General features: G+C 44.5%; 36 protein-coding genes (2 of these 36 cut by a window edge). 28 read left to right on the forward strand and 8 right to left on the reverse strand.

Features of this window, described 5'->3' with window-relative positions:
• The 9 genes from ACFPFU_RS12205 to argJ form a co-directional block, all read left to right on the forward strand.
• A protein-coding gene (locus tag ACFPFU_RS12205; protein WP_377064861.1) for a Ca2+-dependent phosphoinositide-specific phospholipase C crosses the window boundary here: on the forward strand, positions 1–1215 show its 3' portion. 243 nt of this gene lie to the left of the window's left edge; only the last 1215 of its 1458 coding nucleotides appear in the window; the start codon falls outside the window, past its left edge; its stop codon occupies positions 1213–1215.
• Positions 1216–1381: 166 nt separating this feature from the next.
• Positions 1382–3394: an alpha-amylase family glycosyl hydrolase gene (locus ACFPFU_RS12210; protein WP_377064863.1), complete on the forward strand. Its 2013-nt coding sequence runs from the start codon at positions 1382–1384 to the stop codon at positions 3392–3394.
• A gap of 144 nt (positions 3395–3538) precedes the next feature.
• Positions 3539–4885: a Trk system potassium transporter TrkA gene (gene trkA / locus ACFPFU_RS12215; RefSeq protein ID WP_377064865.1), complete on the forward strand. Its 1347-nt coding sequence runs from the start codon at positions 3539–3541 to the stop codon at positions 4883–4885.
• A gap of 3 nt (positions 4886–4888) precedes the next feature.
• Positions 4889–6340 (forward strand): TrkH family potassium uptake protein, encoded by a 1452-nt coding sequence (locus ACFPFU_RS12220; protein ID WP_377064867.1) that lies wholly within the window; start codon positions 4889–4891, stop codon positions 6338–6340.
• 28 nt (positions 6341–6368) lie between these two features.
• The gene (locus ACFPFU_RS12225; protein WP_377064869.1) at positions 6369–7181 is read left to right on the forward strand and encodes a PhzF family phenazine biosynthesis protein; all 813 of its coding nucleotides are present in this window, start codon (positions 6369–6371) and stop codon (positions 7179–7181) included.
• Positions 7182–7414: 233 nt separating this feature from the next.
• The gene (gene argB / locus ACFPFU_RS12230) at positions 7415–8239 is read left to right on the forward strand and encodes an acetylglutamate kinase (protein WP_377064871.1); all 825 of its coding nucleotides are present in this window, start codon (positions 7415–7417) and stop codon (positions 8237–8239) included.
• Positions 8240–8241: 2 nt separating this feature from the next.
• On the forward strand, positions 8242–9447 hold the full coding sequence (locus ACFPFU_RS12235) for an aspartate aminotransferase family protein (RefSeq protein WP_377064873.1): 1206 nt from the start codon (positions 8242–8244) through the stop codon (positions 9445–9447).
• Entirely contained in the window at positions 9440–10486 is a 1047-nt protein-coding gene (gene argC / locus ACFPFU_RS12240; protein ID WP_377064875.1) for an N-acetyl-gamma-glutamyl-phosphate reductase, read from the forward strand. The genes ACFPFU_RS12235 and argC overlap by 8 nt, the downstream gene beginning before the upstream one ends.
• A 19-nt stretch (positions 10487–10505) precedes the next feature.
• Positions 10506–11717, forward strand: coding sequence for a bifunctional glutamate N-acetyltransferase/amino-acid acetyltransferase ArgJ (gene argJ / locus ACFPFU_RS12245; protein ID WP_377064877.1), 1212 nt, complete (start codon positions 10506–10508; stop codon positions 11715–11717).
• Positions 11718–12070: 353 nt separating this feature from the next.
• Here the strand turns inward: argJ and ACFPFU_RS12250 are convergent, their stop codons facing one another.
• Together ACFPFU_RS12250 and ACFPFU_RS12255 are read right to left on the reverse strand one after the other, a co-directional pair.
• A complete protein-coding gene (locus tag ACFPFU_RS12250) occupies positions 12071–15082 on the reverse strand; it encodes a ligand-binding sensor domain-containing protein (RefSeq protein WP_377064879.1) in 3012 nt (1003 codons plus the stop codon).
• A 158-nt stretch (positions 15083–15240) separates the two neighbouring features.
• A complete protein-coding gene (locus ACFPFU_RS12255; RefSeq protein WP_377064881.1) occupies positions 15241–16800 on the reverse strand; it encodes a neutral/alkaline non-lysosomal ceramidase N-terminal domain-containing protein in 1560 nt (519 codons plus the stop codon).
• 148 nt (positions 16801–16948) lie between these two features.
• Between ACFPFU_RS12255 and ACFPFU_RS12260 the strand changes: the two genes are divergently transcribed.
• The 3 genes from ACFPFU_RS12260 (at position 16949) to cfa (ending at position 20917) form a co-directional block, all read left to right on the forward strand.
• Positions 16949–18208 carry a WD40 repeat domain-containing protein gene (locus ACFPFU_RS12260; RefSeq protein ID WP_377064883.1) on the forward strand — a complete coding sequence of 420 codons (1260 nt, stop codon included), beginning with the start codon at positions 16949–16951 and terminating at the stop codon, positions 18206–18208.
• A gap of 173 nt (positions 18209–18381) precedes the next feature.
• Entirely contained in the window at positions 18382–19593 is a 1212-nt protein-coding gene (locus ACFPFU_RS12265) for a hypothetical protein (RefSeq protein ID WP_377064885.1), read from the forward strand.
• Between the two features lie 202 nt (positions 19594–19795).
• Complete coding sequence (cfa, locus tag ACFPFU_RS12270) at positions 19796–20917, forward strand: cyclopropane fatty acyl phospholipid synthase (RefSeq protein WP_377064887.1); 1122 nt, start codon at positions 19796–19798, stop codon at positions 20915–20917.
• Between the two features lie 203 nt (positions 20918–21120).
• On the opposite strand, the gene ACFPFU_RS12275 is transcribed toward cfa, so the two are convergent.
• The 3 genes from ACFPFU_RS12275 to ACFPFU_RS12285 form a co-directional block, all read right to left on the reverse strand.
• A complete protein-coding gene (locus ACFPFU_RS12275) occupies positions 21121–21528 on the reverse strand; it encodes a hypothetical protein (RefSeq protein ID WP_377064889.1) in 408 nt (135 codons plus the stop codon).
• A gap of 4 nt (positions 21529–21532) precedes the next feature.
• Complete coding sequence (locus tag ACFPFU_RS12280; RefSeq protein WP_377064891.1) at positions 21533–22378, reverse strand: hypothetical protein; 846 nt, start codon at positions 22376–22378, stop codon at positions 21533–21535.
• 99 nt (positions 22379–22477) lie between these two features.
• Positions 22478–23416, reverse strand: a complete 939-nt coding sequence (locus ACFPFU_RS12285; protein WP_377064892.1) for a hypothetical protein — start codon at positions 23414–23416, stop codon at positions 22478–22480.
• Positions 23417–23702: 286 nt separating this feature from the next.
• Between ACFPFU_RS12285 and ACFPFU_RS12290 the strand changes: the two genes are divergently transcribed.
• A complete protein-coding gene (locus ACFPFU_RS12290; protein ID WP_377064894.1) occupies positions 23703–24806 on the forward strand; it encodes a glycoside hydrolase family 5 protein in 1104 nt (367 codons plus the stop codon).
• Positions 24807–24875: 69 nt separating this feature from the next.
• Positions 24876–27635 carry a M16 family metallopeptidase gene (locus ACFPFU_RS12295; RefSeq protein WP_377064896.1) on the forward strand — a complete coding sequence of 920 codons (2760 nt, stop codon included), beginning with the start codon at positions 24876–24878 and terminating at the stop codon, positions 27633–27635.
• Positions 27636–27790: 155 nt separating this feature from the next.
• On the opposite strand, the gene ACFPFU_RS12300 is transcribed toward ACFPFU_RS12295, so the two are convergent.
• Complete coding sequence (locus ACFPFU_RS12300; protein ID WP_377064898.1) at positions 27791–28987, reverse strand: hypothetical protein; 1197 nt, start codon at positions 28985–28987, stop codon at positions 27791–27793.
• A 778-nt stretch (positions 28988–29765) separates the two neighbouring features.
• Here ACFPFU_RS12300 and ACFPFU_RS12305 point away from each other — a divergent pair.
• The 6 genes from ACFPFU_RS12305 (at position 29766) to ACFPFU_RS25695 (ending at position 35848) form a co-directional block, all read left to right on the forward strand.
• Complete coding sequence (locus tag ACFPFU_RS12305) at positions 29766–30467, forward strand: hypothetical protein (RefSeq protein WP_377064900.1); 702 nt, start codon at positions 29766–29768, stop codon at positions 30465–30467.
• A gap of 19 nt (positions 30468–30486) precedes the next feature.
• Positions 30487–30945 carry a hypothetical protein gene (locus tag ACFPFU_RS12310; RefSeq protein ID WP_377064902.1) on the forward strand — a complete coding sequence of 153 codons (459 nt, stop codon included), beginning with the start codon at positions 30487–30489 and terminating at the stop codon, positions 30943–30945.
• Between the two features lie 92 nt (positions 30946–31037).
• Positions 31038–32555, forward strand: a complete 1518-nt coding sequence (locus tag ACFPFU_RS12315) for a TlpA family protein disulfide reductase (protein ID WP_377064904.1) — start codon at positions 31038–31040, stop codon at positions 32553–32555.
• A gap of 288 nt (positions 32556–32843) precedes the next feature.
• Positions 32844–33977, forward strand: a complete 1134-nt coding sequence (locus ACFPFU_RS12320; protein WP_377064906.1) for a DUF4221 family protein — start codon at positions 32844–32846, stop codon at positions 33975–33977.
• Between the two features lie 270 nt (positions 33978–34247).
• Positions 34248–35366 carry an FAD-dependent monooxygenase gene (locus ACFPFU_RS12325; RefSeq protein WP_377064908.1) on the forward strand — a complete coding sequence of 373 codons (1119 nt, stop codon included), beginning with the start codon at positions 34248–34250 and terminating at the stop codon, positions 35364–35366.
• Between the two features lie 266 nt (positions 35367–35632).
• Positions 35633–35848, forward strand: a complete 216-nt coding sequence (locus ACFPFU_RS25695) for a hypothetical protein (RefSeq protein WP_465263032.1) — start codon at positions 35633–35635, stop codon at positions 35846–35848.
• Between the two features lie 419 nt (positions 35849–36267).
• Here ACFPFU_RS25695 and ACFPFU_RS12330 read toward each other — a convergent pair whose 3' ends face one another.
• Positions 36268–36630, reverse strand: coding sequence for a hypothetical protein (locus ACFPFU_RS12330; RefSeq protein ID WP_377064910.1), 363 nt, complete (start codon positions 36628–36630; stop codon positions 36268–36270).
• Positions 36631–37423: 793 nt separating this feature from the next.
• On the opposite strand from ACFPFU_RS12330, the gene ACFPFU_RS12335 reads away from it, so the two are divergent.
• Entirely contained in the window at positions 37424–38035 is a 612-nt protein-coding gene (locus ACFPFU_RS12335) for a Uma2 family endonuclease (RefSeq protein WP_377064912.1), read from the forward strand.
• Between the two features lie 147 nt (positions 38036–38182).
• On the opposite strand, the gene ACFPFU_RS12340 is transcribed toward ACFPFU_RS12335, so the two are convergent.
• Entirely contained in the window at positions 38183–40705 is a 2523-nt protein-coding gene (locus ACFPFU_RS12340) for a hypothetical protein (protein ID WP_377064913.1), read from the reverse strand.
• A 497-nt stretch (positions 40706–41202) separates the two neighbouring features.
• On the opposite strand from ACFPFU_RS12340, the gene ACFPFU_RS12345 reads away from it, so the two are divergent.
• The 7 genes from ACFPFU_RS12345 to ACFPFU_RS12375 all read left to right on the forward strand — a co-directional run.
• Positions 41203–44199: a SusC/RagA family TonB-linked outer membrane protein gene (locus ACFPFU_RS12345; protein WP_377064915.1), complete on the forward strand. Its 2997-nt coding sequence runs from the start codon at positions 41203–41205 to the stop codon at positions 44197–44199.
• 15 nt (positions 44200–44214) lie between these two features.
• A complete protein-coding gene (locus ACFPFU_RS12350) occupies positions 44215–45834 on the forward strand; it encodes a RagB/SusD family nutrient uptake outer membrane protein (protein WP_377065201.1) in 1620 nt (539 codons plus the stop codon).
• A 260-nt stretch (positions 45835–46094) separates the two neighbouring features.
• Complete coding sequence (locus tag ACFPFU_RS12355) at positions 46095–47942, forward strand: 3-keto-disaccharide hydrolase (RefSeq protein WP_377064916.1); 1848 nt, start codon at positions 46095–46097, stop codon at positions 47940–47942.
• Positions 47943–48058: 116 nt separating this feature from the next.
• Entirely contained in the window at positions 48059–50014 is a 1956-nt protein-coding gene (locus ACFPFU_RS12360; RefSeq protein ID WP_377064917.1) for a c-type cytochrome, read from the forward strand.
• Between the two features lie 116 nt (positions 50015–50130).
• The gene (locus ACFPFU_RS12365) at positions 50131–52389 is read left to right on the forward strand and encodes a GH92 family glycosyl hydrolase (protein ID WP_377065203.1); all 2259 of its coding nucleotides are present in this window, start codon (positions 50131–50133) and stop codon (positions 52387–52389) included.
• A 622-nt stretch (positions 52390–53011) separates the two neighbouring features.
• The gene (locus ACFPFU_RS12370; RefSeq protein WP_377064919.1) at positions 53012–56185 is read left to right on the forward strand and encodes a SusC/RagA family TonB-linked outer membrane protein; all 3174 of its coding nucleotides are present in this window, start codon (positions 53012–53014) and stop codon (positions 56183–56185) included.
• A gap of 12 nt (positions 56186–56197) precedes the next feature.
• Positions 56198–57671, forward strand: partial view of a RagB/SusD family nutrient uptake outer membrane protein gene (locus tag ACFPFU_RS12375; RefSeq protein WP_377064921.1) — the 5' portion only. Its footprint extends 311 nt past the window's final position; 1474 of the gene's 1785 nt are visible here — the first part of the coding sequence; its start codon is at positions 56198–56200; its stop codon lies beyond the right edge, outside the window.

A 57671-nucleotide genomic window follows, 5' to 3' on the forward strand; every position in this document is an offset into this window, starting at 1 on the left:
CTTGAGTTGGATATATATCATGATCCTGATGGTGGGCGGTTTTCTTCTCCGAAAGGCTGGGAATGGCTAAAGGAAAAAGGTATTGAGCCGCTTCCGTTTGATCAGGCATCAAAATGGAAAGTGCCTGGCTTTAAGGTTTTTCATGTACAGGACATTGATTTTAGAAGCCATTCGGTTTTGTTGAATGATTATTTGGAGGAGCTTAGAACCTGGTCGATCCTCAATCCAGGACACCTTCCCATCTTCATCACAGTAAATGCAAAAGACAAAAATTTCCCCCAATTGGGTTTTACGGAAGTATTGCCTTTTGACACGGAGGTATTTGAAAGTCTGGATGCGACCATCGCTGGTAGCCTCGCAAAAGGGCAGCTTTTTCGACCCAGTGACTTGAGGAATGGATACGAAACGGTGGAAGAGGCCGTCTTGGCTCATGATTGGCCTGCGCTGGATGAGGTTCGGGGTAAAATCATTTTCATCCTGGACGAAGATGGGGATAAACTTGAACAATATTTGGGTATGGATCCTCATCAGGGCAAGAGCGTGATGTTTGTCAATGTGCCTGAAGGCAACCCTGCCGCTGCCATCATGATAGTTAACGACCCGGTGCAGAATGGTCAGCAAATCAAAAAACTGGTGAAAAAAGGATATATCGTGCGTACCCGGGCAGACGCGGATACCAAAGAAGCAAGAGCTAACGATACGAAGAGGAGAGACAGTGCTTTTGTGAGTGGGGCACAATTGATCAGCAGCGACTATTATTTGCCTGATACCAGATGGAACGGAAGCTATCAGGTCTCCTTTGAAAACAATGACTATGTCAGGATCAATCCCCTTTTTCATGGAGAAGAGATGGACGGGGCTGCTGATCGGGCCTTGTCCGAAGAGGTTGAAGGGGTTGTAGGCTTGGATCCCCGCTCATTTCTGGCTGCCGAGCAAAGACTGGACCGGATTTTACTGGATGTAAGAACAGATGAGGAAGTCCGGAGCGGGGTGATAAAAGATCCTCTCCATATTGATTTTATGAAGGATGACTTTGACGGCAAAGTGGGGGAATTGAATAGAAATACGCCGGTTTTGGTTTATTGCAAGGTAGGCGGACGCAGTGCGAAGGCGGTGGAAAAGATGAAGGCATCCGGTTTTAGGAAAGTTTATCACCTGGAGGGAGGTATAGATGCATGGACCGGGATGGGGTATCCCGTGGAAATTCCCAGATGACTGATTATTTGTCAGTAGCGAATGAATATATAATAGGATGTTTTTCATATTCGTTAATTTTGGCTAATTAGTAAGAAGAAAAGTAGGGGAATCCCGATAAAATGCTCCGCTAGATTAGGTGTTTTGATTGTTTTATCAGCAGCTTGTAGCTATAACAGAATATTCCGTGGAAAAAGACAAAACATTGGCCATCGTCCAGGAAGATCCGTGGTTGGAAAATTATAAAGAAGAAATTTATCAGCGATGGACCAGATACCAAAGTGCGTTGCATGAGATACTGAAGGTAAATGGCAGTTTATCAGCCTTCGCCCAAGGTCATGAATATTTTGGGATCAACTTTGATACTGAGAAAAACGGGTGGGTGTACAGGGAATGGGCTCCGGAAGCAGAAGCTTTGTTTTTTATTGGGGATTTTAACGGTTGGGACAGGGCTTCACATCCGATGAAAAAGGATGAGTGGGGAGTATGGGAGCTGTTTTTACCCTATTCGTTATACAAGGACGTCTTTCTTCACCAAAGCTTGGTCAAAGTACATGTTGTACATGCAAAGGGGAATTTGGACCGGATCCCCGCTTACATCCGCCGGGTAGTTCAGGATGGAGAAAGCAGGGATTTTGCCGGTCAACTGTGGTTCCCCGAAGAGCCTTTTGAATGGACCGACCAGTCATTTGTTCCCCGGCTGGAAAAAACGGGCCCGATCATTTACGAATGCCATGTGGGGATGGGACAGGAAGAGGAAGAGGTCGGGACCTACCGGGCGTTTGCAGATGACATCCTTCCAAAAATCAAGAAGACAGGATATAATGCCGTACAGTTGATGGCCGTGATGGAACATCCTTACTACGGTTCGTTTGGTTATCACGTTTCCAATTTTTTTTCGCCTTCCAGCAGATTTGGAACACCAGAGGACTTAAAATACCTGGTAAATAGGGCGCATGATCTGGGTTTGGCGGTGATTATGGACATTGTGCACTCCCATTCTGTACAGAACACCTCAGAAGGGCTCAATGAGTTTGACGGATCGGATCATCAATATTTTCATGCAGGTCCCAGGGGGTACCATGAAGTGTGGGACTCCAAGCTTTTTGATTATGGAAAATGGGAAGTGAAGCGGTTTTTGCTTTCCAATATCCGTTATTGGCTTGATGAATTTCATTTTGATGGATATCGTTTTGACGGCGTCACCAGCATGCTTTATTTCCATCATGGCCTTATTACCTTTGATCATTTTGATAAATATTTTGTGAAGGACGTAGACTGGGAGGCTATCATTTATCTTCAATTGGCCAATGCACTCATCAAGGAGCTCAAACCTTCCGCCATTTCGATCGCTGAAGAGGTCAGCGGCATGCCAGGACTGTGCCGTAAACCCGAAGAAGGGGGGATTGGCTTCGATTACCGTATGGCCATGGGTATTCCGGATTTTTACATTAAAATCCTCAAAGAAAAACGTGATGAGGAATGGGATATTTTGGAGTTTTGGAAGGAGTTGAGCGACCGGAGATACAGGGAAAAAACGATTGCATATGCTGAGTCCCATGACCAGGCGCTGGTGGGGGACAAATCCATCGCATTTTGGCTCATGGACAAGGAAATGTATTTTCATATGCAGATCACCGATCCAAACCACATCATTGATAGGGGCGTTGCCTTGCACAAATTGTTCAGGCTTTTTACCATTAGTTTGGGAGGGGAAGGATACCTTAACTTTATGGGTAACGAATTTGGGCATCCGGAATGGATTGATTTTCCCAGAGAAGGCAATAACTGGAGTTACCGCTATGCGAGAAGGCAGTGGAGCCTGGCTGAAAATCCCCGGCTCAAGTATAAATACCTGCTTAGATGGGACAGGGCCATGTTACAACTTGTTAAGAAATACAAAGTACTTACAGCACCGTTTGCAGATCAGGTACATGCTGATCCTGCAAATAAAGTGCTGATTTACAAGAGAGGCGGGCTGCTTTTTGCCTTTTCCTTTCACCCGGAAAAGTCGATTTTTGATTATCAGTTCAGAGCTCCGGAAATGGGCAAATACCAGCTGATCGTCAATTCGGATAATCCGGAATTCGGCGGGTTTGGCAGGGTTGACGAAAGCCAATATTACTATACCAACCCACATCAGATCTTGAGTATATATATGACAAACAGGACCGCGTTGGTCTTCAGAAGGGTAAACTGATTTCGGAGGATTTCATTTGGATGCCAGCCGGGAGAAGTTTTTTTTATTTCCGGGAAACAATTATTGGACTTTGTGCATTTATCCTTAATATTACGGCATGTTCTTCTAACACTGTACAGGATTGGAACCGTGCAAATTTAGTTTATGGCAATGAATATCGTGATAGCAGGAGCTGGCGATATGGGATATCACCTCGCAGAGCATTTGAGTTACGAAAACAGGGACATCACCTTGATAGACGTAGACAAAGATGTTTTGGATAATATCAGTGCGAGGCTGGATGTTTTGACCATAGAGGGGGATTCTGCTTCTATAGATGTTCTCAAAAAAGCCAATATCCATACGGCCCATCTGATGTTGTCAGTGACTACTTCGGAAAAAACGAACATATGTGCCGCCGTACTCGCCAAACAGCTGGGAGCCAAGAAGGTGATTGCCAGGGTCAGAAACCACGATTACCTCTATCCGGAAAACAGGATCTATTTTGAAAACCTGGGCATCGATTCCATCATTTCTCCTTCCATGCTCTGTAGCAAGGAAATCTCCCGAATGATGAAACGCTCTACTTTTTCCGACGTGATCGAGTTTGAAGGGGGGAAGCTCAATGTGGTAGGCATCACGCTGGAACGGACCTCGCCGCTCGTCAACAGAAAACTTTCCGATACCAGAAGCAATCCTATCTTCAAAGATGTAAGAATTATCGCCATAGTACGTGACCAAAGAACCATCATTCCCAGGGGAAACACCGTCATTCATAATAACGACCATGTTTTTTTTATCTCCATTAAGAAAGCAGTGGATTCTATCAAGGAGTTGATCCATCACAAAGAAAAGGATATTCAGAGCGTGATGATAATTGGGGGGGATGACTTGGCCTTTTCCACTGCTTTGGAAATGGAAAAAACCTATGGGGTGACGTTGATCCATAACAACAAGGAAAGGTGTAAGTGGCTGGCAGAAAGGTTGAACGAAACGCTGGTGATCCATGGGGATTACAAAAACGTCAATTTGCTTATGGAGGAAGGACTGGAAACCATGGACAGTTTCCTGGCCCTGACAGAAAGTTCTGAAACCAACATCATCACCAGCCTTAGTGCTAAAAACCACGGGGTCTACAAAACCATTGCCCACGTAGATACCCGGGAGTATATACATATTTCGCATAGTATTGGGGTAGATTCTCTAATCAATAAAAAACTGGTAGCCGCGAATCATGTAAGCCGCTATTTGAGAAAGGGCATGGTAGAGGTGGTTTCCGGCATTCATGGCGTGGAGGCGGAATTCATTCAGTACGTGGTGACCAAAAACAACCGCTTGACCAAGAAATCCCTGAAGGATTTGCATTTTCCGGACACGACCATTGTAGCAGGAGTCATTAGGGGCGATGAGGTTTTTATTCCCGACGGCGATTTTCATCTTCAACTCAATGACAAGGCTATAGTACTTACCTTGCCAGAAGCCAAACCGGTGCTGGAGAAAATTTTTAACTAAAGCATGATCCATTACAAAGCCATTTTAAAAATGATGGGGGGATTGATGATGCTGTTGGGCCTTTTGATGGCTCCCAGTATTGCGTTCTCTTATTATTATGGCAGCGGGGACCAGTTTACACTCATCACATCTGCTTTTATCTGTATAAGCAACGGTGCCATTCTGTTTTTTTCTTTTGGCAGCCAGGATCAAAATATCCGGAAAAGGGAAGGCTATATGATCGTGGCATTGAGCTGGCTGGTGATGGCCATATTTGGCATGATGCCTTATCTGTTGAGTGGCAGCATCAGCTATTTGCCTGACGCTATTTTCGAGACCGTTTCCGGTTTTACCACGACCGGAGCCACTATATTAAATGATATAGAGGTACTGCCGGCAGGTATCCTTCTTTGGCGCAGCATGACGCAATGGATAGGTGGTTTAGGAATCATTGTTCTTACGGTCGCCATATTTCCATTGTTGGGTATTGGAGGCATAGAGCTTTTTGTTGCGGAGTCGCCCGGACCTACCTCAGACAAGCTTCATCCGCGCATCAGGGAAACGGCCAAGAGACTGTGGTTTGTGTATGTGGGCCTGACCATTTTAGCAATGCTGATGTACTATTTAGGAGGGATGACTTTTTTTGATGCGGTCAATCATGGCTTGACTACCATGGCAACCGGAGGGTTTTCCACGAAAAATGAAAGTATGGCTTATTTTACCAATCCATGGATACATTATACCGCCATTGTTTTTATGTTTTTGGCGGGTACAAATTTTACCCTCTTATATTTCGGGTTCAAAGGCAGATTCAAAAGGGTGTGGGCGAGTGATGAGTTCCGGGCTTATTCCATCACGGTAGTCATCATTTCCGGGATTATTTTTGGAGCCATTTATTTTTTAAAGGAAGGCCCTATCGAAAAGGCCTTTCGCGAAGGGCTTTTTCAAGTCATCTCGTTGATTACTACCACGGGCTATGTGACTGCTGATTATACGGCATACAGCAATGGTCTCACCCTTATCTTCTTTATGTTCCTTTTTTTCGGTGCGAGTGCGGGTTCCACCAGCGGGGGTATCAAGTTTATACGTCACCTTACTTTTGTGAAAAATTCCACTTTGGAATTCAAGCGGATTGTGCACCCGAGGGCAGTGGTTCCTTTAAAAATAAACGGGGAAAGAGTTACAGGAAAAATCATCACCCACATCATGAACTTTCTTCTGATATACCTGATGATCTTTGTGCTGGGCAGCATTGTGATGTCCGTTGCCGGGTATGACATGATTACCTCTTTCGGGGCAGTGGCCACTTCCTTGGGTAATGTGGGCCCGGCCATTGGGCATGTGGGTCCGATGGACAATTTTGCTTTCTTTTCCCCTTTCGGCAAATTGTTTTTAAGCTTTCTGATGCTTTTGGGAAGGTTGGAACTATTTACCATTCTGGTCTTGTTCTCTCCTTATTTCTGGCGGACCAATTAATCCACTTGTTTTATTTATTTCAATTACGATGTCAAAAGATCTTGATTATACAGTCATTTCAGTTTTTGCCGCTCCCGAACTGGGCTTTAAGGGAAATCCTGCAGCCGTCATCCGGACAGAACATCCGCTATCCGACAATGAAATGCAGCTGCTCGCCAACAAAATCCAAATGCCGGCGACTTCCTTTATATATGTGGATGAAGGGGGGCGCTATCAGGTCAGATGGTTTGCACCGGATGAGGAAATCGGCTTGTGCGGACATGGAGCCGCCGCGGCCGGGATCTACCTGGGTATGGAGGCACAACGTCAGAAAACCTTTCTTTTGAATTATAAAGAAGGCCAGGTCCAGGTGCAGTGGATGGGGAAAAACGGGTTTAGGCTCAGGCTTGAACCGATTCCGGTGATCAGGAAAATTCAGGTGCCTGAAGCCATCGAGGAGGGATTGGGCATACCGGTAATAGCGATGTGGGAGACCTCCAATAAACATCTTATTCTGACAGATGGCGAAAAATCGGTAAGGGAAATGAAACCGGATTTCGAAACGCTGAGAAAATCAGCTGTTTTTGGTTATGCCGTGACGGCCGAAGGGGAAGAAGCAGATTTTGTCAGCCGCACCCTGGTGCCCCATGTACAGCAACTGGAAGACCATGCGACCGGTTCTTCACATGCTTTTTTGGTGCCTTTCTGGGCCGAAGAACTTGGAAAAAAGGAAATGACCTCCTATCAACTGAGTCCAAGAGGAGGGCTTTTCAAAAGTGTCTTTAACGAAACCCACTTGGATCTTATCGGAAAATATACCGTAGGGAAAATCGATGCTGTCGCGGGACACCACGGAGGGTGACAGATTGACTGCCTTTCTGGCACGGAGTTTTCATTATTTAAACATTACTTTTAAATATTCTTATTTATAGCCCCGATTTAAAAATAACGGTATTTTTTTTCTTGTTTGGTATCATTATTGTGTAATTATTCGGTGAAATATTAAAAAGTAAGGGGGAAGCCAAATTTAATTTATCCATAGCGGGTTTTTAATCTACAAGCTAAACCCTTGGATTCCAAACAAAACCTATCAACATGAAGGATCAAAAAGTTCTCATCAAATACGGTGGGAACGCGATGGTAAACGAACAATTAAAAAAAGACATTGCAGCAAGGATAAAACTTTTACAGGAAAACGGGCGCCAAGTTATCCTGGTTCATGGAGGCGGCCCATTCATCAACAAAGCGCTGGAAACTGCCGGTATCAAATCCGAATTTTTTGACGGTCACAGACATACCAGTATCCAGGCACTCCAATGTATTGAAACCACCCTGAAAGGAGAAGTAAACAGTTCTTTGGTTAATCTGCTTAATAGGGAGGGCCTCAATGCAGTAGGTCTTTCCGGAAAAGATGGAAGGATGGCCGTGGCCAAAAAACGTTGGCACCTGACCAAAGACGCCCAAGGTGTGGAAAAACAAATCGATTTGGGACAAGTGGGGGAGCTGGTACAGGTAGACACTTTGCTTCTGGATACCTTGCTTTCAAAGGGCTTTATTCCTGTAGTCACCTGCATCGCTTCAGACGAGGAAGGCAATGACTACAACATCAACGCAGACGTTTTTGCCGGAAAAATAGCCTCAGCACTGAAAGTGGACGAATACATTGTGCTCACAGACGTGGACGGACTATATCTGGACTTTCCTGACCCTGCCTCTATTATTGACCGGATCAGCTTGGATGAATTGTCCGGTTATTATGGGTCTGTGATCAGAGGTGGCATGATACCCAAAATAGAATCATGCGAAGAGGCGCTCAAAGCAGGTGTGAAAAAAGCCATCATATTGAATGGTACCCGGCCTGATGAGATTACCGATTATATTCTGAACCAGAAAAAAACAGGAACCACCTTAACCCAATAATTATGCAGGTTTCAAATGATTATCTATATAACGAAGACAAGAAAAACTATTTGCCGACCTTCAAACGTTTTCCTTTGGCTTTTATAAAAGGGAAAGGTAGCAGGGTTTGGGATGCTGATGGCAAAGAATACATCGATATGCTTGCCGGAATAGCAGTCAACAATTTGGGCCATTGCCATCCTAAAGTGGTTAAAGCTATTCAGGATCAGGCTGCCGTGCTGATTCATGTATCCAATTTTTTCGTCAGTCCGCCCCAAGTGGCTTTGAGCAAGCTTTTGGTGGATCTGAGTAAATTAGACCGTGTATTTCTCACCAATAGCGGGGCCGAATCTGTAGAGGGAGCCATGAAAATCGCCAGAAAATATGCCCATACACATGGAAGAGGAGGCCGGATCATTTCCATGGAAAACTCCTTTCATGGCAGGACGTTGGCGACCATAGCCACTGGCCAAGCCAAATACCAGCAGGGCTTTGAGCCCATACCGGCAGGTTTCGTGCAAGTACCTTTCAATGATCTTGATGCGGTAAAGGTGCAGATGGACAATGAGGTGGCCGCCGTCATCATTGAACCGATACAAGGTGAGGGAGGGATTATTCCCGCCGACTTGGCTTACCTCAAGGGATTAAGGAAACTGTGTGATGAAAACAATGTCCTTCTGATATTCGACGAAGTTCAGTGTGGGATCGGACGGTCTGGAAAATTCTTTGCAAAAGAACACTATGACGTCCAGCCGGATATCATGACTTTGGCCAAAGGGCTGGGAGGCGGCGTCCCCATCGGTGCATTCCTTTGCAAAAAGAAAGTGGCAGATGTGATCAATTTTGGAGACCATGGCACCACTTTCGGCGGAAATCCACTGGCATCAGCGGCCGCTCTGGCCACCATAAAAACCATTTTGGAAGAAGATTTGTGCACTGCGGCGGACGAAAAAGGGGCCTGGATAACGCAGCGCGTCAAAGAGATGGCGGATAAATACGGCATGATCAATGAAATACGCGGTTTAGGGCTGATGATCGGCGTTCAACTCGACCGGCCGGCAGCACCTTTGGTAAAGGCTTTGTTGGACGAGGGGGTTATAGCGAATGCAACCGCAGAGACTGTGTTGAGATTGGTGCCGCCTTTGAACATCCCACAAAGTGACCTGGAGGAGGTAATGGACAAATTGGAGAGGAACATTGAGAAGCTAGTATCTGAAAAAAATGGATAAGAAAAAATATAAAATCAGTATTGTCGGGGCGAGTGGATATACCGGATCGGAGCTTGCCAGGATACTGGTACACCATCCCAACGCGGAGATTGTGGATATCACGTCTGAAAGCCATAAGGGGAAAAAGTTTTCCGATCTTCATCCCCAGTTTTCCGGAATATTGGACCTGACCTTGGTAGGGGCAGAAGACATACAGTTAAGTGATTTGGATATGATTTTTTTGGCTTTGCCACATGGGGTCTCTATGGGCTTTGCAAAAAAATGGGCCGGTTCCGGTATAAGGATCGTTGATCTCTCGGGAGATTTCCGCCTTTCCACAGCGGAGGTTTATGAAGCGTGGTATAAAAAAGAGCATGTTTTTACGGAAGGAATAAAGGATGCCGTATACGGTATGCCTGAGCTTCATGCGGATAAAATCAAAAACGCCGCTTTGGTCGCGAACCCGGGATGTTATCCCACAGCGTCTATTTTAGGATTGGCGCCACTCTTTGCGGCGGGTTGGATTGATCCTCATTCGGTGGTCATTGATGCCAAGTCAGGTCTTACGGGGGCGGGGATAAAATCCAGTTCCGTGACCCATTTCTCCAATGTAAATGAGAATTTTAAAGCTTATGGCATCTCAAACCACCGCCATACCATAGAGATTGAGGAACAGTTATCTTTATTATTAAAAAAAGCTGTTAACTTGCAATTTACCCCACACCTTTTACCTGTGGATAGGGGGATTCTGGCAACATCTTATGCCAGACCCGATCAATCAGAAGTGAGCCAGGAAAAGCTGGAGGACCTTTATAGGAATTATTACAACGGTAAACCGTTTATAAGAATCAGGAAAGAGGTGCCGTCTCTGAAAGATGTGAGGGGAAGCAACTATGCGGATATTTATCCCGTATGGGACCCCCGGACCAAAAGGTTTATCGTGGTTTCGGTTATAGATAATCTGGTGAAAGGTGCCGCGGGTCAGGCGGTGCACAACATGAATATCATGTTGGACCTAAAGGAAATTACGGGACTTGAACACGTTCCCGTGCAACCATAAAACAGAAAGCAGCAATATTATGATCAAGAATATTACCAGCGTGAAAGGAATCAAATGCTGGGGCGCCCATTCGGGAGTAAAGTCCATGCGCAGAGACCTTGCCATTATTTTTTCTGAAGTGCCGGCGGCAGCCGCTGCTACCCTTACCCAGAACAGGGTGCAGGCCGAGCCCATCAAAATCACTAAGAAAAACCTCAAAAATAACCGTGCTCAGGTAATTGTCTGCAATGCAGGTAATGCCAATGCTTGTACAGGTGAACAGGGGAGGTTGGGTGCTGAAGCCATGGCACAGACTGTTGCAGAAGCTTTATCCATATCACCCGAGGACGTCATTGTGGCTTCCACGGGGTTGATTGGAGAAAAATTCCCTACTGAAGAAGTGGTGGAAGGCATCAAAACCATAGTTCCCAAGCTCTCCGGTGAGCCCAAAGCGGGCTCTTTTTTGGCCAATGCCATATTGACGACAGACACGTTTGCCAAAGAGGGGTTTGTGGAATTCGAATGGGAGGGGAAAAGTATTTGCATAGGAGGTGTGGCTAAGGGGTCAGGAATGATCCATCCCAACATGGCCACCATGTTGAGCTTTGTGGCCTCTGATATCAATATTGACGAAAGGCTTCTGGATAAAGCCCTTAAATATTGCGTGGAACGTTCCTTCAATATGATTACCGTGGATGGGGACACTTCAACCAACGACATGGTGGCCATCCTTGCCAACGGCATGGCCGGTAATGACAAGGTATTGGATGAAGAGGACCCCCTGTATCATAAATTCAGGACAAAGCTGTTGGAATTGCTGATCCATCTGGCCAAACTGATTGTTTCGGATGGAGAAGGGGCTTCTAAATTTGTGGAGTATAAAGTTTCCAAAGCCAAATCTGAGGTGATCGCCAGAAAGCTGGTCAGGGCTATTTCCGATTCTGTGTTGGTCAAAACCGCCATGTTTGGGAGGGACCCTAACTGGGGGCGGATCATAGCAGCATGTGGCAATGCAGGTATCGCCTTCAGCTATAAAAAAGCCAATCTTTATTTAGGAGACAGTGAAAATTTAGTATTGGTTTTGCAGAAGGGAACACCCACGGAGTTTGATAAAAACTACATGAAAAAACTGCTCCGGGAATCCCATATCCGGGTATACCTGGAACTCAACACGGGTAAGGAAGAGGCAGTCGGGTGGGGCAGCGACCTTACTACAGATTATGTGATGTTCAATTCGGTATATACCACATGATTTAATACAGTTAACACATATGACTCCAGGAAAGCTGCTATATATGAGGCAGCTTTTTTGATTCATGATGCCCCCAGGTTGTTTTTGGGGGCTGCATATTTCTGGAGTGTCAAGTCAAGGAACGGTTTCGGTAAACCAACGGATTTATTGTCCACGCCTGCCTAAAAGACGGCAGGCAGGAATTCCACTGACCCGCCTGCCTGCCCTCCGTACGACTTCGGGAGGCGGACCGGCGAGGCACGGTTGACACGAACTTCATGAAATGCTCCAGATCGTTGAATCGTTTTTATAGAGTCGGGGACAACCATATGCTCCCAGAAATTAGCTGTTATACTTGACTTGACATGAGTGGTCTATAGTGGCACATGCAATTGGATTTCTGATCCGTTACCAACTTTGGAATGGATGATGAGATAGGCACGCATGTTTTGCGCTCTTTTTTTCATGTTGCTCAAGCCGTTCCCAGAGTCAGCAGATAAAGGATCAAAACCCCTTCCGTAATCCTTTACCCGCATATTCAGTTTATTGTTCTTCAGGGAAAAATGAACCATTGCCTCTTTTGATCCGCTATATTTTGCCAGGTTGTTGACAGCTTCTTTGAAGATCAGAAAGAGATCCCTTCGGGCGTCCATGGGAAGCTTGACTTCCAGCACATTTTCCTCCACCTCAAATGTGTAATTGATGTCCTTTGCTTCGAACAACTGAGCCGCAAACCCTCTCATTCTGGAAATGATCTTATCCATGGAATCATTTTGGGGCTTGATGCTCCATACAATGTCATCCATGGCTTCCATCATCCTTTGACTGTTGTCGGAAATTTTGGAAATATATTCACTGGTTTTAACAGGATCAGTATGCAGCTTGGTTTTGGCCATACTACTGAGGATATTGATGGTGCTAAGCGTGGAACCCATATCATCATGCAGGTCCCTGGCCACGCGGTTTCTTAGGGCCACTACCGCCAGCATCCGGTTGAGATGGAGCCGGTAAGCCCCGGCTATGATCCCACCGGCAAGAAGTATAAGTAATGTTCTGAACCACCAGGTCTCAAAAAAAGGGGGAGTTATGGAGAAACTAAAATCTACCGTTTCCGAAGATTCACCTTCTTCGTTTTCCGTTTTAACTTGAAATATGTAGTTGCCCGGAGGAAGGTATGAATAAACCGCTTTATTGTCTTCATCTGCACTTACCCAATCCGTTTCCAGATTGATGAGCCGATGGTAGTATTTTAGTTTCCTTTGTTGCAGAAAACCGGTGGTGTTATAATAAAAGGTAAAAGAATTTTGTTGATGACCGAAAGTACGTTTGCTTTCAGAAAGGAGGGAATCCACATACAGTTCTTTGTTAAATAGTTGTAGGTAGGTAATAAACGGTTTTTGAGGGGTCAATTCAGGCTCGAACATTTCTGGACGAAACGCAAATAAAGAGCTGAAACCGAGAAACAGCAATCTCCCATCACGGGTATTGATTCCCCAAAACCCATCCGGTTCAAGGCCCAAAAAGCCATCCCGGCTTTCATACCGTAGGATTGATTTGTTTTTGGGATTATACCGGCAGATGCCATTAGGCGTATATATCCACAGATGGCCGGAAGGGTCTGTAAGCAAAGCTTGGATTTTATTGCTGGATAAACCTTCAGCATAGGATAGCACCTGGTTTTTCCGGGTATACACATTGTAGAGGTTGAGTAAGTCTCCTCCAAAAACCATGACACTATCAGTAAGCCGAATAATTTTCTCCATATTATTACCGGAAAGTACACGGTCATTCAATAAGAGGTTAATTTCACCGGTATTCAAATCCATCCGGTGTATACCTTTTCCGGAGGTGGCTATCCATAAATTGTCTTTGTCGTCAGGATAAAGAAAGGTAATGGTCACATTAAAATTATGGACCAGTTCAAATGAAGTTGCGGAAACCGGAGAATTCACCGGGAATTTCACCACTTTTCCATTTTGGGTTCCCAACCAGACATTGCCCTTTTTGTCTTGTGCTATGGCCCTGATGGTGCTGTTCTTAACAGCCGGTGGGTTTATAAAAAACGATTGATCCGTGGCAGGGTCGAAAAGATGCAGCCAGCCTGACTGACACCCTATCCATACCTTTCCATGGGTACTGTCCTGCAGCACTTGCCAGGTTTGCTTTATCTCAGACAGGTTGGGTGCCGATGTATATAGAAAATCATTTGGTTGCTGGTTAAAATCATGGTCGTAAACCAAAACTCCTTTCCCCCAATTGGCAAGCCAAAATTCCGGTTTTCCCTTAGGCTTCCTATCGATTTCCGCAACCGCAACCGTTCCGTTTTCTGTTACCTCGTCGGGCAATAGGGTATGTTGTATATCCCCCGTCTTTCCAGGGATTTGAAAAAGGCCCTCGTCAGTCGCAAACCATACAGATCCTTCCTCGTCTTCTACCATTTGGTAGGCGTTACCAAAGATCAGTTTGTCTGTCCGCTGACTGACAAAGCCGTCTGAAATCGAATCATATAAAAAGAGACTGTGAAACCCGAACTTCCATAATATTGAGCCGCTGGTCTGAAAAGAGGCATCGATTTGATTGTATTCACTTTGATGCATGACCAGGGAACTGGAAAAATCCGCATACTCACCTGTTTTTTCATTGAACCTGAGAATAACTTGATCGTCCGGCCAATAGGTTATCCAGTGATTCCTCTCCTCATCAATAAAGTACCCGGTCATTTGATAAAAATCCTCCTTCTCAAGCAGGGGGTGGGCTATAGGATTGTTATGACGGCTATAAACTTCTCCCGAATTTTTATCAAATATAACCAATCCTTCCACACAGGTGAAATAAAACAAGCCACTTTGCTGATCCTCGTAGATGTTGTTTATCCTGTAATCCTCCGGTAATTGTACAAAAGCCGAACCGGTATTGAAATGCTGGTTTTCCGGATCGTAGGAAAATACGCCTTTTCTTTTAATGACCACATGTAAATCCCCCTCGCTGTCTTTCCACAAAAAATCCCCATATTCCCGATTGGTTGGATCCGAAAAAGGTATTCTCTGAAACGATTTGTTTCCAGGATCAAAAATCCCATAAGATTCTCCGGATTTTATCCATATTCTGCCTTCCCGGTCGTCCATAATCTGGAAAACAGGTGCGGGCGGAAGCCCATAGGGAGAACTAATGCTATAATAGCGAAAAAACCTTCCATCATATCTCTGCAGCCCATTCATAGTACCCAGCCAAAGCGTCCCTTGCGGATCTTTCCAAATGCAGAAGACATGATTGGAAGCGAGGCCGTCTTTGGTAGTGAAATGATTAAAAAACTTTCGGCCGCTTTGGGCAAAAACCTGCCCGAAGCATATAAAAAACCATATACAGATATACAGCCGAATCTTCATACAATCCCTTAAAAATAAACAGCAATTTTTAATTATTTTCGATTATCCAAAAGATTATATCTTTTTTTGTTTCGTTGAAAAGATCCTGCCGTTTGCCTGTCTAACGGGGAAGAAATGCAAAAGTAAAGCGTGCCTTTCATGCCTATTATGATAATTGTTTATGGGCTGTTCAGGTCCTCCAGCAGCTCCAATATTGCTTTATGAATGGTAGGAGCAGTCTCTGGCCCCAGAGAGTTTATTTCTCCATAGGGGGCTTTTTTCCCCCCATAGGTAAAGGGATACTTTTCATCCCACTGGCTCTTAGGTATGATATACCCGATCATATCATTGCTCATGCCGCCGAAAAATTTATATTTTCCGGGCATTTTGTCCTTTATGGCAGGAACTTCTACAGGATCGATCTCAAAATCCCTCCCTGCCGGTGCTTCCACACCGCCATTTAAAATCTCGGGGTAGAGTTCACCCGGAACATGCACAAAGGTAGCCGGGCCGATTTTCCAGACATTTACTTCAGATCTCACATGCCCCCACCTTGTAAATCCTCGGTCAAATACTCCCACCAGCGCAGCTAAACGGAAAAGGTTATTGTCCATCGCCAATTCCAGACTCTTGGCTCTGAGTTCCAAAGTTCCCGCTGTCATTTTTTCCATTCCTTTTGTCATCTCTTCAAAAGTGATTTTTGAGAGGGCCAGACCCTGGGCAGCAATTTTATCAATATTTTCTTCCCAAAGAGTATCTCCATGATAAGGGTGGATTACCGGATCACCCGGTCTCGTGGTCATCAGGCCGCCTAAAGCCCCGTTCATAAAGATGGCTGTTCCCCCGAGCCCCTCATGCAGCAAAGTGTCACCTTGAGTGATGCCATTTTCCATATGTTGCCGCCAATAGTGCGGGAAATCGGAACTGATTAAGGTGTTGCCCGACCAGAGGGTTTCGGGATGATTTCCCCAATTCAAAAGAATCCCCACAGTTTGGCCGTCTTCCGCATCCGTGACTTTCATGATGCGGATGGCTTCATCAAACACCTGAGGGTCCCTTGAATCTCCCACCAAAGTTCCCGCATCGTTTTCGTTAACGGCAAAATGGAAGTGGGCGGGCTTCTTGGTGTTAGAAGCACTGATGACCGCTGCCTCTATTCCTTCATAAACCTGCTCTAAATAATCTTTATCCACTCCCCTGGTATAGGGGTTGGGGCCCCACATTCCCATCAGATCGGGTGATGAATGTACGTGGGTACTGGATATGATCAGGTGGTCCAAATCCAGCTTTTTATGCAACCTTTTACGGACGGTCAAAACCTCATCGTTTCCGAATCCAATCATGTCGATTACACACAACGCCATTTTTATCTGCCCGTTGTCCAGGACCATCGCCCTGGCCCAAAGCGGATCATTGATACCACTGGCCGGCCTATTTTGATGGAAGCCCGCCAGCCAGACAGGATCAAATTTTCCGTTTCCGTTAAGGTCATTGTATTTGTCACCGTCTTTTTCATTGAACCGGCCATCCCCGTTCGCATCCTCCCAGGTGTCAAAATCCTTTGGCGTGATGTCGACTTTGGCAAAACCCGCTTGAATGAGGCTGATTTGGTTGGATTTCAGATGGATGTCTAATTCATATCCCCAATGTCTGTCCCTAAATTGGTATAAAACAAACAAACCCATCGCTATCACAATAAGAATAAAAGTTATCAAAACCGTTTTTAACAATGAACTCATATGGTATATGGTTGTATACACCATACAATATAATCAGTATTTAGACTATTGGTATGATGTTGTTTTTATTATCACAATAAATGCAACAATGTTGCATTTATTGTGATTTCTTTTTTAGTTTGTAATCGAATCAAATTATTTAATTTCTATGAAAAATTTATCAAAATTGTTTGTGGTTTTTTTTGTTACATGTCTCATAAGTTGTAATCAAGAAGATGACAATCCTTTGACTCCGGATACAGAGGGGTTTGAAGAGTTGGAAAGTAAATGGATGCGCATCGCGCTCTGGGATGAAGATGGGGCCATAAATTTATTGAATCCCTTGGAAAGCCAGGTTGTAAAACCCGACCTGGACAGGTTTTCAGGGGGAAGCAGCAATTATGTGAGTTCTTCGGGGCGGTATATAATTTCACTGGAGAGGCAGGACGGCAGAGTGCTTATTTTTGACACGGGGATCGAGAATCATGGAGATCACGCGCATGTACATGGTCCTAGCTGGCTCAGTGTGGTGGCAGAGGCACCATTACCCACCCATTTCGATGCCAGCCATGGCAACATCATTATTTTTAATGATGGAGACGGATCTGTGACCTGGATCAGAGATCAGTTATTGGAAACGCCTTCTTTCCGGCCCGCTATCATTTTGCCTGCAAATACGAATGCACACCACGGGGCTGCTGCCTGGCTTTCAGGCAATAAGCTGGCAGTGACTTTCCAAGATCCGGAGGCTTCCGGATCGCTCCCCCAATACGTAAAGATTTTGGATGGCAACGGAGAAATATTGTATGAAAATCAGGATGTAAAAGTAACCGGTATCCACGGGGACGCTTCCAACGGTAAATATGCATTATTCGGAGGAACCGAAGGTGTCATTGTGGCTTCCCAAGACAATACGCTTAAGCTGATACCTAATGTTTCCCCCCTTGATCCATCGTCCGGAAACTGGATGGGTACCCTGAGAGGGCATGACCAATTGGAGGTATTTTATGGTTTGGCCAGGAATCACGGGGTTTTTAAAATTGATCCCGAAGCAGAAACCATTCAAAGTATTTATTCCGGTGATGATGTCCATGCTTACTTGATAAGCGCTGACGGTGGTCATTTGGTAGTACAACGAACCGATGGGAACGTGAAGGTTTTTAATGCAAGAACAGGTGTGGAATTGGGCAGTCACAGTATCCTCGCTTCCTTAAGAGGCAATCCATCTGCCAGAAAACAGCTCACGGACTTAGAAATATACAGATTAATGGATGAGGAAAACCCTATTCTCACGCTTTCTGAAGCTTTTATGTATGTGCTGGAACCTGAGAGAGACAAAATTTCAATAAGAGATATAACAACGATGGAAAAAGTCAAGGAAATAGAGACTCCAGATCATATCACTCAGATTCTGCGCGTGGGTTTTTAATCCCATTCAGTATGGTGATTTTAAAAAATAAAAAACAGAGGATACATGTTCTCTGTTTTTTTTAATTGATTTAAGCCTACATATGTATTGATATTCAGTGATTTAAATCATATGTGAGCATTTATTTTTCTATTAAATTTGTTAAAATATTTTTTTCATTAAAAGATACGTCCATGAATATCGTTACATCCTTTGTTTTAGCAATCATCGTATTTTCGTTTGTATCCGTTTCTGACCAGATGAAGTCAGGCGACAGGGTGGTTATCGGGGAGAAAGTTCATCATGACTTATACATCGCCGGAGGCACCGTGACGATCAACGCGCCTGTGGAAGGAGATCTGATAGTGGCCGGAGGCACCATTACGGTCAGTGACTCCATCGCCCAGGATATTTTAGCTGCTGGGGGTACTATAGTAGTAGATGGGTTTGTAGGTGATGATATCCGTTGTGCAGGAGGGACAGTTGTATTTAGTGGCGAAATATTGGGTGATCTTATTGTGGCCGGAGGGAATGTTCATTTGGAAAAAATGGCCGTAATAAATGGTAACCTTGTTGTAACAGGAGGAGAAATTACGGTCGATGGCCGGATCAAAGGTGACATCAAAAGTGCAGGGGGAGCGTTTACATTGAATGGAAGGGTTGAGAACAATCTTGAAGCCAGGGGTGGGAAATTAACGCTAAACGGAAGTGTTCAGGGTAAATCACTTTTGGTCGGAAACGTCATTGAACTTGGGCCTGACATGATATTTGAGGGTGATGTGGTGTACTGGAACAAAAAAGGAGAGTTGGATTTTAAAAACACGCTCACCAGTGGACAGCCTGTTTTTGATTCTTCTTACGCTTTGGAAAACAAGCATTGGTATTTTTTGGGATTTGCATCTATACTCTTGGTAGTCTGGTATTTGGGCACCGCTTTCCTGATGATATTTGTGATACAATATCTGTTTGGAGGTATTTTTAAAAAAGCGGCTGTTACCGCAGTCGATACCACCATGAAATCGCTTGGCTGGGGTGTTTTGTTCATCGTGGGTGTACCGATTTTAGTTGTTCTATCCATAGCCACCATCATCGGTCTTCCCATAGGGGTGATCACCTTGCTGGCTTACCTTACCCTGCTTCTGTTTTCAACGGTTATGGTAGCGCTTCTGGCTGCCAATGCGATCAATAATATCTATTATCAAAGCGCATGGGGGAAGACCAGGATTATTTTGACGGCTTTTTTGATCTTCATCATCTTGAAACTCGTTTCATTGATCCCTTTTATAGGACAATTGGTCATGTTGCTTCTTATATGTCTTACCCTTGGCGCACTGATTGTAAATATACGCTGGAGGCCCTACGGCGGAACCCCGGGCAGGCCTAAAACCGAAGTTCCTTCCTTGTGATGATTGTGAAAATCGTGTCGTGGTGATAAAACCTATCCGATAGTTTGTTAGTGGAAAATAAATTAACCAATGGAACCGGCCAATTTTCGTCATAAAATCCTGGAGTTGGATTTGTCGATTTTTAAACGCAATTTGGAGTTGAAATTGATGCTACCGGGGTTTTAAGAAGAAAATTTCTCTTTACTGAAAACCGAATGGACCTATGAATCGCATCTTGGCAAAGAAACATGTTCAGGAATTGTTATCATTTGCAGGGATAAATATCAACGGTGAAAATCCCTGGGACATTCATATATTGCATGATGGCTTTTACAAAAAAGCCCTTTTGGGTGGGTCTCTGGCTGTGGGAGAGGCTTACATGCAGCACTGGTGGGATGCTGATCGGTTGGATGAATTTTTTACCCGTGTCCTTGGTATTTCATTGGAGGAAAAGATCCATAAGAACTGGCATATTTTTTTCCATATAATGCGGTCCAGATTATTTAACTTTTCAAATATCTCAGGAGCATTTAAAATAGGGAGGCATCATTATGACCTCGGAAATGACCTTTTTTCAAAAATGCTGGACAAACGCATGATTTATACCTGTGCTTACTGGACAAAGGCCGCTACCTTGGATGAAGCCCAGGAAAATAAACTTGAACTGACTTGTCAAAAGCTTGAGTTGGAACGCGGGATGAAAGTGCTCGACATCGGTTGTGGGTGGGGAGGTTTTGCCAAATACGCCTCCGAACGGTTTGGGGTGAGTGTCACCGGACTTACTGTTTCTGAAGAACAAGCAAAATCGGCCCGGGAACTTTGTCGCGGCCTGCCCGTAGAAATAAAATTATTGGATTACCGACAGTTTCACGGCCAATTTGACCGGGTGGTTTCCCTGGGCATGTTTGAACATGTTGGTTATAAAAACTACAGGCTTTATATGGAAAAAGCCAGCCGATATTTAAAGGATAATGGCCTTTTTTTGTTGCATACCATCGGAACCAATATCAGCAGCAAGTGGAATGACCCCTGGATTGACCGTTATATATTTCCCGGCTCCCTGCTTCCGTCCATTCAACAGATAGGAAAAGCAATAGAGGGATTGTTTGTGATGGAGGATTGGCACAATTTCGGCGCCGACTATGACAAGACCTTGATGGCCTGGCATCAAAACTTTGTCAACCACTGGGAGGATTTGAAAGGGCGCTATGACGAAATTTTTTTTAGAATGTGGAAGTATTATTTATTGAGCTGTGCCGGAGCTTTCCGCGCACGAAAAAACCAGCTGTGGCAAATTGTACTTTCCAAAAAAGGGGTTCCGGGAGGATACGTTTCTCTAAGATGAAAACGATTTTAACGTTTTTTTGTGGAACGTTTCTTTCCCGGGGCACTATCCAACTGCGGGTCCGGGATCAGGTAATCCTCCTGGATTTCCGGACTGTTTTGGAAACACACCGGCGAACTGTTTACCCTTTCCCCCGCTGAATCAGGGTTTTCTTTTTTCCGATTTTTCTTTTTTGGTACCATGTTCTGATTTATTTCAAAGGGTCAAACCTCATTCTTCCATAAAACAAGCAATTCCTGTACCTGTTCCTGGATGCCGGAAGCATCCTTTTGAATAATGGCACTTCCAAGTTCAGCCAATCCCGTGGCCAGGGAAATGATTTTCTGAACGCTTCCGAGTCCTCTGATGGTTTTTGCCATTTCTGAAGACACCTTCCCGATTTGTTCCAGAGATCTGGCCACTTCCTTGCTCACCAAAAGGGTAGACATCACCTTCATCTTTTCAGCGGCATTCAAAAGTTGTTTTACCTTTACGCCTATTTTATTGTAGTCGCCCTCGCTGATTTGATGCTCCTGCTTTTTTTCAAACCTGTAGTCATTCAGCGCTTTGGCCCAGTTACAAAGAACATCTGCCAGTTCACTTAATTTCTTAGCATCCAAATTCGCATCCATTATCCTATTTTATTTGGTTATAAGCGATGCCTAAGGCTTTCAATTCTGCTGCATAGCGCCGCGCCCGGTCTCTAAGGTCTTTTTGAGAAAGCTTTCGGTCGGCATCCGCCAGTATTTGGTGACCCTCCGCCATTTTTCTAAAAGAAGCGGCCAATATCTGTGTCTGGCTTAGCTTCAGATCAATTTCTCTAAGCACATCATAGTAGGCTATGATGGCCTTGCCTTTCTCATAATCACTGAGATTGTCACTGAACCCCAGTTCACGATAATAAGTATACCATCTTTCTTTCTCCAGCTCCAGTAGACCTGCCAGATTGCTCTCCAATATGAAGGCTATTTTTTCTGAAAGAACCTGTATATCGTCATTGGCTTCACGTAAATACCGGTCTATTTTTCTTCTTCGGAAACCCTCGGTTCCCGCGCGAAAAAGCAGTTCCGCAATTTTTTGATAGGCATTTACTTGCTGTGCGGAAATTGATATTTCCCCAAAAGTACCCGCCTGGACCGCCTCTGAAGTGGCGGACAAGTCATAGCGTGTCAGATGATTGTCGGAGAGCTGGTAGAGCCCATCCCAGTAGGAATGAAGGGCATTATATAAATGAAGGGTAATGCTGTCGGCAAGGTGATGGGTGCTGCAATCGCAAAGCAGCTCCCTTCTGATCTCAAATTGGTCCATGGCCTCCCAGATGCACCGTTCTCTGCATTGGGTTTCAAATCCAAACTCGATGGATTCATACACCTGCATTCCCTTGATGGCCTCAGCCGAAAAATGGTTGATTTCTTTCAGGTTGATACACGCGGTAGCCTGAAATATTACCCAAATCAGATACGCTGTTCTTTTGATGGACATAGCCTAAATATAATACATAAATTTGATGAAGGCATGTTTTACAAAGGAACCGAAGGGGTCAAGCGCGATAACTTCAAAGCCCAAAATGTTGATCCTGGATCACCTGATGACCTGGAAAGCCGAAGCTTGCCGGTTAAACGGCAGGGCTTCTTTTCCACGCAGCCCGAGCCTTTCATTGATTTGTCTCAAAAAATGATCCACGCCAATCTCTGATCCGGGGATAAAACCTGGCACCGTGATGACCTGGGCCAATATCCCCCCAAAACCCCTGTGCATCACACCTCTCGGGAGATACACCAAGTCACCTACTTCCAGTCGGTGTTCTTGGATCAGCCCTTCGAGTTCTTCCTGCTTAATGGATTCAGGATCACTTATCTGTTCTACGTTTTCACTGGTAAACAGCTTGGCCCCCGGCATCACCATCTGCACCAGGTAAAACTCATCAAAACCCTGATCTTCCGGATGAAAATGGCTGAAGGAATCCATGATCCTCACCCTGTGGGCATTGATCGAATGCCAGATATAATTTCCCACATCTTTATGCCAGGTCAAAAGAATACGCCGATAGGCATTGGTCTCAGTAGCACAGCCGCCTGGTGTGTCGGTAATGTTCATGTCCCAATCCGGCCGGATAAAGGCCGGAATGTTGCTGTCCGGCTTGTCAGGAACGGTAAAGGCCAACAAGCCCAAGAGGCTGTCCGCTTCCATGATCTCTCCTTTCTCCAGCAGGACGATGTCTCCTACAGCTATCTTCGAGGTTTGTTTATCTCCATTGGCAGCGGTAATGGTGGCAGAGCCGCCCCCATCCTGCACAAAAAGTACCTGTGTAACCGCTTTGGAAGGGACGTTTTGTGTAGACGGAAGATAAAATATATCATACCCCGGATTTTTTTTGATAAAATCTTTCCGTATCCCGGCTAAGCCCGGATTTCCCTCTTTCCCCAATTTGGCGACCTTAATCAGCCCCTTATCCTGTCCTATTGAAGCATAAGAACCGGTCAACATTAAAAATAAAATACTGAAGATGAGTTTTATCATGTTAAAGCTTTTTTGTCATTTTGGCCAGTCGACACACTGTATTACTTTTCCTTTCAAAATTAAAAATACGATAAAAAAACGAACCTGAAAAGTCCGGGCTTTTTAAATCCGGACCTATAGGATTATGCGATAAGCTTTTAAGGCAATCCCACACCCGTCAATGCTATCGCCCGACTTCATTCATTTTGGATATTTTGAAGACAGATCGCCGCTGTTTTATGATTCCCAAACATTTTTTATATTTATAATGTATCACGGATAAATTCCTCCCTAACCAATAAGTACCATGAATATGCATTTAATCCATTTACTAATCCTGCTTCTTATGGCAGGGGTACCTTATTCTCAGGTTCCTTCCCCAAAGGATGCGTATCAGGAAGAATTCTTTATAAAAAGAGGTACCAATATCAGCCACTGGCTTTCTCAAAGTAAAAGGAGGGGGGCTGACAGAAGGGAGTTCTTTCAAGAGGAAGATGTGGCGTTTCTCGCAGGACTGTGGTTTGACCATATCCGCATCCCCATAGATGAAGAACAGATGTGGGACGAAAACGGCAAAAAGGAGCAGGAGGCCTTCGCACTGCTGCATGAGGCCTTGGGTTGGTGTGAAAAGCATGAACTGAAAGCCGTGGTGGACCTCCATATCCTGCGTTCCCATCATTTTAATGAGGGAGATAAACCTTTGTGGACGGATCCGGCGGCACAGGAGCGTTTTTATCAGTGCTGGAGGGATCTGTCCGAAGAGTTGGGAAAATATCCTGTGGGGATGGTGGCTTATGAACTGATGAATGAGCCGGTGGCGGAGGATCCTGCGGATTGGAACAGGTTGGTAGCCAAAGCTACGGCGGTGATCCGGGAAAATGAACCTGAAAGGAAAATTGTGATAGGATCCAATATGTGGCAAAAAGCGGATACTTTTGATGACCTTCGGGTCCCCGAAAACGACCCCCATATCATTTTGAGCTTTCATATGTATGAACCTATGCTGGTAACCCATTATAAGGCCTCCTGGACTGGGATTAAAGATTATGCAGGACCGGTGAATTATCCGGGTGTTATCATAAAAGATGAGGACTGGCAAAGTCTGGATGAACCCTTCAGAACAGTGATGGAAAATCAAAAAAGGTTTTATGACAAAGCTACTATCCGAAAGCATTTTGAAAAGCCCATACGCCTTTCCAAAGAACTGGGTTTGCCGCTGTATTGCGGTGAGTGGGGAGCATATCCCACGACCCCCGAGGATGTCCGTTACCAATGGTACCAGGATGTGAAGGATGTTTTGGAGGAGAACGGCATTGCTTGGGCCACGTGGGATTATAAAGGAGGTTTTGGCATCATCCGTAATGGGCAAAAAGACGAAAAGCTGATTGATGTTTTGCTGGCGAATTTTTAACAAAAATTTACTAGGTTTTGTAAGTTTAATTTTTTAGTTTAAACCAGTTTTCACCAAATCCTCAAAATCATGAATCCTCAAAATCTCTTATCGGTTTTAACGGCCTGTTTATTGACATTCCAGCTCCATGCACAGGCTGACCGTACTGCATCCACCTCCGAATTGGCGGATCCTGTGAAAGTCACGACAGTGGAAGGCATTACGGAGTACAGGTTGGAAAACGGGCTTAGATTCCTGCTTTTCCCGGATCCGACCAAACAGACCATCACGGTGAACATCACCTATTTGGTGGGGTCAAAACATGAAAATTACGGGGAAACCGGCATGGCCCATCTTTTGGAACACCTGGTTTTCAAGGGCACACCGAAGCATCCGAATATCCCTCAGGAATTGACCGAAAGAGGAGCCAGACCGAATGGGACAACCTGGACGGACAGGACGAATTATTTTGAGACTTTTTCCGCCACAGAGGATAATCTGAGGTGGGCGCTGGACCTGGAATCGGACCGGATGATCAATTCCTTTATATCAAAGGATGACTTGGACAGCGAGATGACGGTAGTCAGGAATGAGTTTGAAGCGGGAGAGAACAGCCCATGGAGGGTGCTGTGGCAGAGAATGATGGCAACTGCATTTGAATGGCACAATTACGGCAAGTCCACCATAGGCGCCAGGTCGGACATAGAAAACGTGCCCATTGATAGGCTGCAGGCTTTTTATAAAACTTATTATCAGCCGGATAATGCCGTGCTGGTGGTGGCAGGAAACATCGATGAGGAAAAAACGGTAGCGTTGGTCAATGAATATTTCGGTCCTATCCCCCGGCCTGAGAGGGAATTGACTAAATTTTATACACGCGACCCCGATCAGGATGGGGAACGGATGGTTACCGTAAGGAGGGTAGGGGATACCCAATTTGTAGGAGTGGGATACAAGACCCCTGCTGCTTCCCACGAAGATGCGGCAGCGGTGGATGTTTTGCGACAGATCCTTGGCGATACGCCCTCAGGAAGGTTATACAAAGCACTGGTAGATACCAAACTGGCATCAACCACCTTTGCTTACAATTTTCAATGGAAAGACCCTGGGATATTGTTGGCTTTTGCGGAAATGTCAAAAGAACATGCCCTGGATGACGCCCGTGCCGCGATGCTTCAAGCCTTTGACGAACTCCAGGAAAACCCGCCCACAGACGAAGAAATTGAAAGGGCAAAAACCGCCATACTGAAACAGATAGAGCTTTCCTTTAATTCTTCCGAAAGGATTGGGCTCCAACTCAGCGAATACATCGGATCAGGCGACTGGCGGCTGTTGTTTATCAACCGGGACCGGATCAGGGACGTCACCAAAGAAGACATCCAACGGGCAGTGGCACAGTATATCAAAAGGGACAACAGGACCATAGGCATGTTTGTACCTGTGGAGAAACCCGACAGAACCAAAATTCCTGACCCGGTGGACATTAACTTGTTGGTGGACAATTACAAAGGGGGCGAGGGGATCGCCATGGGAGAGGCCTTCGATCCGTCTCCTGACAACATCAACCAATTAACGGAAACAGGGTCTTTACAGAACGGGATGCAACTGGCACTGCTGCCTAAAAAGACAAGGGGGAAATCCGTTAATTTTAACATCACGCTTCGTTTCGGGGATGAGGAGAATTTAATGCATCAAGGCAGGGCGGGAGAATACGTGGCCCAGCTTCTCAACAGGGGCACTTCAACAAAAACCCGGGAAGAAATCAAGGACAGCTTTGATAGGCTCAAGGCCAACGTAAATTTTTACGGCGGTGCCAGTTCGCTCACAGTTACGGGGGAGACGGTCCATGAAAATCTTCCGGAAGTACTGCAATTGGTAAAAGAGGTTTTGCATGATCCTGTTTTTCCTGAGAATGAGTTTGAAAAACTGGTGTCGGAAAATGTTACCCGCATTGAGTCCCAGATGAGCGAACCCACGGCGATTGCTTCCAGGAGGATGAGCATTTATACCAACCCTTACCCGAAAGGAGATCCCAGGTATGCGGAGACCTTTGAGGAAAGCCTGGAAGGACACCGAAATGTAAAGTTGGAGGATGTAAAGGCCTTTTATAAGAAATTTTATGGAGCAAATCACGGTACCTTGGCCATTGTCGGGGACTTTGATGAGGGAAAAATAAAACCGCTGCTGACGGACATGTTCGGCAATTGGAACAGCCCGAGCAGTTACAGCAGGCTGGTAGGCAAGATCAAAGCCGTAGAAATCCTCCATGAGCAGATGGAAACACCGGATAAGGCCAATGCCTTCTTCCTTGCCCTTCAGCAAATGCCGTTGATAGATACCCATGAGGATTATCCCGCATTGGTTTTGGGTAATTTCATGTTGGGAGGAGGGTTTTTAAATTCCCGCCTGGCCACAAGGATCAGGCAAAAAGACGGGTTGAGTTATGGTGTGGGATCGGGTTTCAACGCAAGCTCTCTGGATACCATAGGCACTTTTCAGGCTTATGCCATCTATGCACCGGAAAATGCCGAAAAATTGGAACAGGCTTTCAGGGAGGAAATGGAAAAGGCGCTTAACGAGGGATTCACGGATGAAGAAGTGGCCGCGGCAAAGAGCGGCTGGTTGCAGACCAGGTCCGTAAACCGGTCTCAGGATAACTACCTGTCATCTGTTCTGAACAACTACCTGTTTCTAAAAAGAGATATGGGTTGGGAAAAAGGCCTCGAGGAAAAAGTAAATGCACTTACAGCCGCCGAGATCAACCAAGCCATGAAAAAACACATCCATTTGGATAAAATTTCCATGATAAAAGCCGGGGATTTTGCCAAGCTGCAGGCTGCTGAGAAGTAGAGGAGCTGGAAGTTTGAAATGAACGTTGTGAACGAGGAAGTCCGGGGCCGCCTGCGCCGCTTCCAAAGTGGAGGTGATACACCAATTTGGCACAGATCGGCCTAATATCAGAACAGCGGGTTCAAAATCAGCCTGATGAGCATATCGGGCTGATTTTAATCCTGTTCCTTAGAAAATTCATATATATCAAACCTTATAAAATCCTCCTCTTTATTGAGTTCTGGTTGTACCAAAAGACGGTTATTGGGCAAACCCATGATGATGTTTGCATTTTGGGGAACGGACAGATCTGAAGTCAGTTGTCGATTCTGGTCAAATAGAATCAGTTTGTGGTAATCGGGATCGGCAAGATGAAAATAACCGGGATCCTCTGTTTTCTTTCGTTCATAGGTCCCATAAGGAATGCCCCTGATATATTCCAGGGCCATCAGTCCATTGCCGAGGTTATGAATTTTATGGTTTTTAGAGCCCAGAGGTGTTCCATTGAATGAAGGCAGATTCTGGGCCTTTACGGGAAAGGTCTTTAAGCTGTTAAAGTCATCATGGTTGATGGCTATCCTTGATACCAGCTCATTACTATTTAGGTCATATACCGTGATTTCATTATCCAACGTAGCGGTCAGGTATAGTCTGGAATCTTTTCTGTTCACAATGTAGATGGGATTGTATAATCCTCCCACCGATTTGTCGAGATCATCATGGATGGACCTTTGAGAAATGGCCCCCAATTCATAGAAGCTATCTTCATTTGGGTGGTATACTTCTATCAAATGGTTTTCCCTAAAATCCCTATCCTTCCAATCAAAATGCCTGCCTATTCCTGAAAGGTTGGTGATAAAGGACAATCCGGACTTGGAATTGTTTTTGAAGAAATAAGAAAAAACTTCCGCCCTGTCATATAGCCTAATGGAAAAGCTGGGTTCATAGTATACTCGCTCCTTCAGGCTGAGGTTATGATCATAAAGTAGAAGCTGATTGCTGGTCAGTGCCCATATTTCCCTTTCATCCGAAAAGCCCAGAGAAATCAATCCCGAGGTATATTCTTCGGGGCCTTCTCCTTCCCTGTTTTTATGGACCACAATATCCCCATCTTCATTGAACACCCCAATTTCCATCCCCTCGGAAAACCTGTTGATATATCCTAGATAAAGCCCTTCATGAGGAGAGTAATCAAGTAACCCTACGGGATATAACGAGTTTATTTTCAGTTCTTTTACTTTTTTCAGTTGATAATGGGCAAAGGTGTTTTCCGAATAATCATCTTTTGACCATGTGCATTTAACTGAGCTTAACAGTGCCAAAACAATCAAGAAACCAGGCAAAACATTTTTTATAGAAAATTTAATCATCATGAAGCTTAGTTGGTTGAATGGTCAAGAAATGAATGTGGTGTTTTGGCCAATTTGACTTGGCCTCTGAATAAAGGTACTAATTTTATAAGATTTACAAAAGTAGGATTGGAACGGTGGCTGTCCGGTTTAGCCAATACCGGTTCCGTCGACAATCATGAAGACACGGGCTATCTCCGAAAGTTTAGACTTTATCATTTTGTACTATTGCAAGAGACTTAGGTCGATCAGAATTTTTATCGGTTGACAGTAATTTTTTAATTGTTTCCTAAAATCCGCAGGATTTTAGGAAATGGAAAATCCATTCCTTAATTGTCATTGGTTAGTGACAATTGTTTATGATTTTTGTAATCGGGAAATGACAAAAATAGAGATGTTTTATGTGATTGATATCGGTTATGGGGCGAAGATACCTTTATGACTTTTGGCTTTTTATATTAAGTTAACAGGGCTGTGCGCAATAGTTGGATTATCAGTCGGACTTTTTGGGACTTTCCTGGCGATAAACATTTTTCAGGTTCATTGGAACAATTGATAGGCCTTCCCTGTATAGGGACAGTTTCACAAATCCCTCAAATCGTTGAGGGATGGCCATTTTGTGTTGATCGGAAAAAAATAAACTAAAAAATATAGGAAAAGGTTAGGATGATTAAATGTAAACTATTAATTTAATAGATGTAAATACCAGCCTATGACACTCCTTTCCAAAACCGGTTTTACATATAAAGGTTGGCGGGTTGGTAATCCAACGCCCCAGAAAGAATTTTTATGTCGCTGCGTTTTGCTGTTGTTATTGTTCTCCTGCGGTTCGGGAGAAAATGTTAAAGAGGGTTCGGAAGCTGTTTCTTTTGCTAAGGCCGTTTCGTTTGAAAAGCTGGATAGTATTAAGATTGACTATCTAGGCAACCCCACGGTTCATGATCTGGACCCGGTATCCCGGACGGTATTGTTTATGGAGCACAAGGAGTCTTCCCAACTGATTGCTGTGGCCAATTTCGAAGGAGAGGTGCTTTACAGTTTTACCAAATGGGGAGATTTGCCCGATAGCTACGGAAATTTAATGGCACCACTGAAAATCATCGGAAGCGATACATTCATGGCATATGGATCGAGGGGATTTTTCACGTATACATTTGACGGGAAGCTTCAATCCATCGTAAAACATGCGAATAGCCAGTATCGGGGATTCAACCGGATTGGACTTGGGGTCGGGATGGAACCGTTGGGAGATGGATACCTCTACCACAATGGGAATGATGGTAAAAGAATGCCCAATGGCACCGAAGATTATTCGCAGCTAATGCCATTGATTTTTCTCTATCCCAGTATAGGGGAAACCACACCCGTTCTTCATTTTTCCGGAATCCAGTATTTTTTCCAGGGGCAACTTTTTTTTCAACGCTGCCTGGGATCCTGCTTTTACCATAATGGATGGCAAAATTGCTGTGGTTTTCGGTTTAGAGCCGACAGTATACGTCTTTGACGGGTCCGAACCTCATTCGTTGCTTGGTGAATTACCGCTTGATTTACCCGATTATCGATATTTTAAAGGAACAGACAGGTATTCTTCCGATGTGAGGTTTTCTGGTCATTCAAGAACCTCTGGGAAAATCCAGAATATCAAAATGGTAGATGGCTATATCTTCATTGCCTATTTTCCGGGACTTGATGGTCCGGATACGGAAGATTCCTTTGTCAATAAATCACCGGAAGAAGCGGTAAAGTTCTGGAAGCGGATGCGTAAAAAATACCTTCACCGGTTGGCCGTTTTTGATTCCGTTGGAAATAGAATGGCCGACACTGTGCTCGATGGTTTGCTGCACGGCAGCATGGTCATCCGAAACGGAGAACTCTGGATGCTGGAAAAGCCGGACGAAGACGTGGAGCAGGATTATTTTAGGTTGTTTAGGGTGGGATTGAAAAGAGAAGACGTTGACGAGGGAGGCAAGTTTGTAGATTGAAAAATAAATTCCCTGAAAAGCACAGGTTCTCAGAACTAGTAGAAAAAATCTAATAATAGGTTAAGAATGGTATAACTAAATGCCAAATCAGTATGCAACGTATTCACTGTAATTCAAAAAAAAATAACGCCTATCGTTATATATTTCTCTTGAATGTTCTCATTGCTTTACAAAGCGGATGTATTTCTAAAACTGAAAAGCAGGACAAGGAAAAACAGCCACTGAAAGGTGTTGTTTTAAAATTTAAAAATATTGGAGAAAATACCAGAAAATATGTTTCTCATCGGTCAGGCCCTTATATCCAATCCGGCATTTGTGATCTGGCTTATACAGACCGCCTGCGACAAACGGAAAAGATATGTCTGGAGGATTCTATCCATTTGAATATAGAGACCGGAAGGAACATGCTAAATGTTGACTTTAGTTTTCAGGTACTTGACCAAATCGGCTTTCTCTTGATGGCGGGTGATTCTATTGAGGTGGATTACAGGGAAAATTTTCCGTATTTAAAGGTGACAAACAGGGAGTATAATGATATTGAATTGAATTTTGAAGGTTATTTCTTTGACCGTTTACAACGGAATGGTAATTCCGCGACAGGATATTTGAATTCCGGATATGTGGTTCTTCAAACATTAACGGGAGGGAAAAATGTTCCAAGCATCGATTCCTTACAGCACCTTGCCAAAGATGAATCCAAACTTTATTTTCACTTACTGGACAGTCTCATAGATAGGGATTACATATCCCAAGACTATTTCGATTTTTATTCGAACCGAAGGCGATTTTTTGATCTTTCTATGGAATCGGATAAAACAGATGATACCGAACTTGTGTCCAAATATCATTCGAGATTCGATGATAATTTACTGGATTTTTATTTTTACCAATCGGCGCTGGAAAGGTTCATTTATAGGTACGGCAAAATAAAGAATGTGAAAATGATCCGATCTTCAAATGGGTCTAATCCCGACTACCGGGAGCTTTTTGACTTAATAACTAAGGAAAACGATATCCCAGAATTAACCCATAAAGCAATACTTAATAAAACCTTAGTAAATGTTATCCGTAATTTTCCATCAGATGATATTAAAACTTACGTGGCCAAGTACATGGAACTTACCTCGGATACCTTATTCCATGATTTTTTGGTTTCTAAATATAATTTGGATTTTGACACGAGCCATGAGTTGAAACTTACTTCGCTGAGTTCCATAGCCTCCGACTTTAAGTCGCATTTAGAAACTCAAAAAGGGAAGCTGGTTTATGTTGACTTCTGGGCAAGTTGGTGTGCTCCCTGTATCCGGGCACTTCCTGCCTCAAAAGTGCTTCATAAAGAATTTAAAGAAAATGTTGCTTTTGTTTATTTATCTATAGACGAGAACGAGGAGGCTTGGCGCAAGGCGGTTGAAAAATATGAGTTGGATGACCCTTCTGGAAGTTTCTTAATAACTAATTCCAAGGTATCAGCATTGTTAGAGGATATACAGCTGGAATCCATTCCAAGATACCTGTTATATGACATAGAGGGCAACCTGGTTCATAAAAATGCTCCGGGACCGGATTCTGAGGAAATCAGGATATTGTTTGATAAATATTTGGGAAAGTAGCCATCTATTGTTGCTTTGCAGAATAAGGCAAAGGTATTTGATTGTATTTTAATTTCGGACGTATTTATCATCATGCTGATATGTGAAGAATTGCATACTTCTTCGAGACATACGATTCAGGATTCTGGAAAAGCCGGACGAAAACGTGGAGCAGGATTATTTTAGCTTGTTTCGGATGGTGTTGAAAGTGTAGCATATGGCGAATATGATTAAACTGCATGAATGGGGTAAAAATCGGAAACAGATTCGTATTCAAGAAAATGGTAAACTTCTAGAACTGAAAATCTTATGAGGTATTTTACGTTTTTGGCAATTACATGTATTATTCTTTCTTGCCAAGGAAAGAATAATAGTCATGAAGCCTATAATTTATTGTATTCGGTTGACACCATTATCATTGAATCCAACACAAGGCTTCTCGATTTGAAAAGAGGTATTTGGATTTCGGATTTAAATGATGAAGAAAGCTCAATTAATTTGTACAACAGTTTTAATCATTCAATCGACGATGTGAATCTTGATAGGTTAGAGATTGCATCTAATTTATCATTTGAAATAGAAGGGCCTGATGGAACAGGTGAGCATGTTAATAGTTTTAATTTATTAAAAAATGGTTTACTTTTTATTAAATCTTTTAACAAGTCTGCAATATTCAAGACAAATGGCCAATTATTAAAAAAAATTGATTGGATGAATGCAATTGATACAAAAGGTTTGAAGTATGGAGAAATCCCTAGAAACGAGATGGCTATCGGTAACGGGGAATTAAATATTTTTGGATTAAATTACAATAATAGGAGTAGAGAAGTTTTCCTAGATGTCTTGTCAGTAGAGAAAAATTTGGTAGAACGATATGATATAGATGCTGAAAAATCCTATCAGAATTTTGTGTTAGCCTATGATGATCCAAAGTTTCGTACTTTTTTGGATCCCTATGTTTTTATGTCCTCAGAAAACAACTTAGCAATAATTAGCCATCAATATTCAAATGAGGTATTCGTGTTTAATTTTGAAGGAAAACTCTTACAAACTGTTCATTATGAGCCTAAAATGACCCCTAAGCGAGCAAGGGATCTCAGCGGAATGAATATTACCTCCAATGAGCAGATTCAAAATGAGTACCAAAAATTATTGGAACAAGTCAGATTTGGCCCACCGGTTTGGGACAGGTTAAAAAAGCGATATTTGCGCTTATCGGCTAAAAGAGTTTTCTCGGAAATTCGGAAAGAAGATTCTTTGTTGCCAGAAATAGAAGATGTGACGGTGTATCTGTCCATTTTTGATGAAGCTTTCAACTTAATTTCTGAATCAGCAATTCCTGAGCTGAATACTGAGTTCGTAAAGTATTTTGCCAAGGATGGAAAGCTCTGGGTGTTTCAAAATTTCTCGGATGAATTGGGGTTTATCGTGATAGATATTTAAACAATGAAATTTTTGTTCCTTTCATTGGTTTTTAGCTGCCTATGCGGAAATCTATTTTCCCAAACCAAAATTATTTTTGAAAATCTTTTTCGTGCAATATTTCCTTGAAATCCTGGAGTTCGGGATGAATTTAGGAGAAGGCGGTTTTGATTTTTTGTCCAACAAAGCCAACTGAAACACCTAAAAGCCCATTTCTTTCCCGAAACTAATTTCTCCTCCATTATTGCTAACTTTATTTGCTAAAGGACCTCCCCTAAATAAAGCCAGCTAATGGAAAATGAAAAAATACTGATCACTGGTGCAGGGCCAACCGGGCTTAGCCTCGCCAATCTTCTCTCAAGGATGGGAACCCCATTTATGTTGATTGATAAAAACGCGCATCCGTCCAGGGAATCCAAAGCCTTTGGCATCCATGCAAGGACTCTTGAGGTTTTTGATCAAATCGGGATGGCTGAAAAAGTAATTTCTGAAGGCAGTATAGACAATACCGTGCATTTTTTTATCAAGGACAGGGAAACTGCTAAAATTAGGTTAAAGGATATATTGCCCGGTGAGAGCAACTTTCCTTTTTTCCTGGTCCTTGAACAATACAGGACGGAGGAAATTTTAATCGATTCACTGGAAGCGCATGAATTAAAAGTGAATTGGAAGCATGAATTGACAAAGCTGAGTGAAAATGATGAAGGGATTTTGGTTACCATTAAAGATCCATTGGGAAAGGAAAAAGAATTACAGTTTCAATATCTGATTGGTTGTGACGGGGCAGGCAGCATTATAAGGGAACAAGCTGGTTTTGCTTTTAAGGGAAAAACCTTTTCTCCCTGCTTCTACCTTGCAGATTGTGAATTTGAAGGCGGTATAGAACATGGTGACAGTTATTTTACCCTGGCTCCATCATACATTACCGGTATTTTTTCGTTCCGGGAAAAAGGCAAATTCCGGCTGTTCAATTTCATGAACCCTTCGGTGGGCAAGGATGAAGATGAGGAATTGACTTTTGGTGATGTTCAGAAAATCCTGGATTCCAATCCATACCTTGATTTGAAGGTGAAAAACATGGAATGGTCATCTGTTTTTAGAATCCATGCACGGCTTGCAGAAAGTTTCCAAAAAGGAAGGGTTTTTCTTGCCGGGGACGCTGCCCATGTTCACAGCCCCGCTGCCGGTCAGGGCATGAACACCGGAATACAGGATACCTATAACCTGGCCTGGAAGCTAAGTTTTGTTATAAGTGGAATAGCCAAGCCCGAACTGCTAAAAACCTATACCCAGGAACGTATGCCAATAGCCCAAAACCTGCACAACACGACCGACCGATTTTTCCAATTGATGATTCAACCAATTAGAATATTAAACCTTTTCAGGTTGTATTTCTTTCCAGTTTTTTAAAAATACTCTTTAACGTAAAGCGCTTCAGGAAGAAAAATCTAAGGCGTTTCTCCCAACTGGCCATAAAGTACAGGCAAAGCCCCTTAAGCAGGCAGGGTTCAAACCAGGAATTTAAGGCAAAGGCGCCCGAGGCTGGTGACAGAGCCCCATTTTGTAAAATTGATCTGAAACACCAAGAAACGGATATTTTTAAATTATTCCATTGTACCCATTTCACCTTATTGATTGCTGACGCCACCCCCAAAAACACTATCGCAGAAAAAATTATGGAATATTTCACTCAAAATACCCAGCTTCCGATAAAAGCGTTTTTTATAGCCAATCCACAAATCAATAGCTCCTTTTTTAATACATACGGTATAAAGAAAACAGCTGTTTTTGTTATCCGCCCGGATGGCCATATTGGCTTTCGTTCGTCAAGTATTGACCAGGGGGAATTAGAAAGTTACTTTTCGGATTTCTTTTATTTAACCAAGAATTAAAAGCAGGACAGCGGCCCGGCCTTTGATCCCGGCTTAACGACACATAAACTTTTCTCGATTTTTTTGAGTTAATTCAATTAAGCTTTTCTCCCAATATTCAACATTCACCAGAACAAGCCCTTTCCTTTCCAATATTTTGACATAAGTTTGGCAACGAACAGCCTATGTTCCCAAAAGCTTCTTCGGAAAGGACGGTTACAGATTTATAGTTCATTTATCGCTTACGGCTATAATGGTCTTTTGATTTATGGTTTTGGCGGGGAATTGATGAAATAGAAGCCATGAAGCAGGAAGTATCAACTTGGCAACAAGACAGAATAATAAGCAGTCAATCAACAATTGGCAGTTCCCCACTGATTCGGCAAGGGTAAAACTGAAAAGACGCTATCCGACAATTTCTAATTGATATATCACTAAGCTCAGTTATCGTCCGATTTCCGGGAAGCTTTGTGCGATTTTTCCAGTTGTTTCTCAGCCCTTAGTCTTGCTCTTTGTGCCTTCCCTTCCATTTTTGCAGATTTTTTAGCTTGCTTGGCGGCATCATCTGCATCATTACTAATACGGCGGGCTTCCCTGGCCTTTGCTTTGTACTCTTTTTTCAAAGCATCGGCCTTTTTTTGCCTTTCCTTATTACGTTGAGCTTCCACTTTATCATTCTTTTTTTTCTCTTGACTGAGTTCTTTCTGCTGCTTAGCTGTCTGTTCAGTTTGTGCATAAGTCCCATTTGCAGCCATTGAAAAGACAAATAGCAATAACACCATTAATGTTTTCCTAATATTCATGACTATTTGATTAAGAGGTCCGCTGAAGTTAACGGACCCGTCATATAATTAACGTATTTAAAAATATACCGGTCACCTATTTGATGCTTATTATATATTTAAAATATGGTTCTATTTTTTCTTCCATAAATTTGGCAGATTTCGCTGGTGCCATCATTAACTCATTTTCCGAATTTGGGAATGGTCCTAACAATTATGGAATAATTATGTCTACCCTAAGAAATATAGACGGGAATTCTTTTATAGCCTATGGATACAACGGGTTTTTGATCCATGATTTTGAGGGGAATCCGCTCTCCGTGTTAAACTGCTTGATTATGAAATGTCCAATTATAATCCGGTTTATATCGGACAAGGAATGGAGGAATTGGGAACTCGGTATTTATATGTTTATCAGGGATTTTCTCCTAATAGGGATTATTCAGATATTCAAGCCTACGAAAAAATGTATTATTTGAACGGGCTAATCCCGAGACACGCGGGACACAGCCTATCATTCAGTTTGCGGAAAGCCGCATCTTCCGAAGTGGAAAGTATTTTTCAGAAATGCTTGGGATCCCGTAAATGACATGGCGGACAGGCTTACTTACATGGTTTTTGGACTGGCACCAGTAATTTATGCTTTCGAAGACAGTCTTTTCTTATTCCAGGACAAATCAACTATTTATTGAACTGCACGGACATGCATTTTTCTCTTATCACATTCCCTGGCTTGCCCAAGCGTTCAGGGATTTTCCGAAATTACCCAATTGTTACTATCTTTATAAACAGAGAATATTCAACTCGTTTTCAGATGGAAAAGCAGCGGGACAAAGATCAGATCAATGAACCTTTTGACGCCTATGGTTCTTATTCCTATGCGGATTACCTTTCCTGGCAGTTGGACGAAATGGTGGAACTGATCCGGGGAAAGGTGTTCAGGCAGGCAGCCGCGGCTCCCGGGAGGGTACACCAGGAAGTGGTGATGATCCTGGCAAACAGGTTTTACGAATTTTTGAAGGGGAAATCCTGTAAAGTTTACCCGGCACCCTTCGACGTACGGCTTCCGGTTTCCTCCAGACGGCATGAAGACATCGATACGGTGGTGCAGCCGGATCTTTGTGTGGTCTGCGATCAGGGTAAGCTGGACGATTTGGGCTGTGTGGGAGCCCCGGACCTGATTGTGGAGATTCTATCTCCCGGGAATAATAAAAAGGAACTGCAATTGAAATATGAAGTATACGAGGCCTCCGGGGTGAAAGAATACTGGATTATCCACCCCGATGAGCGCACCCTGCTGATTTATACCTTGGAAAATGAAAAATACCGTCCTTCCCGCCTGTTTACCCTGGGAGACCGGGTAAGTTCCCAAGCCCTGCTGGGTTTTGAATTGGATCTGGAGGGGGTATTTGGGGAATTATCGTGACAAGCCAGGAAGAAGGCAAACCCCGAAACCCAAGAGGCGATTGTTGTTAACAGAACATGGGGCACCCACCTTTGTAGGCTGATGGCGGGGTCTCTTTTCTGGATTCCGGTTTTTGATTTTTCTGTGACCGATCAGATTCGAAAATACTCAGCTGTAAACCTTCAGCAGTGATTTGAATTTCATAGGAAAATCGCTGCCCATACTGTTTTTATATTCGGTGCAGAACTTATCATAACAGTGTTTGGCGATCCCCTTTTTCCCCATAAGGTACAGCGCTGTACATTTTATTTGGAGCGCCTCTTCATTGAGGACATCGTGTTTGAGGATGGAGGAAGCAATCTGGGCCATCAATGGGTAATTGGCTTTTTCCCAGGGAATGGCTTCCAGCAAAACGGAAAGCTCGTCGATGATCCTGTTGGACAGGTCTACTTTGTATTTGTCTATCCATTCTGTTTGTACACTGGGGCATAGTTCCCCTTGTCCTGCATAATGCAGGAATTCTGCAAGTCCTTGATCATTCAAGTTGTCTTTGAAGGACTTTACTTGATCTGCCAATCCGTAAAGGTGTTCATAATCAGAAAACACATTATCCGGAAGTACAATTTTCCAATAGGTATTGTCATTTTTTACTTCCACATTTCCTGTCTTTTCCAATAAAAGCCGGAGTTTCCTGATATTTACATTCCTGTTGTTTCGGGCGCTGTTGTCTGTTTTTTCTGGCCATACATATTCTGTCAACTGCGTGGAATTGATCCCCTTTCCACTCCTTGCTGAGTAGAAATAGATAAGGAGGAAGAGAAGTTTTAAGGTTGGGGTGAATTCAGAGGTAATGTCTTTTCCCGTGCTGTCAAATACCAGGAAGCCTCCCAAAAAGTAAAACCCTCCTGACCGTGGAGGGACGACGGCTTTCACTTCCGAAACAGGAAGGCCTTCATGAAGTGGTAGGGGTATTTTGCTCTTTCTTTTAAATACCAGGGCCAGGATAATGAAAAGGGCTAAAATTCCTGTCAACCATAACGCCCGTTCTTTCCAATGGAATGGGGATACAATATCTTGGTGAATATCGGCAGGCAGCATGGGCGGAAAAGCCTGGCTGAATAACTTGATTTCATCCCCGTGATGAGTCAAGGCGATAAGTTCCTGACTGCTTTCATTTAAATACAACGTGCTCCAGGAGTCGGTATCCAAAAAAGTATAAGGGATGGAATCCTGGTAAAAATTAACCTCAGAAATGTCTTTCCTTATTTTAGCCAGCTGCAAATGGGTATGGTACTGGCTGTTGTCAAACAGTAAGGCATAAAAACCGTCATGATTTTCTGAGGGAACCAAGCTGGAAGCAGGGACCTTACTCTTTCGTTTTTCAATGGTTGTGTTCCAGACTTTTTCCAATGTCCGGCTTTTTGGATCAAACCGGTGCAAGTCAAGATAATGTCGGGGTGAAATCTGCTGGCTGCCGGACTTACTTCCATATCCTCCAAAGATGTACCAATTGCCTTCTTTGGTATCTTCTCCCCATGCGGACAGGTATCGTGGTTCAATCAAACCTTTTGCCTCCATTTTTTGCCAGCGGGGATCAGTTAGACTGCTCTGAAGTAAAATGTTTTTATAGGTATAATATCCATATCCGCCAAAGGTCACGAGGGTGTTGTCCATGATGGCTTTGTTGTGATGCCAATAGGCAGGTAGCTGGTTACAGTTTCCACCCGGCAGGCTCCAGACACCGGTTTGAATGTCTAATACATTGTGGGCATCTGTGTCAAAATTATAATTGATGATATGGTCATTAAGCGGATCATAAATGAAAGTATTGCTCCGGCAATTATACGGCTTGCCTTGTTGGTAGGGTATGGAGACGGTTTGTTTGCTGTTGATTTCATAAATACTCAGGGTGTCACGGCCGATGATAAAAACGCGGTTGTTCAGATCGTCGGTGCAGACCCCGACGATATTTTTCTTATTTAAGTGCCCAACCTGTTGCCATTTTACATGGTCGTCAATTTTCCAGACCGGATTCAGGACTTCGGCAGCAGCCCCTGAGATTTCATCATACACGAGGTTTTCCACATGTTTGGAAAGCTCCCAATGGCGTAGTATTTTACCTGCATGATCGGCAATGCGAATGTGTCTGAGCGTCATGGGTGCCACGTCTGTACTGACGAGATTCGGTTCTCTTTGTGCCCCAAAAACAATCGTAGGATGCGAAATACCTTTAATTTGAGGAAGCTTCTTTTTTTGTTCCCAATCGTGAAATGTTAAACTGACTTCCTCGCGTAAAGGATCGATGTTTATTTTTACCCCCACCCACTGATCATAGTGAATGTCTTTCAGATCTTTCCATCCCAAAGAAAAAAGCGTGCTGTCCTGATTAACCAGCCAAAAGTTGGTTGAATAGCTTGTAGTATGTGTCACCAGGTCCAAATGCACGCCCTCATCTCCTATGATTCTGACCACATAGCCGTAATCCCCGTCACCGGGCCGAAAACTGATGTCGAACGAAAGGGTCATGCCTTTCTCCAGATCAAGACGTTTGTCAGGAGAGATTTTAAGAGATGTCCTGTAGTCCTGCACAGTTTCATGGGAGGAAAAATAAAGTCCTGTTTTAGTGGTAAACTGCGCAGAGGAGCTGAAGAAGATGAAAATAATTAATAGGACGGTATAAAATATTTTCATTTAAATAACTTTTACTTTTGACTGGCTGAAGCCGGTTCCTGTTTAGCTGGAGACCAGCCACTACATTCCCTTCGGCCTGGGCCGTGTGATAAAGTAGTCAATTTATGTAGACGGAATTTGCTTTCACCCAGTAGCTGTTTTTCCCAAGTGCCCTTTCTCTCAGGTTTGTAAAAATAATGCAATCCCATCGTTTCATGCTAACCATTCATATTAAAGTTTTTCAAATATATGATAATCAATGTTTTAATGTTACATATAATTCTTAAATATCCGACTTATTAATCGAAAATTAATCTACTTTTTAGCGATTATTTCCTATTTATTAATACCCCAGTTTTTTATTTGCCAGCATCTTTTTAGGGATGTCGAAAGGTTTTTGGCATTCTTTATCAATATATGTTAAACCCAAATAAGCTGCCTATGATAAAACCTCGCTGATGTTTTTTGGCCTTCTACGGAGGCCGGGTTCAATTAAATCATTTTATACTATTTGTTTTATGGAAAACTATAAACCTAAAAAAAAGAAAAATTTGGAAATGAACTTTACCGTGAAAGGTCTTTGTACCTTCCTGTTTATCCTGCTGTGTGGGGTATCTGTCATGGCCCAGTCCGGCAATACGGTCAGCGGCGTTGTAGCTGATGCTAATGGTGAATTGTTGCCAGGCGTCTCTGTTCTTGAAAAGGGAACCACCAATGGCGTTGTCACCGATTTGGACGGGCAGTTTACCATCCGTGTGACCTCCAACGAAGCCGTTTTGTCGTTTAGCTTCATCGGTATGAAGACCCAGGAAGTAAGGGTGGGTTCCCAGACCAACATGAACATTGAATTGGAAAGCGACACCAAATCACTGGATGAAGTCGTGGTGATCGGCTATGGTACCCAGAAGCGGAAAGAGATTACTTCCTCTGTGGCCACAGTAGGAGTGGAGGACTTCAACCAAGGCGGTGTCCGCTCTCCCATGGATCTCATTCAGGGAAAGGTGGCCGGTCTCAGCATTACCAGGACACAGGGAAACAATCCCAACTCCAGTGCGGCCATACAACTGAGGGGGGTAACATCCTTAACTGGAAACCTGGAACCTTTAATCGTAATCGATGGCATCCCCGGCGGAAACCTGGACCTTTTACAGCAGGATGACATAGAGTCATTTGATGTGTTGAAGGACGGTTCAGCCGCTGCCATCTATGGAACCAGGGGAAACAACGGCGTCATCCTCATCACTACCAAAAAGGGACGCTCGGGTGATGCACGTTTTGAATATTCAAACTATTTCCAACGGGAGGTCATAGATAACAAGCCCCGGTTTTTGACGGCCTCAGAATACAGGGATCTTATTGCTCAGGGAAGAATCGGCGAGGTAAATGATCTGGGTAGCTCTACCGATCTGTATGAGGAACTGATCAACCGAAATAACCTTAGTCAATACCATAATTTCGCAGCATCCGGTGGAAGCGCCAATACCAACTACCGGGTATCTTTATATGTAAACGATGCAGAAGGTATCGCCAAGGAAAACACAAGGAGACAAATCGGTGGCAGGGTCAACATCAACCACAGAGGCCTGCAGGACCGATTGTTGTTGCAGACCAACGTCGCTTCCAATTTTAACCATGCGAACTTCCTTGGTGGAGGCGGAGGGGATTTTGAGCAGGCCATCCAAAGAAACCCTACAGCTCCCATATTTCATCCCGACGGCTCTTTTGTGGAAACAGAGGCTTTTAACAATTACAATCCTCTTTCCCGCTTTGCCAACCGGATATCTGAAAGGAACCAGCATACCTTTTCAGTGGACGGAAAACTTACCCTTGAGATATTGGAAGGGTTGAATCTTTCTGCTTTTGGAGCCCATCAGCGCAACACCTGGAATGATAGGCTGTACCGATCCATGGAGGATTTTGATCAGCGTCCCAATGCGCAATACCAGGGGACAGGATATGCTTCCAAAAGCAACTACCTAGCCTGGAACAATACATTCGAATCCACTATCGATTATAAAAGGGTATTCAACAGAGACCATCGGTTGGATTTGATCGGTGGGTACAGTTATCAGTATTTTACAGAGGAGTCCTTTAACGTAAACAATTCCGGTTTTACCACAGATGCTTTTCTGGACTGGAACCTGGGAGCAGGCAGTGCGATCAACAATACCCTTTTGCCAAGACCCGGAATGGGCAGCTCCAAGCAGGACAACACGCTTATTGCCTTTTTTGGCAGGGCGAGTTATGCTTATAAGGACAAATATTTTGCCCAGCTGATCCTTAGGAGAGAAGGATCATCCCGGTTTGGCGCCAACAACAAGTGGGGTAATTTCCCCGCCGTATCGGCTGGGTGGACAATTTCTGAGGAATCTTTTATCCAAAATATCGAGCAGATCAACAACCTGAAACTTCGGGTAGGTTATGGTGTCACCGGAAACCAGGGGATTCCCAATTACCAATCATTGGTAACACTCAGTACAGGTGGCGTATATCCCCAGCAAGGGGTTTATTACCAAACCTATGGACCGGCCCGAAACCCCAATCCGGATTTAAGGTGGGAGAGGAAGCAGGAATGGAACTTTGGTTTGGATTTCAGCTTGTTCAATGACAGGTTAAGCGGCTCCCTGGATGTATATAACAGGGAAACCGTGGATCTACTGCATAATTATACTGCCCAGCAGCCTCCTTTCGTAAGAAACCAGATATACACCAATGTGGGAAGTATCAATAACCGGGGGGTGGAATTGTTCCTTAGCGGTGTGATTATGGACAAGCAGGATTTTAGCTGGAGCATGGATTTCGCAGGAAATTCCCAGTTCAATGAGTTGACCTCTCTTTCAAACGAAGTGTATACGGTTTCCTGGTTGGAGTTTGGCTCTTTGCCCTCGCCCGGTAACCTTGGGCCGGCCATCCGGTTGGAAGAAGGTGGTGCTGTGGGCAACTTCTTTGGAAAACGCTTTGCCGGTTTTACAGAAGACGGAAAATGGCTGTTTCACAAAGCTGACGGCACGGTAGGACCTGCATCAGAACTTTCAGAGCAGGATCTCACCATCATAGGAAACGGTGTGCCGAACTATATGGCTTCTTGGTCCAATAATTTCCGTTACAGGAATTTTGACCTTACCCTGTTTTTCAGGGGAAAATTCGCCTTTGATATCCTGAATACCCAGGAGCTTTATTTTGGAAACCAGGCATGGTTGCCCAATAACCTCTTGCATTCCGCGATTACCAAACATGCGGAGTTGAATGACAATCCTCAATATTCCGACTACTATCTGGAAAGAGGTGATTTCGTCAAACTTGACAATGTCACGCTGGGCTACAGGTTCAATATTGTCAGCAACTATATCCGCAACCTCAGGGTGTATGTTACCGGGAGAAACCTGTTGACATTTACGGGATACAGTGGATTGGATCCTGAATTGCAGGACACTGGCTTTACCACCGGTATCGACAGCCGCGGATTTTATCCCAGAACCAATTCTTATACTGTTGGACTGAATGTAGGGTTTTAAACAGAGGAACAAATGATGAACAAATTATATAAGAAAATAAGCTTGACGATTGCAGGTTTGTCTGCTTTTACGATAGGATGTACTGATCTGGACGAAAACGTTTATAACCAGTTGACCAAAGATAATTTTTACAACAACCGTGTAGAGATTATGCAAGGGGTGTTGCGTCCTTTTACCCATATGCAAGCCTGGCTTGCCCCTACGGGTCAGAATGGTTTCTATTACCACGGCGAAATGGCGGCAGATCAGGTGGCCTGGCCCCAGAAAGGCCGGCATGGTTTTGACGGAGGTGACCATATCAGGCTGCATTACCATGCCTGGACTACCCAAGAACCAAGGATGAGAACAGCTTGGGCTTTGATGTGGGAAGGTGTAGGTTATGTCAATTCGATTTTGGAGGACCTGGAAGGACTGGACTTTTCCCAAGCCGGCATGGATGAAGCCGAAAAGGAATCGATTCTGGCGGAAGTACGTGTGATGCGCGCGTATCACTATATGAGAATCATGGACATGTGGGGCAATGTGCCTATCATTACCACGGTGGGCACACCGGTAAACCCTCCTACTGCCAGCAGGGCCGAAGTTTTTGAGTTTGTAAGGCAGGAACTGGAAAACAACGTTGAATTGTTGCAGCCGCTGTCTCAGGAAGTGGTGGGCAGGGTGTCTAAAGCCGCTGGCTATGCCATGTTGTCTGAACTTTACCTCAATGCGGAAAAGTGGGCCGGAACACCGATGTGGGATCAATCCATCGCTTACAGCGATAAAGTGATCAACGGTGACGGAGGGAGCCTGAATGGCCCCATGCGTTTGGATCCTGACATTTTGGGACCTTTTAACAACACCAATCACCTTTCACCGGAAAACATTTTCCAATTTGCTTTTAGCAGGGAAGGCGGGTTTACCTTCAACTGGGCCGGATTCTATTTTGGATACGGTAACATGGCTCCGGCATTGGGTGTAACTTACAGTGGTTGGAATGCCTTTGTCGTGATTCCTACGGCTTTCGACGCGTATCAGGAGAATGACCGACGAAAGTCCGAATGGTTTTTGTTTGGTCCGCAATATCAGCTGGGAACAAACAACCCAATCCTGGCTACCGAAGAATATGAAGGTGAGCAACTGGTGTATGTCAATACCATCAGAAGGAACAGTGAAGGCGAGACGGGTGAAGGGGGTATGACCCGCGGAGAAGAAAACAGTGGCGCACGCTTTCACAAGTACCGCTCAGGCACATCCTCTGACCCTAACTATTGGGAAAATGATTACATCATTTACCGATTGACAGAAATCTACTTCAACAAAGCGGAGGCCCTTATCAGAAAAAATGGGGGAATAGCCCCCCAGGAAGCAGTGGATTTGATCAATGCAAGTAAAAGCAGGGCATTTGACGAAGCGGAGTGGGCAAGTGAAGCTTATACGACTGCCACCTTGACCCTCGATGAGCTGCTGGCTGAAAGAGGCCGGGAATTTATCTTCGAAGGGAAAAGGAGGACTGACCTGATCCGGTTTGGTAAGTTTGTGACGGAATCATGGTGGGACCACGCGCCTTCCAATGACCCTAACCTGGAGTTGTTCCCTATTCCGGATATACAAATTGTGTCCAATCCCAATTTGCAGCAAAATCCGGGATATTGATTTTGAGATTTTAAAGTGTTCATGAAGTTGTCCCAAAAGCAGACGCTGCTTTTGGGGCAACCTCTTTTATATCTTGTTGATTGTTGAGTATATGTATAGAAATTACCACTTGGCAGAAAGGTCACCCAATTGCATTTAACAAAAAATAGTATCATTTTTAGCTCCGAAATTATCGCATTCAAACCCATCTAACCCGCAAGAACGTGGTTTAAAATATTAATAATCAATAACTTAAATTCTATTAATCAAAATAAATTTTCATGCAAAAGCATTTATTGTCGCGACAACTACCACGCTTCCTGATGGGGCTGGTACTAACAGGATGCTTCCTCACCGGCCTTAACCGGTCACTAAAAGCCCAGACTGTGATCGGTCTGGAAAACCTTGACGCCTTCGAAAAACCAGGTAAGACCTGGAGCATTGCCGGAGGGGTAGACGTGGATTTAGAAGAAAAGGGAGTGATGACCGGCACCAAGGGCAGCGGTATTCTGGTCAATATTCCTACAAAAAAAGATAAAGGCCAGGACCTTTATACGAAGGAAACTTTTGGAGATATGGATCTGGAAGTAGAATACACAGTGGCAAAAGGTTCCAATTCAGGTATCTATCTCCAGGGAATGTATGAGATCCAGATTCTGGACAGTTGGGGGGTCCGCGTCCCCAGGGCAGGTGACAACGGAGGAATCTATGAGCGATGGGATGATGCCAAACCTGATGGTCAGAAAGGTTATCAGGGATATGCTCCCCGACAAAATGCAAGCAAGGCCCCCGGACTTTGGCAGCATCTGAAAGTGTCCTTTCAAGCTCCCAGATTTGATGAATCCGGCAATAAAACAGAAAATGCCAGGATACTTTCCGCCGAACTGAACGGTGTGACCATCCACGAAAATGTAGAACTTTTTGGCCCTACAAGGGGAGCTATGTCCGGGAAGGAAATGGCCAAGGGTCCTTTGCGCATTCAGGGAGATCATGGGGCGGTGGCGTTCCGGAATTTAAAAATCGATTCCTATGATAAAAAAAGGCCCGAACTTGCGGACATCAACTATCAGGTATTTGAAGGCACTTTTGACAGTGAACCCGATTTCGGTCAATTAAAACCCTCAAAAACCGGAAACCTGGAAGTGCTTTCTTCAGACTTTCGTACAGAGACTTCCCGGTTTCTGATCAGGTACCAAGGTAAACTGTTGGTTCATGAACCGGGAGATTACCGGTTTGGCATCCAATTGCCTGGGGGCGGGGGAGTATTGAGGATCAACGGGGAGGAAGCCGTTTCCCCCTCTAGAAGCAGGAGAAGTGAGCCTGTAAGGCTGCCGGCAGGGGAACATGCTTTCGAACTCATATACGCCAAGAGTCAGGATTGGGCGCCTACTGCCGTCGGATGGACAGTTTCAGGCCCGGGAATCAGGGAGTTTCAGCTGGGCAATAGCGCCGGTGCCGGCAGGGGCACGGCAGACCCCATACTGGTGGACCCGAAAGAACGTCCCCTACTGAGGAGTTTTATGGACATTCCGGGCCATGACCGGGTGACACACGCGCTGTCAGTGGGTTCTGAAGCCAAGGTTCATTATACTTATGACATGGATTATGGCCATATTGTCCAGGTATGGAGAGGTGAGTTTTTGAATGCCACCCCTATGTGGAACAGCCGGGGTGACGGTTCATCCAGGCCGGAGGGAGCCGTGGTTCGTTTTGGCAAACCGTCATTTACAATAGGCCTGCTGGATAGCAATGATGCGCCTTGGGTAGCCGATACCACAGGCACCGCATTTCGCCCCTTGGGTTACCGCATCAAAAGCAAAGAAAACCACGTGGCCTTTACCTACCGCCTCCATAATGCCGTAGTGGAGGATGATTTGTTGGTATTGGAAGAGGGACAAGGCCTCAGACGCGTCCTATCCATTGAGGGACCTAAAGACAAAATGTACCTGAGACTGGCCGAAGCGGAACTGATAGAGGATTTGGGAAAGGGTTTATATGCAGTGGGCGATCGTTCCTATTATGTACAGCTCAATGGCAATACAGGTGCGGCCAGCATCCGGAAGGTGTCTGGCAAACAGGAGTTGTTGTTGCCGGCTGGAGATAAAATTGAATATACATTGCTGTTTTAGAGAAGAATAGGATTGAAACAAAAGATGAAATCAAGCATGACGGGATCGTCACAAACTGGGATGATTATAATACATGCGAGATTCCATATGGCCTATTAAGAACAAATGATAATCATATGAAAAATTTAAAAAATACCGCGTTCGCATTTTTCCTTGTTGTTCTTGGATGGAGCATGGGCGCTTATGCCCAAGAGTCCCCTACGGAGGAGGATTATTTCAGGATCATGAAAGTGAGCGCCCCTGAAGGCACCTTGCTCGAAGTGGGTGGATTGACCGTAATGCCCAATGGTAATCTGGGCGTGGCAACGCGAAGGGGGGATATTTATATTGTGGAGAACCCCACCAGTGCCCGGCCTTTTTTCAGGAAATTTGCATCGGGATTGCACGAGGTGTTGGGGCTGCGTTATGTAGATGGCAGTTTTTACTGTGCCCAGCGGGGTGAACTTACCAAGCTGACCGATACCAATCAGGATGGCAAGGCCGATTTGTATGAAACCGTGTATGCATGGCCGGTATCTGGTCATTATCATGAATATAGCTATGGCCCTGTGATAGATGAGGAAGGCAATTTTTACGTTTCCGGAAACCTGGCTTTTGGCATTGACGGCCAGTGGTGGAGAGGGGACAGCAGGGTCCCTTACAGAGGTTGGGTGATGAAAATCAGCCCTGATGGTCAGATGGAGCCCTGGGCAACAGGAATGCGTTCCCCAGCAGGTCTGGGCCACATTGACGGAAAGCTTTTCTATACCGAAAACCAGGGGGACTACATGGCTACAGGAGGCATCTGGCACGTGAAAAAAGGCGCCTTTGTAGGACATCCCGGAGGATTGCAGTGGACCAACCTGTCCAACTCCCCATTGAGTCTCACCATGGAAGCGTTCAACAAAGTGGTTGATCCAAGGTTGATAAAAGATGATCAGGGGAGGTACATCAAGCCGGAAAACATGGTAGAGGAAGAATACATCACCATGTATCAGGCCAAAGAGCAGCTGCCCGATTTGACTTTGCCAGCCGTATGGTTTCCCTATGGTATCCAGGGTATTTCCACCTCTGAACCCATAAAAATCCCTGAGGGACATTTTGGCCCGTTTGCTGGACAGCTTTTGGTGGGAGACCAGGGACAAAGCAAGATCATGCGTGTGGCATTGGAAGAAGTCAAAGGAGAGCTACAGGGCGTGGCCATCGATTTCAGAAGCAATTTCCGTTCAGGTGTCCTGCGGATGGCCTGGGGTCAGGACAAATCATTGTTTGTAGGTGAAACCAACCGTGGGTGGGGGTCAGCAGGCGATGCCAACGAGGGCCTGGAAAGACTGGTTTGGAACGGAGAGGTTCCATTCGAAATGAGAACCGTAAAGGCCATGCCGGATGGTTTCGAAATCGAATTCACCAAACCTGTTGACAGGAAATCCGCAGAGGATCTCGCTTCTTATTCGGTACAGACTTTTATCTATAAGTACCACCCCGTGTATGGCAGTCCGCCGGTAGCCAATGAAACCGCCTCCGTGCAAGGGGTGAAAGTCTCAGCCGATGGACTTAAAGCCCGGATCAAGGTGGACGGATTGAAACAATACCATATCCACCATATCCTGTTGGACGGGGTAAGAGAGAAGGATACTTACTATTCGCTTGTACATCCCTCTGCCTATTACACGCTGAACAATATACCTGATGGAGCGGCTTTGGCAGCCAATGAAATGAGCACTTTCAATTCGTCCGTGAAGCAGGAAGAGGCGCAGCCCAAAAACGTCACCCCAAAAGCTTTGGCCCAGGCGACCCAAACCGGACAAAAGCAGGAGACTAAGGCGGTCAAGGAGACGGTAGATGAAGATCTTATAAAAACACTTTTGAGCAAACATACCTGTATTGCTTGTCATAACAAGGACACCAAGCAGGTTGGTCCCGCCTACAAGGATGTGGCCAAGAGGGATTATTCCGCAGAAAAAATCGTGGAACTGATCCATACACCGGAGCCCCAAAACTGGCCGGAGTATGCCACGCCCATGCCGCCCATGCCCCATGTGCCCAAGGAAGACGCGTTAAAAATCGCACAATGGATCAACACCCTGAAATAGTGGAAAACAGTTTTGATCAAAACACGCTGGGAACCTCTTGGGAACCAGTGTGTTCCTTTTTTGACAGAAGTCTATTGAAACAAATAGCAGCCATTTTGATGGGCTGTTTTTTGTTTATGTTAAATGGATTTGCGCAGGACGTGTATGTGGACCGGGTGGAATCCCCCGTGGATTGGGTAAATCCCTTGATGGGAACCGATTCCAAGCCGAGCTTTTCCAACGGCAATGTTTACCCGGCTATAGCCAGGCCTTGGGGCATGAATTTCTGGACACCGCAGACCGGAAAGATGGGCAACGGCTGGATCTACTCCTATTCGGCTGACCGCATCAGGGGTTTCAAACAAACCCATCAGCCTTCTCCGTGGATGAATGATTATGGTCAGTTTGCCATCATGCCAGTGACGGGCAAGCCGGGGTTTGAAGAAGACGACCGTGCCAGTTGGTTTAACCATAAATCCGAGACCGTCAAACCCTACTATTACAGTGTCTATCTGGCTGATCATGACGTTACCGCTGAGTTCACGCCTACAGACAGGGCTGCTTTTTTCCGTTTCACCTATCCCGGAACGGACGAGGCCGGACTGGTGATTGATGCTTTGGATGGCGGGTCTTTTATCAAAGTCATCCCGGAGGAAAATAAAATCATCGGTTACACGACCAAAAACAGTGGAGGGGTTCCGGATAATTTTAAAAACTACTTTGTCATCTACGTTGATAAACCCATCGAATCCGTACATACTTTTAAAGACGGGTCCCTTGTCCAGGTGTCGGAACAGGAATCGGATCATGCGGGTGCCATTATCACTTTTTCTACTCAAAAAGGGGAGCAGGTCCATGCAAAAGTTGCTTCCTCCTTCATCAGCTTTGAACAGGCGGAACGCAACCTAAAAGAGATAGAAGCCAAAAGTTTTGAGGTGGTCAAAGAGGAAGGAAGGGAAATCTGGGACGCCATGCTCGGCCGTATTGAAGTTGAAGGGGGAACCGTGGAGGATGTCCGGACATTTTATTCCTGTCTGTATAGATCAATGCTTTTTCCCAGAAAATTTTATGAATACGATGAGCAGGGAAACGTCATGCATTACAGTCCGTACAACGGGGAAGTTTTGCCGGGTTATATGTTTACCGATACCGGGTTTTGGGATACGTTCCGCTCCTTGTTTCCTTTTCTGAACCTGATGTTTCCAGAACTTAACAGCCGGATGCAGGAAGGCCTGGCCAATGCCTATAAAGAAAGCGGCTGGCTTCCTGAATGGGCGAGCCCGGGATTACGAAACGTGATGATAGGCAACAATTCGGCGTCTGTAGTGGCCGATGCCTATCTCAAGTTGGGACAACAATATGATTACGACATCGAAACCCTTTATGAGGCCCTGTTACATGGGGCCAACAATGAAGGGCCGTTGACAGCAGTGGGAAGGGCAGGTGCTGATTATTACAATGAGATGGGCTATGTGCCCTATGATGTGGGTATCAATGAAAATGCGGCCCGGACGTTGGAATACGCTTATAACGACTTCACCATTTACCGGCTGGCCAAAGCACTGGACCGGCCAAAGGAAGAAATTGAGCTGTACAGAAAGAGGAGCCTGAATTATAAAAACCTTTTTGATCCCGGGGCAGGTCTTATGCGCGGAAAAATGAAAAACGGGGAGTTCATGAAGCCGTTTGACCCTTTCAAATGGGGGGATGCTTTCACGGAGGGCAACAGCTGGCATTATACCTGGTCGGTATTTCATGACGTGGAGGGTCTGATCGGGCTAATGGGGGGCAGAGAAGCCTTTATTCAAAAGCTGGATGAAGTCTTTGATCTCCCTCCAGTCTTTGAAGAAAGTTATTACGGCTTTGTGATCCATGAGATCCGGGAGATGCAGGTCGCCGACATGGGACAATATGCCCATGGCAACCAGCCCATACAGCACATGATCTACCTTTATAATTATGCAGGAGCCCCTTGGAAGGCGCAGTATTGGGTAAGGGAAACGATGGACAGGATGTATAAACCTACACCGGATGGCTACTGCGGTGACGAGGACAATGGACAGACTTCCGCCTGGTATGTTTTTTCTGCCATGGGATTTTACCCGGTTTGTCCGGGGACAGACGAATATGTGATGGGCAGCCCCCTGTTCAAAAAAATGACGGTTAAACTGGAAAATGACAAGACGCTTATCATCGAAGCACCGAAGAATAAAAAGGAGAACCGTTACGTAAATAAACTTTGGTGGAATGGCCAAGAACGTACAGCCAGCTGGGTCAGCCATCAGGAACTGATGCAAGGAGGCGTATTGAAATTCGAAATGTCGGACCAGGCCAACCCTGTCAGAGGGACGGGTAATGAGGACTTTCCTTTTTCTTTGAGTAGGGAAAACAAATGATGTGATGAAACTTTTTTAATCAACTAAAAGGGGCTGGGATGATCATCATGCCAGCTCTTTTTTTGGATTAGAAAAAAGTATCCATTTAGTTATTTGAGCTTAATGAAAAATAATGTTTCAGAATATCTTAAAATATGATTAACTATTTTTGTTGAATGAATTATTTGTTATTTTTTTAAATATAAAATAATAAGATTACATGATTTTATCTTTAACTATGGTTGTTTTGTTTTTTTTTAATAAAAAACTTTCTGTTTTAGAACAAAAAATTGTAAACTTGCTTCGAAGTTATCTCAAAAGGTTTTGAACAGTACTTGGTATAACTTGCATTGATTCAGATACTTGACCCAAAACCCAACTATTATGTCATATATCTCTACTGTTTTAAGTATGGCAGAAATCACCCGTGCCAAATTTTTGGAAAACAACCTATCTACTCCTTTCCACTGTTGATGTATGTAAGTAATTATTGAGGGTTAATTAATAGTTATATAGTTTAGTTATTGATTAATGTAATTTAATAAATAATATTATTGATTATAGTATATAAAAATAATTTATATTTTAAGTTTTACAATAATAATTGAGCTTTATTTAAATTAAACAATAAACCTATTTATTTATGTTGAGAATGTACAAAGTGCTTAATTTGTCATTGTTGCTTGTCCTGGTGAATGCATCCCTTGCATTTGCCCAGAGAGAAGTGACGGGCACAGTCTCGGATGACCTGGGTGACCCCCTGCCAGGAGCAGCTGTCTTGGTAAAAGGAACCTCCAGTGGGACGGTTACGGATATTGATGGACAGTACACCATAAGTGTGCCAGATGATGATGCCGTTTTGGTGTTTTCGTTTCTCGGATATACCAACAAAGAAGAAATCGTCGGCAATAGAAACACGGTTGACGTCCTGTTGGAGCAGGGTGTCAGCGGTTTAGATGAAGTAGTGGTTACCGGATACGGCTCTCAATCCCGTCGAGAAATTACCGGGGCAGTGACATCTGTTGATGCTGATGAGCTGTTGTCCATCCCGGCTACGACTTTTGCTCAACAACTTCAGGGACGGGCAGCAGGGATCAATATCGTCAACGACGCCACCCCCGGTGGCAACGCCACTGTGCGGATCAGAGGTTTCGGCACCATTGGTAACAATGATCCCCTATATGTGATTGATGGGGTACCGACCCAGAACCAGGCTAACCTGAACCCCAATGACATTGAGTCCATACAGGTGCTCAAAGATGCCTCGGCGGCGTCCATCTACGGATCCAGGGCTGCAAACGGTGTCGTGATCATCACAACGAAGAGGGGCAAGGTGGGTAAACCGTCTATTTCTTTTGATGCTTACTATGGAACACAAGCGGCGGACAATAGGCCAAACCCTTTAAATGCTGAAGAGCTGGGAAGGTACCTATACCAAGCAAACCTCAATGCTGGCAGAACACCCAGTCACGGACAGTATTCATGGGGACCGAATGGTGAAGTGATGATCCCTGACTATGTTTTTCCGAGCGGTGCCATGGAGGGGGACCCAGCTACTGACCCCAGCCTCTATGCCCTGGAACCGGGAAATATATATCCTATTACCCGCGCTGCGGATACCGACTGGTGGAATGAAACCACCCGTACCTCACCTATACAAAGTTATCAGATTAGCGCCAACGGCGGTACGGAGAACGGCAGATATGCCCTGTCGTTAAATTATTTCAACCAGGAAGGTATAGTGAATGATATAGGATATGAAAGATACTCCATCAGGGCGAATACGGAGTTTCAGGCATTGGACAACAAGTTGACCATTGGGGAAAACCTTACTGCTTCCTTCGATAATCGAAAAGGGGGGTTTGGTAACAATCAGGAACAAAATGCCGTATTCAGTTCATATTTGCAGCACCCTCTTTTACCAGTATATGATATTATGGGGAATTTTGCAGGAAGCCGGGGAGCTAACCTTGGCAATAATTTTAACCCTGTGGCTGTATTGTCCCGGCAGCAGGATAACCGTAATATGAGGTTAAGGATCTTTGGCAATGTGTATGCGTCCTATGATGTCACCGATAATATTATGGTAAAAACGAGTTTTGGAATTGATGGCAACAACAGAAGGGGGAGGTTTATCGGGAGACCCCAACCTGAATATGTCGAAGGAAACTTTATCAACAGCTCTACTGCGGAAAATGCATATTCCTATCAGTGGGTATGGACTAACACCATCAGCTATACCAAAACTTTTAACGATGTGCATGCCATTGATGCCTATCTCGGTGTAGAATCCATCAAAGAATTTGGCGAGATCTTCGGGGCGGCCAGGCAAAGGTATCCGTTTGAAACAGTGCCTGTCATAGGCTATCTGGATTTAGGCGATCCCACCACTGCGACCAACTTTGGCTATGTTCAATCCGATTACAGGTTATATTCTCAGTTTGGAAAAATAAACTACTCATACGATGGAAAATACATGGCCCAGTTTATTTTAAGAAATGACGCTTCGTCCCGGTTTTTGGCAGCGTCGAGAAATGCGGTATTTCCAGCCTTTAGTTTGGGATGGCGGCTTTCGGATGAGGCCTTTATGGCTGATGCTTTGCCGTTCGTTTCCGATATGAAATTGAGGTATGGATGGGGGATGACAGGTAATCAATTGATCGGTGATTACAATGCTTTTACTACTTACCGTTCCAATATATTTAACGCGGGCTATCCCATCGATGGTTCTACCTCAAACCCCAGGATTGGCTTTGATACCCAAAGATTCGGTAATCCTAATGCGAGATGGGAAACCACGACCTCTAATAACCTGGGTTTGGATGTAGAAATGTGGGATGGAAAAATCTTCTTCGAATTTGATATATGGAACCGGGTTACCACAGACATGTTGTTTCAGCCCCCCATCAGTTATGGACACGGAGATGCTATCGCCCCGTCAGTAAACGTCGGCCAAATGACCAACAAAGGACTGGATCTGAATCTGGGTTATAACGATACTGGCTTGGGCGGTGACCTAAGGTACAGTGTTTCAGCCAACTATTCTATGTATAGAAACAATGTCGATGTCTTGGATGAGAACGAAGACAATGTGTTTTTTGGAAACACTTCGCGGGTTCCTGCCGTGACGGTGACACAAGCGGGGTATCCGATTTCATCTTTTTTTGGTTATAATAATCTGGGCATTTTCCAAACCCAGGAGGAAGCGGATGCCCATCCACCATATGGCAATTATAATGCGGTAGGCAAGTTCAAGGTCGAAGATGTGAACGGAGATGGTATTATCGACGATAATGACAGGACAATTATTGGAAATCCCCATCCCAAATTCGTTTATGGGGTAAACGTCAATGTTGGATATAGAAACTGGGACCTGACTTTATTCGGCAACGGTTCTGTAGGTAACGATATTTTTAATTATATGCGCTATTGGACTGATTTCAATACATTCCAAGGTAACAAATCGAGGGATGCCTTGTACAATGCCTGGACTCCTGAAAACCCCGGAGGAACCACGCCTATAATGGATGCCGATGACCAGATCAGCAGCCGTCCCTCAAGTTATTTTATTGAAGACGGGTCCTATTTTAGGCTAAGGAATGTTCAGTTGACTTACAGCCTTCCACAGCCAACACTGAATGCACTTGGACTCACCAGAGCTTCGGTATACTTTCAAGGTCAAAATCTGTTGACCATCACCAATTATACCGGGATGAATCCCGAAATCCAAACCACGGTGGACAGTACTTTGGGCTTTGATGGCGGTTACATGCCCGTCTCCAGAAACTTGATTTTAGGCTTGAATGTGACATTCTAACCAGCGAAAACAATGAAAAAGATAAAAACCAAATATATAAAAGTTGTATTGTCAACATTATTGGCAGGAGGGGTGACATTTTCCTGTAGCGATGAATTTCTTGAAACGGTTCCACAGGGACAGCACAGTACCATAGGACTCACTAACCCAGATGGGGTAGAGGGGATTCTTATCGGGGCATATTCGATGATTTCCGGTTATGGACTGGACGGACAATCCTCCTGGAATTCCTCCATAGATAATTGGGTGTACGGGGGCGTTGTTTCTGACGATGCTTACAAGGGAACTGATGCCGGTGACCAGCCCGAACAGTCTTTTCTGGAACGGTACGACTATCAACCCACAAATGTACATATCCGGAATAAATGGCGGTCGGTATACAAAGGAATAGCTAGATCAAACGACGTACTGAATACGCTAAAGGAGACGGAAGATGTCAGTGATGAGAGAAGGGCTCAGATTATTGCCGAGGCAAGGTTTTTGAGAGGCTTTTTCCATTTTGAGGCTAGAAAAATGTGGAGAAGAGCCCCCTACATCGATGATGAACAGTTTGATTTGGTAGACTTAGAAAGTTCGAAGGTTCCCAATGACCGGGAAATCTGGCCCGACATAGAAGCGGATTTTGAAGCGGCCATGAACGTACTGCCAGAGATTCAGGATGAAGTCGGAAGGCCTACGAAATGGGCCGCACAGGCCTTTTTGGCAAAGGCAAAAATGTTCCAGGGCTGGGACCAGGAAACAGGTGCCGCCAATGTTTCAAAATTGGAAGAGGCCAAACCTTTATTGGAAGACATCCTGTTGAACGGAGGGTTTTCGCTGGTCCCCACTTTCGAGGAGAATTTTCTAGTGGGTAGAAGGAACAATGAGGAATCCATATTTGAAATTCAGTTTGCAATCAGCAGTGCCAATCAACAAGCTTCGAATGAAGGTACTACCTTGAATTACCCTTATACAGATCCATGGGGGTGCTGCGGATTTTATCAGCCTACCCAGAATCTGGTTAACGCCTACAAAACCTCAGATGACGGTCTTCCTTTGTTGGAAACCTTCAATGACGAGGACGTTACCAATGATCAGGGACTCTCCTGGAACGCACCATTTGAGCCCTATGAAGGTCCTTTGGACCCTAGGCTCGACCATACGGTGGGTAGGAGAGGAATTCTTTTCAAAGGATTCAAAATACATGGCAGTGATTTTATCAGGGATCAAAACTATGCAGGTCCTTATTCCCCGAAGAAACACCTGGCTGAGCCCGCCTATTTTGGGATTGGACCCAACCCTCGGCTTTCTGCAAATAATTATAGAATCATGAGATTGGGAATGGTCATTCTCTGGCTTGCGGAGATTGAAGTGGAATTGGGAAATCTCGAAAGAGCAAGGGAACTCGTCAACATGATCCGGGAACGCGCCGCCAATCCTGACGGGTTTGTTCCCCGGGCAATACAAGGGTCAAGCAGGAACGACTTTAATATTGTGGAAGATGAGT

Origin of the sequence: Negadavirga shengliensis (assembly GCF_042652345.1) — a bacterium.
Lineage (GTDB): Bacteria > Bacteroidota > Bacteroidia > Cytophagales > Cyclobacteriaceae > Negadavirga > Negadavirga shengliensis.

What these genes read in the sequence shown, in the direction of transcription:
- trkA (WP_377064865.1), top strand. Translation starts at nt 3,539, where the DNA reads ATGGCAATGAATATCGTGATAGCAGGAGCTGGCGATATGGGATATCAC.
- ACFPFU_RS12220 (WP_377064867.1), top strand. Translation starts at nt 4,889, where the DNA reads ATGATCCATTACAAAGCCATTTTAAAAATGATGGGGGGATTGATGATG.
- ACFPFU_RS12225 (WP_377064869.1), top strand. Translation starts at nt 6,369, where the DNA reads ATGTCAAAAGATCTTGATTATACAGTCATTTCAGTTTTTGCCGCTCCC.
- argB (WP_377064871.1), top strand. Translation starts at nt 7,415, where the DNA reads ATGAAGGATCAAAAAGTTCTCATCAAATACGGTGGGAACGCGATGGTA.
- ACFPFU_RS12235 (WP_377064873.1), top strand. Translation starts at nt 8,242, where the DNA reads ATGCAGGTTTCAAATGATTATCTATATAACGAAGACAAGAAAAACTAT.
- argC (WP_377064875.1), top strand. Translation starts at nt 9,440, where the DNA reads ATGGATAAGAAAAAATATAAAATCAGTATTGTCGGGGCGAGTGGATAT.
- argJ (WP_377064877.1), top strand. Translation starts at nt 10,506, where the DNA reads ATGATCAAGAATATTACCAGCGTGAAAGGAATCAAATGCTGGGGCGCC.
- ACFPFU_RS12250 (WP_377064879.1), bottom strand. Translation starts at nt 15,082, where the DNA reads ATGAAGATTCGGCTGTATATCTGTATATGGTTTTTTATATGCTTCGGG.
- ACFPFU_RS12255 (WP_377064881.1), bottom strand. Translation starts at nt 16,800, where the DNA reads ATGAGTTCATTGTTAAAAACGGTTTTGATAACTTTTATTCTTATTGTG.
- ACFPFU_RS12260 (WP_377064883.1), top strand. Translation starts at nt 16,949, where the DNA reads ATGAAAAATTTATCAAAATTGTTTGTGGTTTTTTTTGTTACATGTCTC.
- ACFPFU_RS12265 (WP_377064885.1), top strand. Translation starts at nt 18,382, where the DNA reads ATGAATATCGTTACATCCTTTGTTTTAGCAATCATCGTATTTTCGTTT.
- cfa (WP_377064887.1), top strand. Translation starts at nt 19,796, where the DNA reads ATGAATCGCATCTTGGCAAAGAAACATGTTCAGGAATTGTTATCATTT.
- ACFPFU_RS12275 (WP_377064889.1), bottom strand. Translation starts at nt 21,528, where the DNA reads ATGGATGCGAATTTGGATGCTAAGAAATTAAGTGAACTGGCAGATGTT.
- ACFPFU_RS12280 (WP_377064891.1), bottom strand. Translation starts at nt 22,378, where the DNA reads ATGTCCATCAAAAGAACAGCGTATCTGATTTGGGTAATATTTCAGGCT.
- ACFPFU_RS12285 (WP_377064892.1), bottom strand. Translation starts at nt 23,416, where the DNA reads ATGATAAAACTCATCTTCAGTATTTTATTTTTAATGTTGACCGGTTCT.
- ACFPFU_RS12290 (WP_377064894.1), top strand. Translation starts at nt 23,703, where the DNA reads ATGAATATGCATTTAATCCATTTACTAATCCTGCTTCTTATGGCAGGG.
- ACFPFU_RS12295 (WP_377064896.1), top strand. Translation starts at nt 24,876, where the DNA reads ATGAATCCTCAAAATCTCTTATCGGTTTTAACGGCCTGTTTATTGACA.
- ACFPFU_RS12300 (WP_377064898.1), bottom strand. Translation starts at nt 28,987, where the DNA reads ATGATGATTAAATTTTCTATAAAAAATGTTTTGCCTGGTTTCTTGATT.
- ACFPFU_RS12315 (WP_377064904.1), top strand. Translation starts at nt 31,038, where the DNA reads ATGCAACGTATTCACTGTAATTCAAAAAAAAATAACGCCTATCGTTAT.
- ACFPFU_RS12320 (WP_377064906.1), top strand. Translation starts at nt 32,844, where the DNA reads ATGAGGTATTTTACGTTTTTGGCAATTACATGTATTATTCTTTCTTGC.
- ACFPFU_RS12325 (WP_377064908.1), top strand. Translation starts at nt 34,248, where the DNA reads ATGGAAAATGAAAAAATACTGATCACTGGTGCAGGGCCAACCGGGCTT.
- ACFPFU_RS25695 (WP_465263032.1), top strand. Translation starts at nt 35,633, where the DNA reads ATGGAATATTTCACTCAAAATACCCAGCTTCCGATAAAAGCGTTTTTT.
- ACFPFU_RS12330 (WP_377064910.1), bottom strand. Translation starts at nt 36,630, where the DNA reads ATGAATATTAGGAAAACATTAATGGTGTTATTGCTATTTGTCTTTTCA.
- ACFPFU_RS12335 (WP_377064912.1), top strand. Translation starts at nt 37,424, where the DNA reads ATGGAAAAGCAGCGGGACAAAGATCAGATCAATGAACCTTTTGACGCC.
- ACFPFU_RS12340 (WP_377064913.1), bottom strand. Translation starts at nt 40,705, where the DNA reads ATGAAAATATTTTATACCGTCCTATTAATTATTTTCATCTTCTTCAGC.
- ACFPFU_RS12345 (WP_377064915.1), top strand. Translation starts at nt 41,203, where the DNA reads ATGGAAAACTATAAACCTAAAAAAAAGAAAAATTTGGAAATGAACTTT.
- ACFPFU_RS12350 (WP_377065201.1), top strand. Translation starts at nt 44,215, where the DNA reads ATGAACAAATTATATAAGAAAATAAGCTTGACGATTGCAGGTTTGTCT.
- ACFPFU_RS12355 (WP_377064916.1), top strand. Translation starts at nt 46,095, where the DNA reads ATGCAAAAGCATTTATTGTCGCGACAACTACCACGCTTCCTGATGGGG.
- ACFPFU_RS12360 (WP_377064917.1), top strand. Translation starts at nt 48,059, where the DNA reads ATGAAAAATTTAAAAAATACCGCGTTCGCATTTTTCCTTGTTGTTCTT.
- ACFPFU_RS12365 (WP_377065203.1), top strand. Translation starts at nt 50,131, where the DNA reads ATGTTAAATGGATTTGCGCAGGACGTGTATGTGGACCGGGTGGAATCC.
- ACFPFU_RS12370 (WP_377064919.1), top strand. Translation starts at nt 53,012, where the DNA reads ATGTTGAGAATGTACAAAGTGCTTAATTTGTCATTGTTGCTTGTCCTG.